This window comes from Agromyces sp. SYSU T00194, from assembly GCF_040496035.1.
GTDB lineage: Bacteria > Actinomycetota > Actinomycetes > Actinomycetales > Microbacteriaceae > Agromyces > Agromyces chitinivorans.
Genome location: NZ_JBEPJZ010000001.1, coordinates 562,643 through 620,313 on the forward strand (window position 1 = coordinate 562,643; position 57,671 = coordinate 620,313).

A 57,671-nucleotide genomic window follows, 5' to 3' on the forward strand; every position below is an offset into this window, starting at 1 on the left:
GCGGTGCGCGAGGTGCTGCCCGACGCGCTCGTCGCGGTGCACTTCACGAACCCCGAGACATCCGGCCGCTATGGCACCTACGCCGCCGGGCTCGATGCGTTCGGCGTCGACTACGACGTGTTCGCGAGTTCGTACTACCCGTACTGGCACGGCTCGACCGAGAACCTGACGAGCGTGCTGTCGAGCATCGCGACGACGTACGGCAAGCAGGTCATGGTCGCCGAGACGTCGTGGGCGCACACCCTCGACGACGGGGACGGGTTCTCGAACGTGATCGGGTCGGGCACGATCGGCGACGCCTACCCGGCGAGCGTGCAGGGCCAGGCGACCGAGCTGCGCGACGTGATCGCGGCGGTCGCCGCGGTCGGCGACGCCGGGCTCGGCGTCTACTACTGGGAGCCGGCGTGGCTGCCCGTCGGACCGCCGACCGAGTACGACGCGAACGCGCTGCTCTGGGAGCAGTTCGGGTCGGGCTGGGCGACCTCCGCGGCATCCGCCTACGACCCCGTGCACGTCGGCGAGTGGTACGGCGGCTCGGCGTGGGACAACCAGTCGCTGTTCGCGTGGGACGGCACGCCCCTCGAGTCGCTGCGCACCTTCGAGTACGTCTACACCGGCGCGGCGGCGCCGCTCGAGGTCGTGTCCGTCGAGCGGGTGTCGCTGCAGGTGGCCGACGGCGACCCCGTCGAGTTGCCCGCGACCGTGGCCGTGACCTGGAACGACGGACGCGTCGAGGACGCGCCGGTCGCGTGGTCGTCCGCCCTGGACTGGGTCCGCGGGCCGGGGTCGTTCGAGATCCCGGGCGCGACGGATGCCGGCATCGACGTCGTCGCCGAGGTCGAGGTGCGCGCGCCGAACCTCGTCGCCAACGGCTCGTTCGAGTCGGCCGACCTGGGCGACTGGACGCTCACCGGCCCGGCCGCACGCACCGAGACCGCCGACGGATCGGACGGCGACTACGCCGTCACGTTCTGGAGCGGCTCGGCGTACGAGGCATCCGTCGCGCAGCACCTCACGGGCGTACCCGCGGGCGACTACGTGCTGCTGGCCACCACGCAGGGCACCAACTCGCCCGCGACCGACGTGCGCGAGCTGTCGGCGACGACATCAGCGGGCACGGTGTCGGCGCCGCTCGATTTCACCGTGTGGAACGCGCGGCACACCGCATCGGTGCCCGTCACCGTCGGCGCCGACGGCGTCGTCGCGATCGCGGCGACGTTCGCCCTGTCGGCCGGCGCGTGGGGCGTCGTCGACGACGTGCGGCTCGTGCCCGCGACGGGCGCCGAGCCGGTCGACACGTCGGGGCTGGCGGCCGCGCTCGACTCCGCGGCATCCGTCGACCGCTCGCAGTTCACGGCTGCCTCGCTCGCAACCCTCGACGAGGCGACCGCCATCGGGGCGGTCGTGCTCGCCGGGTCCGCGGCGTCGGCGAAGGACATCAAGCAGGCGACGAAGCTCGTCGAGAAGGCGGTGAGGAGGCTGGCGCCGGTGGCGTAGCCACGGCCCGCATGCGGCGGAGGCAAGCGCTTCGCGCCGAAGGTCGGCGTGTCTGCTTGCCTCCGCCGCCGTCCGTCGAACCTGCATGTGCCCACTGCCGGCCGGGGCGCTCCGCGGCTCTGGCGGGTCGCACCGGGCGTGGCTACGCTGGAGGAGGAACCACACACGGAAAGGTGGTGAGTTCCATGCACGCGACGAAGCTCTGGGACGTCACCGTCGAGATCGACGAAGAAGAAGACAGCACGACCGCACTCGCCAGCATCCTCACCCCATCGGGACGCGAGGTCACCGGCAGCGGCAAGGCCGCGCGGAATCCGCTCGACCCGGACGTGCCCGCGATCGGCGACGAACTCGCGGTCGCCCGCGCGCTGCGCGACCTCTCCGAGCGGCTGCTGCACACGACCGAGCGAGACATCACGAACCTCACGGGCGAGCCGGCGCACGTGCACCGCTGACGCGGGCGCCGCCGGCACACGTCCCGCGGAGGGCGTGTCAGCGGCGGCGCAGCACCAGGAGGAACCACGCCATCGCCGCGATCGGCACGGCGGCGAGCAGCGCGAGTCCGGCCCAGGCGCCGGCGAGATCGGCGAGCGCGAACACCGCGAGCGGGCCGACGGCGGCGCCGATGTCGCCCGCGGTGCGGGTGACGCCGACCGCGGCGCCGGACGACCGGCCGGGGAACGCCTCGGCTGTCACGACGCTCGGCACGACGTTCGCGAGGCTCGTGGCGACGGCGTAGCCGACGATCGCCGCGCCGAACCACCATGGCGAGCCGAGCACGCCGAACAGGAGCATCACCCCGCCCGCGCCGAGCGCGGAGACGATCACCACCGGCACCTTCGCGCCCCCGTCGACCCATCGTCCGACGAGCGGCAACGCCCCGGCGCTCGCGACCGTGCCGAGCGCGAACGCGATGCCGAGCGTCATGGGCGTGAGTCCGCCGACCTCGTACGCGAGCACCGGGATCAGCCCCTGCTCCCCCGCGAACCGCGCGAAGAAGAGGGCGAACGACACGACCGCGAGCGCGACCAGGACGCGGCGCGTATCCGCTGGGCGCGCGGGCGCAGAGGAGACGGATGCCTCAGGCGTGGACGCGGGCCCGTCGGCATCATCCGCGATGTCCGTGGCCTCCGCGGGCGATGCGTCGGTCGCCGGCGCAGCGAGCGCCGCCCAGTAGCCGCGCGCCGGGCGCACGAGGTCGATGCCGACCGCGACGAGCACGGGCACGGCGGCCGCCAGGAACGCGGCAGGCACCCCGCCGAGCGTGACCGCGACGCCGCCGAGCATCGAGCCGACGGCGGCCGCGCCCATCTGCACGATCGTCGCCATCGCGATGATGCGACCACGGCGCGCAGCCGGCGCCCCCGCGAACAGCACCGCGAAGCCGAGCGTGATCGCCGCGCCGCCGAGCAGCCCCGCGCTCAGACGCAGCCCGATCAGCCACGAGGCCGACCCGACGAACCCGGTCACCGCGGTCACCGCGGCGAGCAGCACGAGCACCGTCAGCACCATCGGTCGCGCCGGCAGCCGGCGCAGCGCGAGCCCCGCGGGCACGTTCGCGATCACGCGGCCGATCGCGAAGGCGGCGATGATCGGGCCGAGCAGCACCACCGGCACCGCCAGGTCGTCGACGAAGAGCGGCAGCACGGGAACGACCACGCCCCACGTCATCTGCGCGGTGCCGATCAGCGCGCAGATCAGGAGCGCCTGGCCCATGCCGGGCCCAGCGGCCGTGGCCGATGCGGGCGATGCCGAGGCGTCATCCGCACCGGCGCCGCCCGCGGCGCGCGGCCGGCCCACCCGCATCCGACTCATGCCGCCACTCGGCCCGGCACGCCTACGCCGCCAGGTTCTCGCGCAGCAGCGCACCCGACGTGCGCGGCGCGAGCGCCCCGCGGCGGGCGAGCTCGGGCACGAGCAGCTCGGCGATGTCGGCGAGGCCCGACGGTGTCGGCAACGGCGTCGTGAACATGTAGCCGCCGCGCGACCCGGTCGCGGCGAAGTTCTCCTCCAGCGCGTCGGCGATCGACGCCGGCGTGCCGAGCACCGTGTGGTCGAGCCCGGTGGCGTGCTGCCAGCCGTGCTCGAAGAACTCCGCGCGACTCATCGCGTGGTCGGCGCCGAACTCGTCGACGAGCTTGCCGACGAGCCCACCCGGCGTCGCATGCGCAGCCGCGACCGACTCCGCGAGTTCCCCGAGCACGATCGTCGCGGGCAGCCCCGAGAAGTCGTACCCGGCGTTGTGCGAGAGGTAGGCGCCCACGGCGTCCTCGCTCCAGAACTCCTCCACCTCGTCGCGGCGCGCGAGCGCCTCCTCGTGGGTGCGGCCGACGATGACCTGCGTCGCCCAGAGGATGCCCACGCCCGACGGGTCGCGCCCCTCGGCCACGAGCGCCTCGTCGAGCAGGCGCCGGTGGCGCTGCTGCGCCGACAGCGGCCCTCCGAACCCGAAGATCACGTCGGCGAACTTCGCCGACGTCGCGATGCCGCGGGGCGAGTTGCCCGCCTGCACGAGCACCGGGTGCCCCTGCGGACTCGGCATCGAACTCAGCGGCCCCTTCACCTTGAAGAACGCGCCCTCGTGGTCGATCGCCGACACCAGCGCCGGGTCGGCGAACCGGCCGGTCTCGCGGTCCATCACGATCGCCTCGGGCGGCACCGAGTCCCACAGCGCCTTGCAGACGTCGATGAACTCCTCCATGCGCTCGTAGCGCAGGCCGTGCTCGAGCAGCTGGTCGAATCCGTAGTTCGCGGCGTCGGCGCTGCGGCTCGACGCGACGACGTTGAACGCGATGCGCCCGCCGGTCACGTGGTCGAGCGAGTTCAGCAGGCGGGCCACGTAGAACGGGTGCATGAACGTCGAGGAATACGTCAGCCCGAAGCCGATGTCGCTCGTCGCGCCGGCCATCGCCGCGATGAACGGGCTCATGTCCTGGCGCGGCCACTGCACGCCCCACTCCACGGCGGGCGCGATCGAGCCGCCCCAGGTGTCGGGTATGCCGCTGCCGTCGCCGAAGAACAGCAGGTGCATGCCCGCGCGCTCGGCGGTCACGGCGATCTCCTGGAACATCCGCACGTCCGGGAAGGTGCGCCCGACCCACGATCCGGCACGGGCCCAGCGCCCTTCGGTGTGCGTGAACGACAGGTCGAACGCGACGTGCATCCCGCCGCTCATGCGACGACCCCGTCGGCGGGTGCGGTGGTGACGGATGCCTCCTGAGCAGCGGCTGCCTCGGGCGCGACCGGCACCGCTGCACCGCCCGCCCACACGTCGGCGACGGTCGCCACGTCGCCGATCACGGCGACGTTCAGCGCGAGCGACTCCACGGCCGCCGCGTGCAGCTCCAGCGAGTACGCAGCGGTCGCGTCCTCGGCGAGCACGACGGGCCAGCCGAGCTGGAGTGCGTCGGTCGCGGTCGCGGCCACGCAGCACTCGGTGGTGAGGCCGGCGACGGCCACCCACTCGACGCCGTCGGCGGTGAGCCGTTCGGCGAGGCCGGTGCCGAGGAACCCGCTGTACCCGCGCTTGCCGAACCGCGGCTCGCCCTCGGCGGGCGCGACCCCGTACCACTCGGCGCCGGGCGTGCCGATGACGCACGGCTCATCGTCGCCGACCGGCTCCGACAGCGAGCCCGAGCGCAGCCACTTGCTCGCCTTCCACGGCTCATCGGCCGGGGTCGCGAGCTCGATCCAGTACACGGGCACGCCGGCCGACCGCGCGGCCCCGACCAGGTCGGCGCACCGCTCGACGGCGGCGGCGACGTGCGCGGAGGCGGCCTCGTCGAGCCCGTAGCCCCCGAGGAGCGCCGGGTCGCCGAACGAGCGCTGCACGTCGATCACGAGCAGGGCGCCGGCGTCGGGACGCAGCGCCCCGAGCTGGCGGTGGAGCAGGTCGGTCACGATGCGACCTCGGTCTCCGCGGCGGCGGCCGGCTCAGCGGCATCCGTCGACTCAGCGGCATCCGTCGCCCCAGCAGCATCCGTCGCCCCAGTCCCGGCCCCAGCCGAACCGCCCTCGGCCGCCCGCAGCGCGGGCAGCACCGACTCGCCGAAGCGCGGCAGCCCCTCGAGGTAGTCGGGGAAGATCAGCATGAGCCCGTCGAGCTCGGCGCGCTCGAGAATGTCGAGCACCTTCTCGCTGAGCGTCTCGGCCGACCCGGTCACGTACGGCGTCTGGAACGCCTCCTCGCCCTTCGCGCCCTCGGCCCAGGAGAGCGCGCGCTGCGCGTCCCACCCCCACGAGCGGCGCATGTTCGACAGTGCCTCGCGGTCGAGCCCCTCGCCGTAGCGCTCGGCGGTCGCCTCGGCCTCGGCGTCGGTGTCGCCCTGCACGATGGTCATCATCGAGTAGGTGCGCACGGTGCGGCCGTTGGCGGCGGCGCGCTCGTGCACGTCGCGCGAGAGGTCGCGCATGCCCTCGAGGGTCTCGGCGCCGAGGAAGGCGCCGTCGGAGTACTCGGCCTGGAACGCCCGGCCCCGGTCGGAGCGACCGGCGGAGATGATGGTGGGGCGCGGGTCGGGCAGCGGCCTGGACTCGCAGTCGGTGAGCGTGAAGAACCTGCCGTTCATGGTGACCGACGGCTCCGACCAGAGGCGCAGCACGGCCTGGGTCCACTCCTCGGTCATGGCGTAGCGGTCGTCGTGGCTCATCGTCTCGTCCCAGATGCCCATCTGCTGGAACTCGTCGGCGTACGCGCCGTTGACGATGTTCATGCCGGCGCGCCCGCCGCTGATCTGCTGCAGCGTGGTGAACACCTTCGCCGCGAACGCGGGGTTCTGCATGTTGGCGTGCACGGTCGCCCAGACCTTGACGCGCGAGGTCGCCTCGGCGAGGCCGGCCATCATCGTCATCGACTCGAGCGTCTCGCCCCAGTGGTCGGTGCTGCCGCCGAATCCGCGCCACTTCGCCATCGCCATGATGAAGTCGAGCCCGGCGTCCTCGGCGAGGCGTGCCACCCGGCGGTTGTAGTCGTAGCTCGCGGGCGGGTACGGCGCCGTGCTCGAGATCATCCAGCCGCCGGCCGCGTTCGGCAGGAAGACGCCGTAGTCCTTGTGCTCACCCATCGTGATGGCTCCTGTTCGTTCGTGCTTCAAGTAGGGGGTGGTGGCGGATGCCCCGGGCCGCACGCCCGGCGACTGCATCCGGTGCCCGCCGGTCGTGACCGGCCCGGGGCATCCGCTCACCTCGCGCCTTACGGCGCGGGCCAGACCAGCTCGCCGTCGGCGGAGATCGCCTCGACGAAGGAGGTGTCGAACAGGCCGAGCGCGACGTCCTCGGGGAGGTCGTTCGCGAGCAGCGAGTAGTCGTTCAGCATGTCGACGATCGCGACCACGTTCTCGGTGTCGATCGCGCCGAGGGCGGCACCCTCGGGCTGCGACTCGCGCACGATGGCGGCCTCGGTGTTCCAGATGTTCACGTTGTGGTCGACGTCGTAGCCCTCGCCCGAGAGCTCGGCGGTGAACCCGACGCACTCCTCGGCGTTGTCCTCGCAGTACTCGAAGGCGTGGAACGTGGCCCGCAGGAAGTCCTCGACCACGGTCGGGAACTCCGCGGCGAACTCGGGGTTCGCGGCGAACGCGCCGAGCGACGACGGCACGCCGTAGTCGTAGGGGCGCCACACGGTGACGTCCTCGCCGGCCGCGGCGAGCAGGTTCGGCTCGTTCGAGATGAAGCCGGTGAGCGAGTCGACCTGGCCGCGCGGCAGGATCGACGGGTCGTAGCCGACCACGACCTGCTGCATGCTGTCGACGTCGGCGCCCGCCTCGTCGAGCATGGCCTGCACGGCCGGCGGCAGCCCGCCCTTGTGGCCGAGGATGGTGCCGTCGAGGTCGGAGAGGTCCTCGATGTCGGGCATCGTCATGAGGATCTCGAGGCCGACGTTCGAGTACGACGAGATGCCGACGAGCTCGATGCCGGTGTCGTAGGCCTGCAGCAGGTTCTGCTGGCTGACCGAGGTGAACTGCACCTGGTCGGATGCCACGAGCTGCGTGTTCTGCCCGGTGTCGCCGGTGCCCGGCTGGATCTCCAGGTCGAGGCAGAGGTCGTCGAAGTAGCCGAGCTCCTCGGCGGCGACGACGTCGAGGATCGACGCGGACGCCTGGTACTGGTAGCCGGTGAGGAAGGTGATGCTGCCGGCGGCCTCGTTCTCGGCGCAGCGCTCGGCCGAGATGGCCGCGGTGCCCGAGTCGGCGGTGTCGTCGGCGGCGCTCTCCTCGGTGGCGCAGCCGGCGAGCGCGACGAGCGCCGCGGTGGCGCCGGCCAGCGCGATGCCGGCGCGGGTGACGGTTCGACGTGACATGTGATTCTCCTTCGGGGGTGTGCGCGGGGTGCGCGAAGGGCGCGTTCGTCCACGGGACGCGGCGACGCGGGCGGTGCGGTGCAGGGAGTGGTGGTGCGTGAGTGGTGCGGAACGGTGCGGTGATGCCCGGTGCGGGCCCCGGAGCGGGCGGTGGCCTACTCCGGTTCGTGGCGGTGCGTCTCGTGCCAGTGCAGGACGCGCCGCTCGACGGCGTTGACGATCGCGAGCAGGCTCGCGCCCATGAGCGCGAGGATGGCGATCGAGGCGTAGATGACCTGGAGCTGGTTGTTCGAGCTGGCCAGGCTGATCGTGGTGCCGAGGCCCTCGGCCGCGCCGGGGGCGAACATCTCGGCGACGACCGCGCCGACGATCGACAGCGGGAAGACGATCTTCAACGCGGCGAACAGGAACGGCAGCGCGCTCGGCACGCGCACGTGCCAGAGCATCTCGGCGCGCGAGGCGTTGACCGTGCGGTAGAACTGCAGCACCGGCGTCGGCACCGACCTGAGGCCCACGGCCACGTTGATGAGGATCGGGAAGAAGCAGATCAGCGCGGTGACGATGAGCTTCGGCTCGGGCCCGAACCCGAAGGCCACGACGAGCGCCGGTGCGATCGCGACGAGCGGCGTGACGTTCAGCACGACCGCGACCGGCATGACGGCCCGGCGGATGAGCGGCACCTCGCTGATCGCGATCGCGAGCACCGACGAGCAGGCGAACGCGATGACGAGCCCGATCAGCGCCTCCTGCAGGGTGATCCAGGCGTTCTCGACGTAGAAGAGCGGGTTGCCGCTGAGGGTGCGCCAGATGTCCTGCAGCGGGGGCAGCAGGTACGGCATCTGCTCGGCGCCGATCTGCCAGAGCACGCCGAGGGCGAGCACCATGAGCGTGATCGGCGCCCAGCGGCTCGGGCGGAGGAACTTCGGGAGCTTCCGGGCGGTGCCGTCGGCGGCGGCATCGGAGGAGGCGGCGGCCGCGGTCGCGGCGGGTGCCGGGTTGGCGGGGTCGGTGCCGGCGGCGACGGATGCTGCGGAAGCGGCGGATGCCTCGGGGGCGGCCGAGCTCGTGGCAGACGTCTCACTCGTGGCATCCGTCTGCGCTGCGGTCTTCGGCTGGGCGGGCTGGTCGTCCATGCGGGGCGTGGAGGTGTCGATGGTGGTCATCCTCTGCTCCTAGGCGGCGTTCGGCAGGTCGGGCGAGTGCCAGGCCGACTGGAGGCGCTCGCGGATCAGGTCTTCGTAGTGGTGGAAGGCGTCGCTCGTGAGGAGCTCGGCGCTCCGCGGACGAGGCAGGTCGACGTCGATCACGTCGACGATGCGTCCGGGGCGGGGCGCCATCACGACCACCTGGTCGCTGAGGCGCACGGCCTCGGTGACCGAGTGGGTGACGAACACGACCGTGGCGGTGGTGTCGTCCCACAGGTCGAGCAGCTGCCCCTGCAGCGACTCGCGCGTGAACTCGTCGAGCGCCGAGAACGGCTCGTCCATGAGCAGCACGTCGGGCTGCAGGCCGAGCGCACGCACGATCGCGACGCGCTGCTGCATGCCGCCGCTGAGCTCGGGCGGCAGCTTGTGCATGGCGTCGCCGAGGCCGACATCGCGCAGCAGCTGCTCCATGTCGGGCATGGGGCGGGCGGCCGATGCCCCCTCCTTGCGCTTCCTCGACGCGCGACGGTTCACGCGGTGCGGCAGCGTCACGTTGTGCAGCACGTTCAGCCAGGGCAGCAGCGCCGGCGTCTGCGGCACGAAGCCGATGTGCTTGCCGTCGCAGGCGGCGGCCGGCGACTCGCCGAACACCTCGACGCTGCCGGCATCCGTCGCCTCGAGGTTCGCGATGAGTCGGAGCAGCGTCGACTTGCCGCATCCGCTCGGCCCGATGACGCTGACGAACCGGCCCGCGGGGATGTCGAGCTCGACGTCGTGCAGGGCGACCATGCGGGTGCTGCCGGTGCCGTAGACCTTGCGGGCCCCGTCGATGCGGATCGCGGGTGCGGACAGATCGTGCGGGGCCATCTAGACCAGCCTCCTGAAGGTGCGGTTGTGGTAGACGAGTGGTTCGCGGTCGCTGTGGATCACGTCGTCGACGGCGATGAGCAGCATGAGGTGGTCGCCGGCGGTCTGGCGCAGCTCAACCCGGCCGAGAATGGTCGCCATCGCGTCGGCGACGACCGGCACGTGGTCGTGGTCGGGGTGCAGGTCGACCGCGGCGAACTTGTCGGCGCCCTTGGTCGCGAAGTGCTTCGCGAGGTCGCCCTGCCCCTCGGCGAGGATGTTCACCGCCACCTGCTCGGTGGCCGCGAACGCGCCGTAGCAGTCGGCCGTGTCGGCGAGGAACACCGTCACGAGCGGCGGGTTGCTCGAGACCGACGTGAAGCTGTTCGCGGTGAAGCCGTACTGGCGGCCGTCGTGCACGGTGGTCACGAGGGTGACCGGGGTGGCCATGTGGCCGAGTGCGCGGCGCAGCGGGTCGGGGGCCGTCATGGTCATGCCTGCACCTCCTCGGCGGGGGTCGCCGGTTCGTTCGTGGTTGCTGCGCTCGCTTGGGCGAGGGCGCGGATCAGGGGCATCCGCTCGCTGACCCAGCTGTTGATGGCTGTGTCGCGGGCCTCGGGGTCGGCGGCCTGCGCCTCGAGCAGGCCGAGCGCGCCGAGCGGGGTGGACGCGCCGACCTCGTGCATGAGCGGAGTGAGGTGGAACTCGCCCGTGATGTGCGCGTGGGCCGGGGAGCCGGCGACCGTGACGGGCAGCGCGGCGACCCCCGCGAGCGAGGTGGGGCCGTAACCGTCGATGAAGCCCTTGAGCAGGCCCGTGTAGCTGCCCTTGTAGGAGGGAGTGGCGACGATGACGAGGGCGGCGGATGCGACGAGCTCGCGCTTGGCCTGGGCGTCGGCGTTGCCCCACTCGAGCACCGCGCCGCCGAGGTCGGCGAGTTCGATGGTCTCGATTGCGGGGTCGGCTTGGGTGGCCGTGCTGATGGCCTCGGCGAGGGCCTGGGCCGTTGCCGTGGTCTTGGATCCGGCTCTGGGGTTGCCGGAGAGTACGACGATCGAATGCATTGGAGCCTCCACGACTCAATCCATGGTTCTGGTGTGTGTGGAGAGCGTGCGGGGCGAATCGGTGCGGCGAGTGCCGGTGCGATGTGCCCTGCGGAGGTCCAACTGGGTTCGACTGTAGGCGGGGGTTGTTTCGCGATTCTCGCCGTCGTGTTTCGTGCTCATGAACTCACGGGGCTGGCGGGGTCGCGGCGCTGGGTGCCGGGTTCGGCTCGCCGTCGTGGAGTGTCTCTATGGTGTCGCTGTCCACGTCGTACAGCAGCACCTCGACGCCGAGGTCGCGGGTGGCGACCGTGGTCCACCCGTTCGGCACGAACGCCTTCGCGACCGTCGGCGTGATGCAGAGCGCGAGCCGCGCCCCGGGGAAGAGCGCCTGCTTCACCCACGCAAGCTTGAACAGGTTCGCCGTGACCCGGTTGCGGTGCGCCGACTTGAACTCCCCCGTGTTGCCCACGAGTTGCACGAACACGCTGCCATCGGTCGCCGCCCCCTCGACCTCGAACCGCGTCTGCTCGTCGACCGTGATGCTCGCCGGGATCAGCGGCGTACCGAGCTGCGCGCCCAGCGCACGCAGCATCGCGGCCTCGACGGAGTCGTCGGGGAACCGGCTCCTGGCCGGCTCCACCTCGATGGAGCGCGGTGGTGCCGTCATGAGGTCAGGCTAAGCGGGCGGTGTTTCGCGATGATTTCGCCGCCCGCTTCTACGACGGTTGCGCTCCCGCGCGCCGGCTCGACGCGATCGACGTCCGCGCGGCCGGTCTCCCGAAAACATGCAACGCCGGTGGAACCGCGGCGTGTCTGCATGCTCTCGCGGAGGAACGGCCGAATCTGCATGTTCTCGGGTGGGCGCCGGGCGTGCGAGTGGGGAGCGTGGGGCGCCGGGCGGGCGGCGGATGCTGCCCGCCCGGCGCCGACCGCGTCAGAACGCCATGAGGTTCTCACGCAGCGTCGACCCCGTGTACTCGGTGCGCACGAGGCCCTTCGCCTGCAGCGCGGGCACGAGCCCCTCGGTGATGTGGCTGATGTGGCGTCGGCTCAGCTGCCCGGTGAGGAGGAACCCGTCGCCGCCGACCTCCTCCATCACGTCGCCCATCTTCTGCGCGACCGACTCGGGGGTGCCCACGAGGTCGACGCAGTTGAGGTTCCACTCCGAGGCGATCTGCCGCAGCGTCTTGCCCTGCCCACGGGCGAGGAAGCTCTCGAGCGTGCTGCGGTGGCCGTTGGTGGTGACCTCGGGCACGATGGCGTCGAGGTCGTAGGTCGAGAAGTCGTTCTCGGTCAGCGAGCTGAGGTGTCCCAGCGTCGCCTCGACGCGCACGTCGTCGGGGCGCTCGGCGAGCTCGGTGAGCGCGCGCACCTCCTTCTCGGACTCGCCGAGGATCGGCGTGACGATGAACATGATCTTCATGCTGTCGGGGTCGCGACCGAACTTCTCCATGCGGGCGCGGATGTCGTCGCGGAACGCCTTCATCGCCGCCGGGCCGTGCGCCGAGGCGAGGATCGTGTCGGCGTTGCGCGCCGCGAAGTCCTTGCCGCGGGCGCTCGCGCCCGCCTGGCACAGCACGGGCTGACCGCTGTACGGCGGCAGCGTGTTGAGCGGCCCGCGCACCGACTGGTACGTGCCCTCGTGGTCGAGCGTGCGCACCTTCGTGTGGTCGACGTAGACGCCGGTCTCGCGGTCCATCACGACGGCGTCGGGGTCCCAGGTGTTCCAGAGGCCCTTGACGACGTCGACGTACTCGTCGGCGCGGTCGTAGCGCTCGTCGTGGTCGGGCAGGGTCTCGAGGCCGTAGTTCTGCGCGGCGCGGTCCTCGCTCGAGGTCACCATGTTCCAGCCGATGCGGCCGTCGGAGAGGTGCGAGAGGGTCGACATCGCCCGCGCGAGCAGGAACGGCGGGTAGAACGTCGTCGACGCGGTGGTGATGATGCCGAGGTGCTCGGTCGCAGCGGCCAGCAGCGGCGCCAGGAGCACGGGGTCGTGCTTCGGCGCGTACAGCGAGTGCTTGAGGTCGGCCTCGTGGGTGCCCGCGTAGATGTCGGACACCATCGACGAGTCCTCGAACATCATGTAGTCGAAGCCCGCCCGCTCGAGGGCGCGGGCCATGTCGACGTAGAACTGGCCGTCGGTCCAGTCGGCGCCCTCGGGGCCGTCCGAGTACGGGTTGTTCCAGACCGGCGGTCGGAAGCTCAGGAACCATCCGAGATGGAACTGGGACATGTGTTTCTCCTTATCAGGGTTCGGAACCCGGCGTGCCGCCGAGGTCGCTGAACGGGGTCGGCTCCGGCGCATCCGCTGCGCTGGTGGCCGTGCGCACCGCGAACGTGTCGCCGCGGTAGAGGGTGTAGCTGATCTCGCGGATGCGGCCGTCGACGTCCTTCAGCACGAGTTCGCGCATCAGGGCGGGCGAGCCGACGGGCACCGCGAGCAGCGAGGCCATGCGGGGTTCGAGCGCGACCGCCTCGATGGTCGCCTCCAGGCCGCCGAACTCCTCGCGGAACACGTGGCGGAACGTGGTCGGCAGGTCGGCGACGTACTCGACGAAGCGGTCGGCCGCCGGGCCCTCGGCGACGAACGAGGTCCGCGCGCACGCCGGGCGCCCGTCCACCTCCACGAGCCACTCGGTCAGCCGCACGCGTCCGTCAGCCGCCTCGAGCTGCTGCGCGAGGTCGATGTTGTCGTCGAGCGTGCGCCCACCGAGACGCCGCACGCTGTAGCGCGGGTCGTCGGCGCGGCTCGGGTCGACGAGGATCTGGTCCATCGGCACCTCCTCGACCGACCGCACCACGACGGTGCCCGAGCGCCGCCGCCGCACGATCAGCCCCTCGTCGACCAGGAGCTGCAGCGCCTCCCGCACGGCGCCGCGGTTGGCACCGAGCGGCTTGATCAGGTCCTCCTCGCGGAGCACCTGCCCGGTGCGGATGACCCCGGTGCGGATGAACGCGCGCAGGGTGCTGTGCACCTGGAAGGCGGAGTCGCGACGGCCCGCCCGCGCCCCGCGCACCGAGCGCGGGTGGCCGGCGTCGTCGATCGGGGGCAGGGGCACGAGACGGCCGTACTGCTGTGGCGCGGGGTTCGACATGTCACGCTCCTCGTCGTTCGGTGGTTCGGGGGTCACTCGCTCGGGGTGGTGAGCACGCGCATCGTCCAGGCGACGGTGGCGACGGTCAGGGCGAGCGCGGTCGCCGGGAACGCGGCGGCCCACCAGTTGCCGACGAGCGCGTCGGCGGCGCCGCGGGAGAGCATCGCGCCCCACTCCGCGGTGGGCGGGGCGAGGCCGACGCCGATGAAGCCGAGGCCCGCGGTCACGATCACGGCGAGGCCGAAGATGACCGAGCTGTTCTGGAGCGCGGGCCCGAGCGAGTTCGGCAGCACGTGCCGCACCGCGACCTCGGGGCCGATCGCCCCGGCGATGCGGGCGGCGTCGACATAGCCCTCGCTGCGCACGCGGAGGGTCTCGGTGCGCACGAGGCGGATCTGGATCGGCGCGAGGATGACCGCGACGGCGATCGTGATGCTCGCCACCTCGGCGCCGTAGAACGCGACGGCGACGACTCCGACGAGGATCGCCGGCACCGACTGGAGCAGGTCGACCGCCCGCGAGAGCCCGCGCGCCGCCATGCCGCGGAAGCCGGATGCCGGTTCGTTGAGGCCGAGCACGACCCCGATGACGATGCCGATCGCCGTCGCGAGCAGCGCGACCATGACGCCGATGAAGACGTTGAGGCCGGTCGCCGCGATCGTGCGCGAGTAGACGTCGAGGCCCGCCGAGTCGGTGCCGAACCAGTGCTCGGCGCCCGGGGGCAGGTAGGCGGCGCCCGCCACCTTCGTCGGGTCGAACGGCACCACGAGCGGGCCGACGACCGCGACGACGACGAGTACGGCGAGCGGGATGAGGCCGAGCAGCTTCTTCGTGGGGAACCGCCGGCCGACCGGCCGCTCGGTCGCGGTGCGCACGGGGATGAGGGTGGTGACCATCGTCAGGCTCCTTCGACGCTCGCGCCGGCCCGCCTGCGGGGGTCGACGACCATGGTGATGATGTCGACCGCGAGGAAGACGATCATGGTGAGGGCGGCAACCGCCATGAGGAAGCCCTGGATCGCGATGACGTCGTTCACGTTCACCGCCGCGACCACGTACTGGCCGACGCCGACGAACCCGAAGAGCGTCTCGAGGATCACGGCGCCGCCGAGCAGGTAGCCGAACAGCGTGCCCGACATGGTGATCACCGGCGGCGCCGCGCGACGGAACATGCTCGCGACGACCGCGCCGTGCGTGGCGCCCGACGCGATGCGGAACCGGGTCGGCGCGGCCGACACGCCCTCCTCGAGCCCGGCGATGAGGATCTTCAGCAGGATCGGCGCGTTCGCGAGCACGAGCACGACGATCGGCAGGACGTAGTGCTGCAGGATCGACACCACCGCGGGCCACGAGCCGCTCATCGCCGCATCGAGCAGCGGGAAGCCCGTCACGGTCGGCGGCGTCGAGATCGACGAGTCGATGCGGCCGACGGGCGCCGGCGCCCAGCCGAGCACGGTGTAGAAGACGAAGAGGCCCGCGATCGCGAACACGTACTCGGGGATCGCCCCGGCGGCCCGGGCGTACCAGACCACGATGCGCGAGAGCAGCCACCGCGGCCGGAAGACAGCCACGTACCCGAGCACCGCGGTCACCACGAGGGTGGAGACGAGGCCGAGCGTCGCGAGTTCGAGCGTCGGTGGGAGCCGGGCGAGGAACTCCTCCAGCACGGGTGCACCGGTGGAGATCGAGGTGCCGAGGCTCCCGGTGGCGAGCTCGGCGAGGTACGCACCGAGCTGTGCGATGAGCGGACCGTCGAGGCCGAGCTCGGCCTGCATCGCGTCGTACGCCTCCTGCGTGTAGTTCGGGCCCAGCACGTGCAGCACGGGGTCGCCTGGGATGGATCGCACGAGCAGGAAGCTCACGATCGCGAACGCCAGCAGGCTGACCGGCAGCAGGAGCACGCGCGTCAGCCACCACGCGTTGCGTCGCCAGAACCTCGTCACGATGCCACCTTCCGGTTCTCGGTCGCCGCGCCGCCGTCGCCGAGCCCGCGGTAGGCGTCGAGCAGCGACCGGGTGTATTCGTGGGTCGGGCGTGCGATCACGTCGGCCGACGGGCCGCGCTCCACGACGCGCCCGTGGTACATGACGACGAGCTCGTCCGCGACGAACGCGGTCGCGGGCAGCCCGTGCGATACGAAGACCAGGCCGGCCTCGTGCTTCGCGCAATAGTCCTTGAGCAGGTTCAGGATGCTGCCCTGTACGGAGACGTCGAGCGCCGAGACGACCTCGTCGCAGACGAGGAGCTTCGGCTGCACGATGAGCGCCCGGGCCAGGGCGAAGCGCTGCCGCTGGCCGCCCGAGACCTGGTGCGGGCGGCGGCGGGCGAGCGCCGGGTCGAGGCCCAGCTCCCCGAGCAGCGCGTCCGCGTCGGCGACCGCGTCCTTCGTGCGCTTCCGGTGCAGCTTCTGGGTCGGGTAGATGATCGAGTCGAGCAGCGAGTGCCGCGGGTCGAAGGTCGACGTCGTGTCCTGCCCGACGAACTGCACCGCGCGGCGGAAGACTCGACTGACATGCCGGTAGGGCAGCATCCGGGCCAGGGACCGGCCGTTGAAGTCGATCGTGCCGCTCGTGGGGGTGTCGAGGCCCACCAGCATCCGTGCCGTGGTCGACTTGCCCGAGCCCGATTCGCCGACGATGCCCATCGACGTGCGCGGGGAGAACTCGAGCGAGACGTCGTCGACGGCGAGGTGGCCGGTCGAGGCGCTGCCGAAGCGGCGGCTGACGCCCTTCATGCGGAGGTCGAGGCGGGTGGGGTCGAGCCAGGATCGATCGCTCATGCGGCACGCTCCGTGCTGGGGTCGAAGTAGTCGGTGAGGGTCGGCAGTCGGGGCGAGTCGACGCTGTCGAGGGTCGGCACGCACCGCAGCAGGCCTTTGGTGTACGGATGCTGCGCTTCGCGGTCCGCGGCGTCGGAGTCGACGTTGTCGACCATGCGGCCGTGGTACATCACGAGCATCCGCTCGGTGAATTCGCGACAGAGCTGGATGTCGTGGGAGACCAGGAGCAGGCTCGCGCCGCGCTCCTCGGTCAGTTCGAGCAGGAGGTCCATGGTGGAGCGGGCGAGCGACGCGTCGAGCGCGCTCGTCGGTTCGTCGGCGATGATCAGGCGCGGGTCGCCGCAGAGCGCGAGCGCCATCATCACGCGCTGTCGCATGCCACCCGAGAGCTCGTACGGGCGGGCCGCGAGCACGCGGTCGGTGTCGTCGAGGCGCACCTTGCGCAGCCACTCGGCGGCGCGGGCGTCGAGCGCCTTCCGGCTCGCCTTCTCGTTGCCGCGGAGCACGGCGCGGAGCTGGCTGCCGATGGTCCACGTCGGGTCGAGCGAGGTCATCGCGTCCTGGAACACCATCGCGATGCCCGGGATGCGCTTCGGGAGGGGGGACGGGCCCGAGGGGCGCGCGGAGAGCGCGCGCCCCTCGAACTCGAATCGACCGGACTGCACGTCGACCGTCGACGTCGTGAGGAACCCGCCGATCGCGAGTGCCAGCGTCGTCTTGCCCGAGCCGGACTCGCCGACCAGGGCGACCCGCGAGCCCTGCTCGAGGGTGAACGAGACGTCGTCGAGCGCGGCCGGGCCGGTGGGCCCGCCGTAGCGCACGGTCAGTCCGTCCACCACGAGCTGCGCGCCGGGGGTCGAGTCATGCAGTTCGGTCATGTCGATCAGTCCTCTCAGGGAGCGACGGTCAGCACCGAGTAGTCGATGCAGTTGTCGGTGCGGTTCGCCCAGCCCTCGAGGTCGGACGACAGCGCCACGATCGGCTTGATCTTCGCGACGAAGATGTTCGCGACGTCCTGGGCGAGCCAGATGTCCTGGGCGGCGTTCCAGTACTCCGCGGCCTCGGGGCTCAGCGCGTCGCCGGCCTCGATGCCCTGGTTGACCGTGTCGAGGAACTCCTGGCTCTCGTACTGGCCGAGGTTGCCCGACGAACCCGGCGTCGTGTACAGCAGCAGCTCGTACGGCGGCGCCAGGCTGATCGCACTGTCGGTCTTGAGGTGCGCCTGGAACGTGCCGGTCTGGTAGCCCTCGGCGAACTGTGCGGGGTTCAGCTTCTCGATCTCGATGTCGAAGCCGGCCTCGGCGGCGAAGGACGCCATCTGCGTGGCGGCATCCTCCATGGCGGGGTTGTCGCTCGCGATCGAGAGCGTGAAGCTCACGCCGTCGGCGTAGCCCGCGTCGGCGAGGATCTCGGCTGCGAGCTCGGGGTCGTACGTCCAGTCCGGCTCGCCCGAGCCGCCCTCGCCACCCGACTGCAGGAACGTGTTCTGCTTGGTCGCACGGCCCTGGTAGGTCTGCTCCACGATCTCGTCGTACGGGATGGCGTACGCCATGGCGCGACGCACCTCGACGTCGTCGAACGGCGCCTTGTTCTGCACGGGCGAGAACACCATGAAGTTGTTCGACTCCGCGTCGGGCACGATGATGGACGACTCCGACTCGAGGCTCGCCTGGTCGGTCGCACGCATCGCGAGCGCCACGTCGGCGTCACCGCGACGGAGGGTCGTGGCGCGCACGCCGGGGTCGGCGACGACGCGGCGCACGATGCGCGTCACCTCGGGCTCGCCGAGCGCGTAGTCGGGGTTCGCGACGAGCACCATCTCGCTGCCCTCGGTCACCGACTCGACGCGGTACGCGCCGTAGCCGAAGTCCGAACGACCGGTCGACCACTCGGTCGCCCACGGGTCGTCGTCGGTGGCGTGCTCCTTGAGGTAGTCGGAGTCGTAGATGTGCCCGGTCACGTCGGCGAGCACGGCCAACAGGGTGAAGCCGTCGCCCTCGCGGTCGACCGTGAAGGTCACCGTGTAGTCGTCGACGACCGCGATCTGGCGGTCGGGGTCGGTGATCGCAGGTGCCACGACGTAGGGCGTGACGGAGGTCGGCGAGCCGAACTTGCGCTGGTACGACCAGAGCACGTCGTCGGCGGTGAGCTCGTTGCCGTGCTCGCTCATGACGCCCTCGCGGAGGTGGAACGTGTAGACGAGGCCGTCGTCGCTCACCTCGTAGCTCTCGGCGAGGAGACCCTCGAACTCGTAGAGGTTCTGCTCGAGGGTGCCCGCCTGGTCGCCCTCGACGTAGGGCTTGCGGATGAGGGTGGCGTTGATGTTCTCGAGCACCTCGAAGTTGTCGGTGGTGCCGACGAACCCGGCGTCGAACGAGAGCTGGCTGGCCTGGTCGGGGGTCAGCACCGTGATGGTGGTGCCGTCGGAGCTTGCGTCCTCCGCGCCGGTGGTGGCGCAGGCGACGAGCGAGCCGGCGGTCAGCGCGGCGGTCGTCGCGAGCAGCAGGCGCCGGCGCAGTCGCACCCGCGCCTTCGGTCGGTTCGTGGTCATGTGGATGCGGTTCCTCTCGGGGTGGGTGGTGCGTCTCGGGTGGTGCGTCCGGGGGGTCGAGCGAGTCGGGGGGTGTGCGGGCGACGGCGGCACGTCGCCCGCACACGTGGGATCAGCCGATGGCGAGTCGTTCCGCGAGCGGTGCGCTCGGGGCATCCGCCCACACCAGGCCACGGCGCTGCAGCTCGGGCACGAGCCCCTCGCAGACCTGGTCGATGTAGCGCCGGGTGAGCATGCCGCCGCCGCCGCTGAAGAGTAGGTAGCCGTCGCCGCCGACCTCGCGGAACACGGCCTCCATCTCGTCGGCGACCGTCTCGGGGGTGCCGGCGAGCGGCATGGCCTCGAACTCGTCGGATGCCGCGGCCTCACGCAGCGGCCGGCCCTTCGCCCACCGCTGGAACTGCTCGAGCACGCTCTGGCTGCCGTTGGTCTCCATGTGGTCGGGCAGCGGCTGGTCGAGGTCGAACTGCGCGAAGTCGAACTCGTCGCTCATCATGAGCAGGCGCCGCTGGGCGCGCTCGTCGGTGATCGCGATGCGCTCGGCCCGGCGCTGCTGCGCGAGTGCGTCGGTGTTCTCGAGGAACGGCGAGATCATGAAGAGGATGCGGATGTCATCGGGGTTCCGCCCGCTGAGCTCCGCCCGGCGGCGCACCTCGTCGCGGTAGTCCTTCATCTGGTCGACGCCCTTGGCCGACGAGACGATGACGTCGGCGTTGCGCGCGGCGAACTCGCGGCCGCGGGGGCTGCCGCCGGCCTGGAAGATCGCGGGACGCTCCTGCACGGGCGGCAGGCTGTTGAGCGGCCCGCGCACGTCGAAGTACGTGCCGTGGTGGTCGATCGGGCGCACCTTGTCGGAGTCGACGTAGGTGCCGGTCGCCTTGTCCATCACGACGGCGTCGCGGTCCCACGAGTTCCAGAGCGCCTCGACGACGTCGACGAACTCCTGGGCGATCTCGTACCGCTCGTCGTGCGGCGGCAGGTCGTCCATGCCGAAGTTCTGCGCGGCGATCTTGCCGGCCGAGGTGACGATGTTCCAGCCCACGCGGCCCTCGGTCAGGTGGTCGAGGGTCGAGACGAGCCGTGCGAGGTGGAACGGCTGGTAGAAACTCGACGACATCGTGCCGACGAAGCCGAGCTTCTGCGTCGCCGCCGCGAGCAGCGGGATGAGCGGGATCGGGTCGTTCTTCGGGGCGCGCACCGTGTGCTTCAGCTCGGCCTCGAAGGTGCCGTTGTAGATGTCGGAGACGTAGGTCGAGTCCTCGAGCATCATGACGTCGAAGCCCGCGCGGTCGAGGCTGCGCGCCATGTCGATGTAGAACTCGCCGTTCATCCACTCGGCGCCGGCGTTGCCCGACCAGGGCAGGTTCCACGCGGGCACGAGGAAGTTCACGAACCATCCGAGCCGCATCCGCGGAAGAGTGGAGGTGCTACTCACTGCTGTTCCTTTCGTCGCGGGCCGGATCAGAACTCGAGGAGGTTCTCGCGGAAGGTGTCGTGCGTGTACGACGTACGGGTGAGCCCGCGACGCTGCAGCGCCGGCACGAGTCCGTCGGTGACCTCGCCGATGTACTCGCGGGTCATCGGGCCGGAGATGAGGAACCCGTCGCCGCCCACGGCGTCCATGACCTCGCCCATCTGGTCGGCGACGGTCTCGACCGAGCCGACGAGGTCGACGGCGTGGATGTTCCAGCCGGCCGCGACCTCGCGGAGGGTCTTGGTGCCGTTGTCGCCGAGCTTGATGAACTCCTTGAGCGTCGTGCGGTGGCCGTTGGTCTCGACGTCCTCGGGAATGGGCTTGTCGAGGTCGAACTGCGAGAAGTCGACCTCGGTGAGGGCGCTGAGGTGCGCGAGCGCCTTCTCGACGTTCGTCTCGGCGGCCTCCTTGCGGGCCTCCCACTTCGCCCACGCCTCGTCGTCGGTCACGCCGAGCACGGGGCTCACGATGTAGAGCAGCTTGATGTCATCGGGGTTGCGGCCGGCCGCGGCAGCGCGGGCGCGGATGTCGTCGCGGTACGCCTTCATGCGCTCGACGCCGCGCGACTGCGTAATGATCGTGTCGGCGTGCTCGGCGGCGAACTGGCGGCCGCGCGGGCTGCCGCCCGCCTGGCAGATGACCGGGCGGCCCTGCGGCGACGGCAGGGTGTTGAGCGGACCGCGCACCGAGTAGAACTCGCCCTTGTGGTCGATCGTGCGCACCTTGGTGTGGTCGACGTAGTGGCCGGTCTCGCGGTTCATCACGAGCGCGTCGGGCTCCCACGACGACCACAGCTTGTCGACGACCTCGACGAACTCGTCGGCGCGGTCGTAGCGGGCGTCGTGCTCGTAGAGCGCGTCGAGGCCGTAGTTCTGCGCGGCCCGGTCCTCGCTCGAGGTGACGATGTTCCAGCCGACCCGGCCCTTGGTGAGGTGGTCGAGCGTCGACATCGAGCGCGCGAGGAGGAACGGCGGGTAGAAGCTGGTCGACGCGGTGGCGACGATGCCGAGGTGCTCGGTGACCGACGCGAGCAGCGGCACCAGCGGCAGCGGGTCGTGCTTGGGCGCGTACAGGTGGTGCTTCAGGTCTGCGCGCGAGCTGCCCTCGAAGGCATCCGACACCATCGAGGAGTCCTCGAGCATCATGTAGTCGAATCCGGCGCGCTCGAGCGCCTTCGCCATGTCCATGTAGAACCGGCCGTTGGCCCAGGTGGATCCGATGTGGCCGCTGTACATGCCCTCCCAGACCGGAGGTGCGAAGTTCATGAACCACCCGAGGTGGAAACGCTCAGTCACGACTGATGACCCTTTCGATTGACGTGGTGCGGACGTCGTCGGGGCCATGCGACGGTCGTCGGAGGAACCCCTTCAGCGACGCCGTCGGCTGCTTGGAGACGAGGCTAAGGAGGCAGTGTTTCGCGAGCACGTCTGTCGCGTAGCGGCGTATTTCGCCTCGTGTCGAATTGCTGTTATCTGGGCTGACCGGCTCTTTTTGCTCTTCCGTCGCATATTGCGCGCAGCGGAATCGCGGCGGCAATGTGCGGGGCGGTTCCCCGACAGGTGTAGACGGTCTCGCCGGAGGCGCTCACGGGCACAGCTCGGAGCCGGACCCGTCGGATAGGGTCCTTGGGTGTTCTCGTACACCCACCTCACCGATAATTCCGCCGTCGACCGCGCGCTCGAGGAGTTCGACCGCCTCGGCCGCCACCAGTTCCTGGCGACGTACGGATTCGGCGAGGACCGCGACTACTTCCTGGTGACGGAGTCGGGCCGCTACGACTCGAAGGCGATCTTCGGCGTGGCCTTCCACAACCAGTTCGGCGTGAAGCCGGGCCCCGACGTCTTCAGCGGCGGCCGCACCGGCGCCGCCGGCCGCCTGGCCGAGCTCGGCTACGCGATCGAGGGCATCGACGACCGCAAGTCCCGACAGACCTTCCTCACCTTCGACGAGGCCCTCGAGGCCCGCCCCCTCCCGCTGGGCAACATCGACGCCGCCCGCCGCTTCCTCTCCCGCCGCGACGACGCCGAGTTCTACGTGCCGGCGTCTGGCGCCTACATCGCCGCGGTCCCCCGCAAGGGCAACGCGACCGCGTTCATCCACAGCGACTACATCTCGTGGCGCACCGCGAAGGGCGAGGCTGAGCTGACGCCGCTCACCGCGGCTCGGGCTCGCGCAGCTGGTTCGTCCCGCTCTTCCGGCACCTCTCGCGCGCCCCGCACTCCGCGCGTCGTCGTCCCCGAGCGCGTCGAGTCGATCTGCCCGACCTGCACCATGGTGCTCCCGGTCAGCGGCGAGTGCGAGTTCTGCTGTCGGTTGCCGCGATACATGACACGAGCCTCAGCGCTCAGAGCGTAAGGCCTCGGCCGCGGCTATCGGCGCGCAATCGCACTGTCGGGCGTGTTCCTCGGTAGCCCCGGGTGCTGAGGGCCAGAGACGAGCATTCCGCCTTCGTTCGTCTTCGCCGCTGTCTCGAATCTCAGTCGTCGTAGCTGAGACGCGCGACTCACCAACTCATCCGCAGTGCCCTTCGCAAACGCTGCGAGCGCCCAGTTCAGGTGATGCATGTCCTCGGTTGCCGCAGCCAACTGCGTGCGGTCCTTCGTCGCCTGCGACAAGCGGCGGGTGACCCGCACAAATCGGTAGTGCAGGCTCACGGCCGTGTCGATGTCGAAGTCATCGGCGTAGTCGAGGAATGCCAACGCTCGATCGTCACCGAAGTGGATTCGGAGTTGATTGTGGAAGAGGCGAATCCGACTGTTCCAGTCGGCGACGATCACGAAGTACGCATCGATACGGCGCTGCACCTCCTCGTCCGGAAGTCCCTCTGCGAGCGCCTGCTGCCACTTGAACATTCCGTAGTAGCGGGCGTCGATGAGCAGCGTGATCTTCTCGAAGACGTCGGTGAGCTCAGCGTACGAGGCCCGCGCCTGGTCCAGGCGCGCCTGCCGCTTCCACGCCATTCGCTGGAACAAGGCCCCAACGAAGCCGCCCAGCACCGTTGTCACGACGAACGTCAGAACCAACGCTTGAATCTGGGCCTGATCCATACCACCGCCTCCATGAACCCCGAGTCGTCGGTTCCGACTGCGCCCGAAGTATTCCTGCAGTCTCTGGGCAGATCATTCCACGTCCTGCACGGGATCTCGAAGAGCCTCTTGCATCTTGGTATACCAAGATATTAGTATCTCACCATGCCAACGACGTCTCTCGCTTCGGATGCACTGCAGCCCCTGACCACGGAGCGCGTGCTCTCTCGCGGTGATCGCGTGCGCGAGGCGCTCCAGCAGGCGATCCTCGACGGCCGCCTCCCCCAAGGGGCGCCGCTCGTAGAGCGCGAGATCGCCGAGATGTTGGGGGTCTCCAAGACGCCGGTGCGCGAGGCGCTCAAGCAGCTCCAGTCCAGTGGCCTCGTCGTCGCGACCTCGTATCAGGGGGTTGCGGTGCGCACGCTCGAAGCGGCGACAGCACACGAGCTCTACGCCGCGAGGCTCGCGGTCGAGCCGCAAGCGGTTCGGATGGGGGTGGAACGGTGCGGGCCCGGCCGTCAGGACGCTGCACGTCGTGCGCTCGGCGAGGCGCGAGCGCTCCTCGGCGGGGAGCACCCCGCACAACTGGGCCTGGCGAACCGCCGGTTCCACCGCGAGATCTATGTCCTTTGCCACAACGAGTGGCTCATCAGCTTCCTCGACAAGCTGCAGCTGCTGAACACCTTCCTCGCGACCGCCGGTTGGCGGATCGAGCCCACGTTCGGCGTCGAAGCCGACGAGCACCAGCTGCTCCTCGACGCGGTCGAGGCGGGCGACGCGGAACGGGCGGAATCGCTGGTGCGCGAGCACATCCTCGAGGCTTCCCGGTCGCTGCTGCGCGTGCTCGAAGCACAGGGGCGCTCGGAGTCGGGGCGCCCGTGAGTCGCATCACCGCCGTCACGCTCACCGCGGTCACGTCGCCGCGTTCAGGCATCACCTGCGGCCACATCATCGTGCAGCTCGCCACCGACGTCGACGGACTCGTCGGCATCGGCGAGATGTCCGACTTCCAGCACCTCCCGATGTACCACATCGACGTACGAGGGCTCGAGGCAACACTCACCGACATCCTCGTCGGCCGGGACCCAATGGAGAGCTCGTCGATCGCCGCCACGATGGATCGCGCGTTCCCGTCTGCCGAGTCGCTGTACGACAAGGCGAGCCTCATCAGGTGTGGCGTCGACCTCGCGATCTGGGACCTGCGTGGCAAGCTCCTCGACGCCAACGTGTCCGAGCTGCTGGGAGGCCGGTCACGCGCGCGCCTACCGATCGCGTACCCCATCTTCCGCCAGCAGACAGAGTCGGATGTCGAGTCGAACCTCGAGGTCATGGAACTCAGGCTGCAGGACGGGATGTCGAGGTTCCGCGTCTATGTCGGGCGCAACCTCGAACTCGACCGGCGCTTCCTGATGCTGGCCCGCGACCGCTTCGGCGACCGCATCGAGATCAAGTCGTTGGACTTCTCCAACCTGCTCGACGCGCGGGCCGCGGCCGGCTTCATCGCGCGGACCGCCGAACTCGGTTACGAGTTCGTCGAGGCGCCGGCCAGGTCCGGCGACCTCGCGGGACTGCGGTTCGTTCGCGAGCGCACACTCGTACCCGTCAGCGAGCACGCCGTCGGCCCGCGATCCGCACTCGACCTCGTGACATCCGGTGCGGTCGACGTACTCAATGTGGGACTGTTCGTCCTCGGCGGCATCACGGGAGCGCTCCGGACGATCTCCGTCGCCGAAGCGGCCGGTGTCGCGTGCCTCATGGGCACGACGCAGGAGCTGTCGATCGGCACGGCGGCAGCCGCTCACGTCGGGACCTGCGTCGCTGGGCCGATGCACGCCAGCGACCCGGTCGGCCCGCTGCTCTACCAGCGCGATGTCGTCGAATCGCCGGTCCTCTACGAGGACAGCGACCTGGTGCCCCCGGAGGGCCCCGGGCTGGGGCTCGCGATCTCCGACGACGCGCTCGCAGCGGCGAGCGACGACCTCACCTGGCGCGGAGCGCAGCTCGCGACGATCGTCGACAGAACCGGGGAGCAGCGCGCATGAGCCGGCAGGTCCCATCACGGGCAGGCGAGACGGTCGTGGTCACCGGCGGCAGCCGCAACCTCGGGCTGGCCATGTCGCAGCGGTTCGCCAGAGAGGGCGCCCGCGTCGTCATCAACGGCATCGTCGCCGGGGAGGCCGAGGACGCGGCGCGACGACTTCGCGACGAGGGATTCGACGCCCACGGGTACGACGCCGACGTCGCCGACCCGGGAGCCGTCACCGAGATGTTCGAGTTCATCCGCAGCACGGCAGGCGAGGTCGACGTGCTGGTCAACAACGCAGCCGTCACGATGCGGGGCCGTGTGCCGATCGAGGAGATGACCCTCGCCGACTGGGACGTCATCTTCGGTGTGAATGCGCGGGGCATGTTCCTGTGCACCACCGCCGCGCTGCCGCTGATGCGGGCACCGGGCGCGTCGATCGTCAACGTCTCGTCCATCGGAGCGACGAAGGCCCATCGTTCGGCATCGGCCTACGACGCGACCAAGGGCGCCATCGAGGCGTTCACCCGCGCCGCCGCGCTCGAGTTCGCCGATCGAGGCATCCGCGTGAACGCGGTCGCGCCAGGCGCCATCTCGAACGACCGCTACGAGCGACTGCCCGACGACGTGCGTGCGGCCGAGGTCACGCCGATCCCGCTCGGACGCGCGGGCACCGCCGACGAACTCGCCAGCGTGGTCTCCTTCCTCGCATCGCACGACGCGTCCTACGTGACGGGGCACGTGCTGGCAGTTGACGGCGGCTTGAGCGTCCAGGCACGTCAGGCTACCTCCGAGCTCGACCTCGAGACGGGTGGGCTGAAGCGATGAGCACCAACCGCACGAGGATCCGAGAGGCCCTGGGAGGGGTCATCGCAGTCCTCATCACTCCCTACGCCGAGGGCACCGTCGATGTCTCCGCATTGACCGGGATCGCGCGCCGACTGGACGACGCCGGCATCCACGTCCTCACCGCGCTGGGCAACACCGCCGAGGTCTTCCAGCTCACCGCCGAGGAGCGCGTCGCCCACCTGCGCGCCGTCGCAGCAGGCACAGACGGCTCTCTGCTCATCGCCGGCGTCGCGGGGGCGAGCGCCACCGTGCTCGCGAACACGGATGCAGCCGCGGCGCTCGGGTACGACCTGACGATGGTGCACGAGCCTGCGGACCCGTTCGGCGACTCCGCGGGATTCGCCGACTACTACCTCGACATCGCCGACAGGTCGGCGCTGCCCCTCGTCATCTACCTCCGCACCGAGCGACTGGACACGCTCGCCCTCTCCGACCTCTCGCACCACGCGAACATCGCGGGAGTGAAGTACGCACGACGCAGTCTCGACGCGCTCACCACGCTCCTGGCGGACGCCAACGGTGACTGCGTCTGGATCAACGGTGCAGCAGAGGCACGGGCACCCGAGTTCCTCACCCTGGGGCTCACCGGCTTCACCTCCGGCATCGCGAACGCTCGACCCGACCTCGCGCTGCGGGTCCATGAGGCGCTCGTCGTCGGAGACGACACACGACTCGCACGCGCAGTCGCACCGCTCTCACCGGTCGAGGACATCCGAGCCGAGGGGAACGGACGCTTCAACGTCGCCGTGCTCAAGGAGATACTCCGGTGCTCGGGCATCGAGACCGGTCCCGTTCGCGCGCCCCACTCCGAGCTCACCCCATCCGCCAAGCGCGCCCTCCATGCCGCCATCGCGGCGTGGCCGACACACCGCTGACATCGACAAGAGAGCAACGACGCTATGACCGACATCGAAGTTGAAACCATTCACGACCCTCGTCTCTACGGTGCCGCCGCGGACGGCGTGCACATCGACACCGCGGCGATCCAGCGCGCGATCGATGTCGCCGCGAAGGTCGCAGGCCGCGTCATCCTCGCCGGCGGCACCTACCGCACCGGCGCCCTGTTCCTGCGCAGCGGCATCACCTTCGAGATCGCCGAGGACGCCACGCTCCTCGCGACCACGGAGGACGACCAGTACCCGAACATCCACTCCCGGCTCGCCGGCATCGAGATGGACGGCCCAGCGGCGGTCATCAACGCACTCGACTGCGAAGACGTCACGTTGACCGGCGCTGGGCTGATCGACGGCAACGGCCAGTTCTGGTGGGATCGCTACTGGGGCCCGGACGGGGACGGCGGGGTACGCGCCGACTACGACAGCCGCGGCCTTCGGTGGGCCGCCGACTACGACACAGTGCGCCCCCGACTGATCTTCATCAACGAGTCCCGCCGCATCACCGTGAGCGGACTGCACATCCGCAAGTCGCCGTTCTGGACGATCCACCTCTGCTACACCACCGACGCGACGATCGCCGACATCACGATCGCCGACAGCTTCGGACCATCCACCGACGGCATCGACATCGACTCGTGCGAGCGGGTCCTCGTCGAGCGTTGCTCGATCGCGTGCGGCGACGACAACATCGTCCTGAAGTCCGGGCGAGATGCCGACGGTCGACGCGTCAACCGGCCGTGCCGTGACATCGACATTAGGGACTGCACCATCGGTGAGGGCCTCGGCGTCGCACTCGGCTCCGACCTCTCCGGGGGAATCAGCGACGTCCGCATCTCCGACCTCCGGTTCGAGGGGACCGACTACGGGTTCCGCATCAAGTCGTCGCGGGCGCGGGGAGGGGTCGTCGAGAACATCTCGGTCACCGACCTCGAGATGACCGACGTGGTGTTCCCGTTCAGCTTCGCGCTCAACTGGTACCCCTGGTTCAACCAGATCGAGATCCCCGACACATTCACCGGGGATATCCCGCCCTGGTGGCACGTGCTGGCCACGCCGATCCCCGACGATCTCGCACCGACCACGGTCCGCGGCATGACCATCAGCCGCGCCGTGTCCCGACTCTCGGACGACTACACCGGGGAGTCCCGAGCATTCGAGCTCGACGGATACCCCGAGAACCCGATGACCGGAATCCGCTTGGAGGACGTCGAGATCCAGGCCACGAACCTCGGCCAGATCATCGGCGTGCGCGAGTTCGAACTCAACGACGTGCGCATCGCGATCGACTCCGCACGCGACCCTTCGGATGACCTCAAGCACCACCTCACGCACCCGCAGTGGCGCGCACGCACGGAGGTGTCCGATGAGCGCCATCGGTGAGCTCGGCAAGCTCGAGGCGGCCCCGACGAAGGGCAAGAAGCAGAACAAGGCCGCCTACGCCTTCATGCTGCCCTGGTTCATCGGGCTCGGCCTGGTGACGATCGGGCCGATGGTCGCTTCCCTCGCCCTGTCGTTCACGCGATACAACCTGCTGAGCCCGCCCCGCTTCAACGGCCTCGACAACTACCTCAAGATGCTCGGCGACGAGCGGCTCCACAAGTCGCTCGAGGTGACCTTCACCTACGTGTTCGTCTCGGTGCCCATCCAGCTGATCGTCGCGCTGCTGCTCGCGCTCGTGCTCGACCGGGGCATGCGGGGCCTCGCCTTCTACCGCTCCGCGTTCTACCTGCCGAGCCTGCTCGGCTCGAGCGTGGCGATCGCGATGCTCTGGCGCCAGATCTTCGGCGTCGATGGGCTGGCGAACGTGGTCCTCGGCTGGTTCGGCATCGAGGGTCAGGGGTGGATCTCCAACCCCGACACGGCCTTGGGAACACTGATGATCCTGAACGTCTGGACGTTCGGATCGCCGATGGTGATCTTCCTCGCCGGTCTCCGCCAGATCCCCACCATGTACTACGAGGCCGCATCCGTGGACGGCGCGTCACGCGTGCAGCAGCTGTTCAGGATCACGATCCCCATGCTCACTCCGATCATCTTCTTCAACCTCGTGCTCCAGATCATCGGCGCGTTCCAGTCGTTCACCCAGGCGTACATCGTCTCCGGTGGGTCGGGAGGACCGGTCGACTCGACGTTGTTCTACACGCTCTACCTCTACGACCGCGGCTTCGCGAACCTGCAGATGGGGTACGCCTCGGCGATGGCCTGGGTGCTCCTGCTGATCGTCGCCGCACTGACCGCACTGGCCTTCTGGACCAGCAAGTACTGGGTTTTCTACGATGACCAGGATTGAGGACCGGCCCATGACCGCATCCGTCGACCTCTCCACCGAGGCGATCGTGACCGGAACGCCCGCACGCCGGCGTCGACCCAAGCGCCTGCGCAGACCCGCGACCAGCGTGATCCGCCATGTGGTCCTGATCGCCATGGGTCTGCTCATGCTGTACCCCGTGATCTGGATGATCGTGTCGTCGCTTCGGCCGAACGACGAGATCTTCCGCGAGCCCGGCATCCTGCTCGACACGTTCGAGGTCTCGAACTACGTGGAGGGGTGGAACGCGCTGAGCTTCCCGTTCAGCCTGTACCTGCTCAACAGCACCCTCGTGGTGCTCGGCTCGATCGTCGGCAACCTGATCTCGTGCTCGATGGCGGCGTACGCGTTCGCCCGCCTCGAGTTCACCGGCAAGCGGTGGTGGTTCGCGATCATGCTGCTGAGCATCATGCTCCCGATCCACGTGATCATCGTCCCGCAGTACATCCTGTTCTCCGAGCTCGGCTGGGTGAACACGTTCCTGCCGCTGATCGTGCCGAAGCTGCTGGCCACCGACGCGTTCTTCGTGTTCCTCATGGTCCAGTTCATCCGCGGCATCCCTCGCGAGCTCGACGAGGCCGCGCGGATTGACGGGGCGGGGCATCCGCGCATCTTCCTGCAGATCATCCTGCCGCTCATGGTGCCGGCGCTCGCGACGGCCGCGATCTTCACCTTCATCTGGACCTGGAACGACTTCTTCGGCCAGCTGATCTACCTCACCAAGCCCGAGCTGTACACGGTGCCGCTCGCACTCTCGGCGTTCCAGGACGCCGAGTCGGCAACCAACTACGCCGAGATGTTCGCGATGAGCGTCGTCTCCCTGGTCCCCATCTTCCTCGTCTTCCTGTTCGGCCAGAAGTTCCTCGTCAAGGGGATCGCGACGACAGGAATCAAGTGACGAAGCGTCGCTTCCACCACAGCAAAGGAGCTCCGAATCGACCAACCCCCGCACTCACGCACGCCTGCACACACAACCCCCAACGAAAGGACTCGAAGATGAGGAACCAACATCAGCTCGCGGCATCCGTCGCCGCACTGTTCGCGACCAGCCTGGTGATCACCGGATGCTCCGGTACCGACAGCGCCTCCGAAGGAGGCGAAGACGGCGAGATCACGCTCACGATGGCGTGGTGGGGCAACGACACCAGGTCGGCGAACACCGAGGCGATCATCGAGGCGTTCCAGGAGGAACACCCCAACGTCACGATCGAACCCAGCTACACCGACTACGGGTCGTACTGGGACCGCCTCGCGACGCAGGTCGCCGCGGGTGACACCCCCGACATCATGCAGTTCGACGAGCCGTACCTGACGACGTACGTCGACCAGGGCGTGCTGTTGGACCTGACGGACTACGACATCGACACGTCGGCGATTCCCGACGCGACGCTCGACGCCGGCATCATCGACGGACGCCTGTACACGCTCGCGTCCGGAGTCGCGACGTACGCGATCTACCTCAACCCGGCGATCTTCGAACAGGCCGGCATCCCCGTGCCCGACGACCCGAACTGGACGTGGGACGAGTTCGAGGACACCGCCGTCCAGCTCTCGGAGGCGGGAGCCGGCGACTACTACGGTTTCGCGAGCAGCTTCGGCTTCGACGAGGGTTCGATCCGGCTGTGGGCTCGCCAGCACGGCGAGACCCTCTACACGGAAGACGGCGGCATCGGCGTGAGCCCCGAAACGATGGAGTCGTACTTCGCGTTCACCGCCGACATGATCGCCAACGGCGGGTCGCCGAGTGCCGCGACCCTGTCGGAGGGGCAGGGAGTCGGCCTCTCCGAGACGTTCTTCGCCACCGGGTCGGTCGGCATGGGGAGCTTCTGGAACAGCCAGCTCACCGCCGTCACCGATGCCGTCGGCAACGACCTCGTGATGCTCCCGGTGCCCGAGTCGGTCAACGACTACTTCCTGAAGCCGGCCGCCAACTGGGTCGGCTCCGCGCAGACGGAGCACCCCGAGGTCGTCGCCGAGTTCATCGACTTCATGGTGAACAGTGAAGCGCAGGCCGACATCCAGGGCACGGAACGCGGCATCCCGAACAACGAGGACATCCGCGAGTACCTCGCGCCGCAGCTGACGCCGCAGGACCAGGCCGCGATCGAGTTCCTCGACGTCGTCACGTTCGGCTCCGCCGCCCCGGCGACCCCGCCCGGCGGCAACCAGACGCTGAGCATCCTCCCCCGCTACACCCAAGAGGTGATCTTCGAGACCAGCACTCCCGCGGAGGCGGCCGCAGGATTCCTCGACGAGCTGCAGACCGCGCTCGACGACGCGCAGTAGGTCGTTCATCGGGTGGGGAGCGTCGGAGACGGCGCTCCCCACCCGTTTGTCTGGTGCATCTGGGGCATCTGGTGCACCGGACCATCCCGCGCCCGCCGCCCCGCACCGCCCCGCGCCGCCCGCCGCTCGTCGAGCAGCGCGATGCGCCGCCGCATCACCGTGAGCAGCGCCGCGACCCGACGCCGCTGGTGCGGGTCGAGCGCGCCGGCCGCGTCGAGCGTGCTCGCCTGTGCGGCGAGCGACTGCACGCGCAGCACCGTGTCGTGGCGGAACGTCTGGAACGCCTGCTCCGGGCGCGCGGCGAGACGGTCGAGCCGATCGTCGAGCACCAGCAGCCGCAGCTCGAGTTCCTGCACGTCGGTGAAGAACTGATCGCGGATGCCACGGGGCAGCGGGGCACCCGGAACGCGGCGCAGGTCCGCGTCGGGGGCGAGGTCATGGTGCGAGTCCGAGCTCATCTGAGACTCCTCGGGGACTCCAGCCGCAGCCGAAGATCACGACGCTAGAGGCAGCCTCCGACATCGGCCCAGCAACACCGATCGGATGCCCCGAGCCGGTCGTGTGCCCCGTTGTGGGGGACGACCGCCCCGAACCCCCAGATCACACGCCGAATCCCCGCGCGCCAGAGGCATCCGATTCGCCGCCCGAGCCCCGGAAACGACGGCCCCCATCACTACCGTCGGAAAGCTGTCGACCCGGCGGCGATGCGCGCTGCCAGGCGGCATCCGATCTCACAGCGAAAGAGACGCGACCATGACCGACCAGACACCCACTCCCCCGACCGGCGACCAGCCGGGCGCACAGGCCGCGCCCGAGGCATCCGCCCCCGCCGTCGCGACCGCGACGACCGCGCCGCCGCCCGAGACGAGCGACAAGTCGTTCCTCGCCACCTGGCTGTTCGCGCTGCTGCTCGGCGGCCTCGCGGTCGACCGGTTCTACCTCGGCAAGATCGGCACCGCGATCGCGAAGCTCCTCACGCTCGGCGGGCTCGGCGTCTGGGTGCTCATCGACGTGATCCTCGTGCTCGCCGGGGCGCAGCGCGACAAGCTCGGCCGCCCGCTCGACGGCTACGCGAAGTTCCGCACCATGGCGTGGATCGTCACCGGCGCCCTCGTCGCGCTGTCGATCATGGTCAGCAGCGTGAGCGCGGCGGGCCGCGCGGTCGACGCGGTGAGCGACAGCTCGAGCACGACCACCACGTCGTCGCAGAGCGACGACGAGAGCGAAGCGGATGCCTCTGGCGAACCCGAGCCCGAGGAGCCCGCCGCCCCCGCCATCGAGGACCTCGCCGTGCTCGAGACGGCGTTCGGCTCCGACGTCGACTCGGATCGCTGGTGGTACGCCGTCGTGCTCGAGAACCCGAACGCCGACCACGTGTTCCCCTCGGCGGCGATCACCGTCGAGGCCGTGGACGCCGACGGCGTGATCCTCGACTCCGACAGCAACTACACGACCGTGTTGCAGGGGCAGACCGTGCTCGTCGGCAACTTCTTCTCGGTGGGATCCGGCGCGATCGCAGAGCTCGACGTGCGCGGCCCGACCGCGCTCGCCGCGACGTCGTCGCCCGCCGGCGAGACCGGCTCGTTCAGCACGTCGGACATTGCGACGACGCAGGAGTACGGCTGGGTCACCGTCACCGGAAAGGTGACGTCGGCGTTCGCCGAGGATCAGGAGTACGTCACCGTCTCGGTGATCGCCCGCGACTCGTCGGGCACCATCGTCGGCAGCGACTTCGCCTACATCGAGCGCCTCCCGGCCGGCGGCACCGCCCAGTTCGAGTCCAGCCTCTGGGACGTCGACTCGCTGCCGGGCGACGTGACCTTCGAGGCGTTCGCGATGCTGTAGTGCGCGCGGCGGTCGGCCAGGCGCATGGCTTGGCCGACCGCCACGATGCCGACCCGTAGCCGGCCCCTCAGCGACCAGATCCGAAGCCCCCTGGCGCACCTCGGAAAGTGGATCGCTGGCGTCACAATCAAGTACTTCTACTTGAGCGGCGAACCGCGAACGACCTGCTCGAGGGGGTAGGAGCGGACGTTCTCGTTCCCCCGAGTCGACTCGTGCCGAACAAGAATGTTGCCGGGCCGCTTCGAGTCGGCACCGACCACAACTCCCGCCCAATCGAGGCCCAGCCGATCGACCACGACGACTCGAGCGCCAACGTTCGCTTCGCGGCCGCCGACCTGACGCTGCGGCTTTGGCGGTGGTGTTGCGGCCGCGCGAGGTCGGGCCGGCTTCGGTGATGCCGGTTGCGGGCGGCTAGCTGGCTTGGCGCTTCCGCCAGTCTCCTTGGCTGATGATCGGGAGCTGCCCGGCGGAAGCAGTGCCCGTACTTGTTCGAGCGCCATCGCGGCGGAGCCCCGGCGGGCCGGCTCGAACGACAGCAGCGGCGCAATCACCTCACGCACCGCGGGTTTCAAAGCCCCAAGATGCGCGCCGCGCTTCATGGCTGTGAGCAGAGTTGGTGTTGGCCCGAACGGGTCCGCCTGCCAGAGATCAGGTAGGTCGATGCCTGACGCCCAGGCGAGGGTCACCCCGAGCTTGAAGAGATCCACCTCAGGCGCGAAGTCGCGTTCTTCAACGACCTGGTCGAGTTGCTCCGGCGTGAAGAAGCCGGGGGTGCCACTGATACCGGGTTGCACGCGATTCGCCTGAGTTGCGAGTCCGAAGTCGATCAGCCGTGACTTGCCGGGCTCGAGCATCACGTTGTCGGGCTTGAGATCCAGGTGGACGAGTCCAGCGGCATGAAGGGCACTCAGAGCCGAGAGCATGTCGTGCGCGAGCTCGAGCAGCTGATTTTGGTCGAGCGGGCCCGCGATCTTCCGCTGCGCAGCCAGGCTGCGACCCTCAATGAGCTCGACCGCAAACCACGGCACGGCCCATCCAGCCTTCGCGCTCTGCCGGCTCGCTTGATAGAAGTCTGGGATGTACGGGTTGTCGAGGCTGTCGAGCACCATGCACTCGGCGATGAACTCGTTGACAAGGTGATCCAGCAGCTGCTCGAACTTTGCCGACGGGATGGGGTAGTCCGTCGGATCGGGCGGGATCATCAGCTTCACGACAGAACGCTGCTGGTGTTCGCCACCCAGAGCGATCCGCGTGAGCGAGGCAGCTTCCTTCGTCCAGACGGCCCGGAACGTGGTGCCCTGTCCACCGCGACCCAAGTTCTCGGTCAGCTTCCAGTTGCCAGCCTGACCGGACCGGATCACTTCCCGCAGGGACTCCTGGGCGGGATGCTGCGACGTCACGTCAGCTCACCGGGATCCGTGCGTACGTGAAGGTCGTGTCCGACTTGATCTGACGGAACTCCTGTCGGGCGTCGGCAATGGGGTTGTTTGGCTTCTCCCAGATGTCCAGACCCTTCCCGAGCAGGATCCTCCACCCGTGGTCCGTGATGATGGACCGATCGTGCTTGGTGTTGTCGAGCGAGATCTCCAGCACGACCCCGACCGCCTCGGCAGCGTCCTTCAGCGACTTGAGCATGCGCAGTTGATCATGCTTCTGGTATTGCTTGTCGGTCTCTCCCGTGATGAGGGTGACCTCGATCTCTTCCGCCGGATCCTTCGCCAGTGCCAGGAGGCCGATCAAGTCCCCTACGTTGCGTCCCTGGTGCCAGGCACGCACATATGGGTCGACGATCTGAATTTTCGTCGCGCCGACCAGATACGGGAGGAGCAGGTTCTCGTAGGAGACGCCCTTCTGTCCAGCTTTGAAGTCGCGGATGCCTTCGAACAGCGGCTCATCGTCTTCAGGGACGACGGCGGCCCCGCCGCCCTCTGGAACGATCGGCAGGGGCGGCGCAACCGAGCGCACGCTCCGCGACGACGTCGTGGCATTCACGATCGGCGGCGTGTAGGTCTCGAGATCGCCGTCGCCAGCATCCGCGGCTTCGGCACCCCAGCTCCGCCGATAGAGCTGCGGGTACTGCCGCTCCTCGACGGTAGTCACCTCATGCCACGCGCCCGCCTGGTCGCTGTAGCGGAATCGCACGGGGTTGTCGCGCATGGTGGCGTCGATACGGAGGATCTGGTCCTTGACGCGCTTCCGCCCCTCAATCGAGTACTCGAGCAGATCCCGAACCTCGTCTTCGGTGGCCTCGCCGTTCGGATGAATCAGCTTCATCAGGCCAGAGAACGTCTTGCGGATGCCGTCCTGGTCACGCGTCGAGATCGTCGAATCCAGCGTGAAGTGGGGCGTGTACCTGTCCGAGAAGTCCTCGGAGCGCTTCGAGCGCAGCACCTCGGCCAGGTAGTCGACGACGAAGCCGTATCCGTCCGAGAACATCTCGGACCGGATGGGCGAGACCTCCCACCCGGGGATGTAGTGGTGGATGCGGTCGAGCCACGCGCTGTCGCGGTAAGAGTCCGGGAGTTCGTCGAACAGGTCGGAGTTCTTCAGCATGAACGGCACGGTGTGAGACGTGTTGCCGATGAAGGCCATCGATGCCTCTGCGCCGAGCTGAATGTTGCCTCGGTTGAAGACCTTGTTCGCCATGTAGTTCTTCATGATGTTGACGAGGTTCTGGTCGGTCTTCCGGTTGGCTGCGAACTCGTCGAACGCGACGCAGTCCCAGTAGCCGACCAGGCCGATCTTGCCGCTCGCGTTGTTCACGAAGAGCTTCGCGACGGTGACCTCGCCGCCCGAGATCAGTGCGCCGTTCGGGGAGAACTCGCTGAATGTGTGCGACTTTCCGGTGCCCTTCGGGCCGAGCTCTACGAGGTTGTAGTTGCGTTCGACGAACGGCACGAGGCGGGTCAGCGCGATGAGCTTTCCGCGCGGGGTGAACTGCTCCGGGTTCAATCCGATCGACTGCACCAGCAGGTCGATCCATTCCTCGGTGCCAAATGACCGACGTCCTTCGTAGTAGGAGTCGAAGTCGACGCCAGCGATCTGGATCGCCTTCAGGCTTCCCAACTGCCACGGCACGGACCCCGGGCTGTCGTTGTGGACATACTCGATATCGCAGATGCACCACACACCACCGACCAGCAGCTTCTCGTTGGCCTTGACCGTGTCCGGGTCGACGACGACCTTCGTGATCTGCAGGTTCTCGAATGATGCTTCGTAGACGTCATCCTTGTCGTTGAGGCTGACGGTGACGCGGTCGATGACCCGGAACCGGCCCTTCTCTCGGATGAGCGACTTCACTGCCATGTGCATGTTGCGGTGCACATAGTGCTCGGCGAGGATGCTTCGTACTGTTTCGATGCCCTCCTGGATCGTCGCCTCATCGTCAGATGCCGCGTACTGCCCGAGCAGGTATTCCAGCACGTAGCCGGGTACGACGGCATTCCCGCGAACCGCCTTGACGAGGTCCTTACGGACTACGACACCCTCGAAGTACTGGTTGATCTTCTGATCGAGTTCGGACTGTTCGGGGGGTTCCACGGGGACGTAGACGTCCTCCTCCACGATCGCATCAAGATCGCTCAGTGCGGCGTCGAGATCAGTCATGCGTGGCGTTCCCCTTAGAAGTCCATCTGGAACGAGCGCTTCAGCTTGTATACGGCCTTCGCGACGATTCGCCACTGAGTCGTATTGGGGATCTGTTCCTCGAGCCGAAGTTCGACGTCCTCGTTGTTGTGTGCGTCCGCCTCGGACCGCAGGGCCATTCTCGCAGGCACGAAACGCTCTCTCGGGTCATCCGACTCCGAGCTGAACTTGAGCTGCACGTGGTTCGACAGCAGTTCGTCGCCGAGGTAGATCCCCGCGCGGACCTCCCGCCCCTGCACCTTGTCGGTCACAGGCTCGGATTGGTGGATGTCGACCGCGAGGACGCCGGTGCTGATGTTGGGCGACTTCTGCTGGATCGCGATGTTCACCGGGCGGACCGTGCTCTTGCCACTGTCGGTGTAGGTGACGCTGATGACTGGAACAACGATCTCTTGAAGCGTCGCTCCGCCATGCACGTATCTCGCTCCGGAGCCCTGGAGCTTGAGCCGCTTGGTCCCCTTGGGAATCAGCACCTCGTAGTCGCTGGACAGACCCAACTGCTCAGGAGTGAAGTGCCGGAACGCCGAGGCAGCTTTGAGCCCCCGGCCGATCACGCGACGCCGATCCCGGTCGTGGATCTCATCGCCCTGAGGCTCGGCGGATAGGTAGCCCGCCGGGTCGAGTTCGCGGTCCTGGAAGAGGAATCCATGATCCGCTGTGATGAAGATCGCTCCCACATCAGCGCTGGCGAACTGCTTCGTGAGCTTGACCAGTTCATCGACGGAGCTCGCCGCCGCACTGAGGACCTGCCGCTCGGTGCCGATCTTGTCGCCGGTTGCGTCGATCCGGTTGTGGTACACGTACATGAACTGCTGCTGTTGCGTCAGGGAACGCAACTCTTTGACGGTGTACCCCGCAAGATCCTCCGCCTGAATGGCCATGCCGCCGTGCGGCTGAAGGATCTTCGACCGGTTCGCGGTCCCGTCGGCCTTCTTGCCATCGACCTCGGTGAGCGCCTTGACGCCAGTGAAGCCGATCGTCCCGTGCGGCAACAGCGCAGCCATCCCCAATTGCGTGTAGCTCGGGAGAACCCCCAGAGTGGGGTCGAGACTTGCCTCGAAGCCAACCTTGGACCGCGAGTCCTTGTAGCGCCGCAGCCTCGTGGCAAGCTCCTCGGCGACTTCGTAGCGCAGCGCGTCCGAGATGATGACGACGACGCGCTTGCCCTTCGCCACGAGGGGCGCGACGTAGTGGTCGAAAAACGCACGCTGCGAGGGCACAGCTGTCGCTTCCCACCCATCGATGCCGTCGACCTGCGCCTGCCAAGCCGTGGCGAGCGGGCCGACGTACTTGTTCGAGTAGAAGTTCTCCACCTGCTCGACGAGCGGTTCCAGCGGCTTGGTGTGCTCCGTCGACCGCGCGGCGTGAACGAAGTGCCGATAGAGGCCGTCGATCTTCGACCAGCCAGAAGCGTACTTCTGGAGGCCATCATCGAAGCTGTCAATGCCGGGGTTGAATGCGTCAATCGCTGCGAGCAGTTCGCTCGCCGACCGGATCGCCGTGTAAAGCGGCTCATACCCGGAATACCAGAATGTTGAGTGGCGGCGGCGATCAGCTTCAACGACCTCCCGCGCACTGATCGTCTTCCCCGCGACTCCTGCCGCCAGGTCGCTCAGGATCTTGCGGTCAGTCGACTCAAAGGTGTCGTCATCGAGGAGTTCTTCCCAACTCCTGGTCTCGAGTCCGGCCGCGATCTGAAGCGAATCCTCGGCCTTGCCGGCGAGCTCGGCCATCGCGGAGCCGCTCGACTTCGAATCCCGCCAGCGGGAGTAGTCGATCTGGATGTTTCGACCGCGGGTGTCGCCGGTGAAGCCTTCATAGGCCGAGCGGAACACCCACAGGATGAAGTCGTCCATGGTCGGCGCGTCGGACGCGTAACCGTATGTGGTCTCGACCCCAGTCCAGTAGAACTCGAGCAATCCATAGTCGGTCAGCTGCTTGAGACCCGAGTCATCGCCCCGAGCGGCCTCGACGAGCAGCTCACGCGTGAGCTCGCTCAAGGAGTGCTGCTCGGTTCGGAGCAGCACCGCACACATCTTGGCGAGCACGACAGTTCGGTTGTCCTCGCTTGCGAGACGCTTCTTGAGGCGTTCGCGGCGATCGGCAGCGTTGAAGAACTCCGGATGCTCGGCCACCACAGATCGCGCGGCGGGATCCTCGAGACCGAGGCCTTCGCCGACGAGCGCGGCCTTGTCGGCCGTGAACACGCCGTAGGCATATTCAAGGTCGAGCAGCCAGTTGCCGAGCCCGGGCGGCACTTCACCGCTCCGATACACGATGAACGGCTGCGTCCGCTCGTCAACCAGAAGGCGGTGCTTGACCGCGAACTCGTCGCCTTCGACCCGGATGACCTTCACGTTGCCGATCTCGGCGGCGATTGCATCGAGGCGGTCGGCGTACTCTCCGGCTGGATCATGCCAGATTGCCACGTGACGCCCGTCGGCGCTCGGTCCGTGCTCGAAGCGGGAGGCGAGGCTGCGAATCAGCGGGTCTGAGCTAGGCACTGTCACCACTCTTCTTGAGGCCGACGTCCTTCAGAGCGGCACCGAACTTCTGGTAATTCACCAGCACCCCGTCGTCAAGATCGAGGTCGATCTGATGACTCGCGAGGTCGTAGAGGGCCCGCTCATAGTCCCCCAGCTCGATCAGGACCTTGCGGAGCCGCTCTGCCTCCTTCTGCGCCGCGGCGACCTCGCGCGCGTTCGCGCCGCTGACGATCATGCGCTCCTGCTGCTCCAAGCTCACCTCGAGCTTCTTGATGAACTCGCGAAGATACTCGTTCAGCACGGTCGACACCGTCGACGGGGTGTACCGGTGCAGATACACCAGCGCATTGAAGGAACCCTTCGGGCTGGAGAACATCCAATAGATCGGACGCTTCTTGTACCGCTGCACGTGGTCCTTGTAGAACGACTTCACAAAATAGTCCCGCAGATCCTTCACACCGAAGCTGTCGATGACGAACTTCAAGTTCTCCTCGAAGTGCTCCTCACCGAACGCGACCCGCAGGAACTGCCGGAACGTCGCCACAATGTCATCCTCGAACCACTCCCCATCCACAACCGGGATAACCCCGTCCGCATCAGGCATGAACGACGGGCTCGGCACCTTCTCGAGATACTCCTGCAACGAGTCACCCTCATTCGCGAGAACAAGCCCAGGTTCATCCAGGCTGTAGCGCCCGAACATGCACCCCACCGCATATGACACCAGATCGGAAATGAGCGACGACGGCGAGGGGATCGTGATGCTTGTCAGGAACGCCGCCGGAGAGCTCACCCCCGCGGCGTCGTCCACCAGTTCGGATGCAGCCCGCTCAGCGTCGTGGAGATCGTCGCGGAGACCTCCCACGAGAGCTTGAACGCTCTCAACAGCCCCCACCAGCTTCGGCTCATGGTCGCCCAGGAGTGGAGACGACCTGAAGTCCATCGATGTCTCCCGCATATCCCAGAGAGATTTGCAGATGTCGATGCAGTCAGCACCTAGTAGAGCTACCTGCTCGGGCAGATTCGGCACCGGCACTCGGAGAACGTCCCCCACCTCTAGGTTGATTGTGCCGCTAACCGCCCGGCTAAGTCGAGTTGCGAGCGCACTGTTCGCGAGCACCAGAATCGAACGCATATCGAGGTGCGCCGACCGCCCGAACATGCTGGATCCGGGCGTGACGAACAATGATCCTGCAGGCGTGTATCGCATTCGTAGACCGGACCCAAAGGCCCCCCAAGTCAGTCCCTCTCGGAAGGCAAACGGTCCGTTGTAGTTGTGCGAGCGGACACGGCCAGTCTTCGGGTCGATGTTCTGGCGAATCCGGCGGCCATCGTCCTCCCAGTCGATGACACTGTCGCGGTTCCAGTACCAGGCGCGCGCTTCTCCTCCTCTGTTGACTGGGAACCATCGCTTCGTGGATGCCAACGCCGCCTTGACGTCACCCGCGTCGCGGCATGTGCGGCTACTTGCGACTTCGTACCACCCTCGCAAGAATCGATCGTTGTCGGCGGTCGCCATTGCGACGCGCGCCTCAACCAGGTCGCCTAGGGGCGGAAAACGAGAGAACAACCCAATCTCGTCGTCGGTAAGTCGATACACGAAGGGCTCACCATCGATTCGAGTGAACTGCGAGGGCAGGTGCGAGAAGCTCTCGATGCCTTCAGCCTCGAGAGCAAGCGGGAGACCCACCCCCGCGGGGAGATGCGCCAGCCGTCCGAGCACGTCGCTGCTACTCATGCTCAGATCGACAAACCGGGTCGGCAGCACAGCAGGACCATTCGTCGCGACCCACGCGCCCGTCGCCACAGAGACCGCCTCGAACAATGAGGTCGAGACGTCCAACAGACTCCACAGCGCCCTACGCGACAGCAGATCTCGCACGCCCGAGTGGCCCTTGAGGGTGAGCCACACGTTGGGTGCGATCATGGCGACTCGGCCAAGCCGGCGCGCCAGCACGAAGCATCGCGAGATGAACGCGGAAAAGAGGTCAGCGGTGAAAGACGGGTATGTGGACTCGAGATAGCTACGAAGCACCGGGCTCATGTTCTTTGTCCCCATGTATGGGGGGTTGGCGACGACGACGTGGTAGCGGGTGCTGAGTTGTTCGGCTTGGTCGAGGACCCGTCGGGCTGGGGTAGCGAGGAGGTTGCCGGTGGTCTCGAGTTGTTCCACGACCGGCTTCAGGACCGGGATGAGCGCCTCGTTGGGCTGGATCAGCGACCCGAACGTGTCAGCATGCTCGAACGCGTTCCAGAACCCATCCGCATCCGAACGCACCACCGAACCCGACGTCAGCGACCAGAGATAGTCCAGGTCCGCCTGTTCGAACCGGACGTTCTCCAACACACAGACGTGCGGCTGGACCGGCTTCTTCAGGAACAGCTTGCGCTTCTTGGCAGCCTTCATCGTCAACGCAAACGCGGCAAGCGCACCGGCCCGAGGATCGATCTCCGCACCGTACAGGTTGTGCTCAAGTATCTTCGACGGGATCTCGGACGGGCTGTACGCCTGCTCCTCGTAGATCGCGTAGAGCAGGTCGAACGCGTAGGTGAGCATGTGCCCCGACCCGATCGCCGGGTCGACAACCTTCAACTCCTCCGGCGACGACACCCGCAGGAAATCGGTCTCCTCGTCGACCGGCGGGATGTAGTAGTCCATCTGCTCAGCAAGCTGAGATTCCGGATGGTTGAGCAGCCAGAGCCGGCCTAGCGAGTTCTCTACCAGGTAGCGGACGATCCAGTGCGGGGTGAACAACTGGGTCGCCGCGGGGATCTCAGCAGCGCCGGCCTTCTTGTTCTTCTTGAACCCGGCGAAGACCTCGTCTTTCCGCTCCGAGATATAGAACTGGTACAGCCAGCCGATCACCTCGACCTCACCACACACCTCATCAGTGAGCGTCCGCACCGCACGATCGCGAACAGAGTCGGCGGCGAGCAGAGCGGTCGGCATAAGCAGCTCGGTGTAATCACCCTCCCGCTCGAACATGAACGGCATCGCCTTGTTCCAGAACCGGCAATACGCCTCCAGCAGCAACCCGTACGCCTCGCCCTGCGGATCCGTGCTCGGGCGCGTGTCGTTCAGCAGCGCCGTGACCGTCGCCTGCGTCTTCACGCTGACAACGTCAGCGTCGAAGTCGCCACCCTTCGCGTCCGAGAGCACCTGCGGCTGGCCCGCAGTCTTCCCCGGCTCGGGAGAGACAACACCGACGCCCGTGTAACCGTTCGCGTCCATGAAACGCAGCGCGATTATCCGGTTGAACCACGTATACGCGACCCGGTCCACGACCGCCTCACGGCCATCCTTCCCGACCGCACGCTCCAAGGCCGCCACCGACTCCGGAGCCTCAGCACGCGCCACCGACCCAGAAGCCAACACCACATCCAGACGCGCACCAACTTCCTTGATCAGATCAACACGCGCACCCGCCGCAAACCCCTTCAACAACCCCGTATCCATCAGCGAGTGATCCGCTTCCCTTCTTGGATCGCCGTGTTGAGTACCGCCCGAAGCTCATCCACGTACTCTTCGACGTCAGACATCGACGCCAGCACAGTCTTTCCCCTTGACACCGAGAGCTGCGTGATAGGGACGAACACGGGAGCAGGCTTCTGCGCCAGTGGAACATCGACATGAGGCGCGGTGCCACCTTGCCCTGAAGCGCCGCTCTCGTCGGCCCCTTCCACATACGCGGGCACCGTCACAGGTTTGGCCACCGCAAGATCTTGGAGGATTCGTGGGAACACCACGTTCGCGAAGTTGGCGGGCGCAAGACGAAGCTCCGCGATGCTCGACTGCTGCTCAATCAGGATCACCTGCGCGTCGATCTCGTCCATCGCCTTCTGCTGCGCTCCTGGTGAGGCGAGCTTGAAGTACTCGGTGGCCTCTAGTTGTTCCCGGTTCGCCAGGATGGCAGAGACCGCCTTCTGCCCCTCCTCTTCAAGTAGCGCGCCGAGCTTCACATCGAGCTCATCAGCGGCTTTCTTCAGCTGATGCGCCTTGTTGCCTCGGAAGATGGCGAGATCTGCGAGAAGCCTCTCAACGGAGTCCGCTGCGCCAGTGGGGAGATACCCCAGATTTCCCGCCGCGCCGCTGATGAACTTCTGCGCGGCGTCATAGGTCTTCACCTGCGGGCCGTTGAGGAACTGGTCGATCGGGACGAGCACGTCGTTCTTTGCGTCGATGAGCTCATCGCCCCCGGTGAATTCACTGACGTACCAGGTCGGAGCCTTTCCGACGACGGCATCGAGTTGTTCGATCGGCTCGTGGAGCGCTGCGATGAAGGGGTACCGCGAGGTAGCGACGATGCTCTTCAACTGGTCGAGCTTCGCCTTCAGCCGCTCCAAGCCGAAGTGCGCGAGCTCCATCGGATCCTTCGGCGGGTTCGCCTCATCGAAGAACTCCTTCACGAAGTCCGAGAAAACCTTGACCTTTGCGGCGTCGAAGACTGCCTGCTTACGAACGATGAGCACGGCATGCCGCGGCGCCGTTCGCAGGTCCTGTGGCACTTCAGTGCGTTTGCGGAGGACGTTGTCGAGCTCAATGGTGATCTTCCCAGCACCGTATAGATAGGCAATGGCGCAGAGAATCGAGCCGTAGTCCCACCCGTACGGGCGCGCCTGGAATTGGTCGACGAGTTTCTTCACCGTTACCTGTTCGCCGAGCTTGTCCTTTGCGAGGACGCCCATCTTGTAGATCTCGTCGGAGGGTCCCTCCAACTCGTCACCAACAATGCTGAGCGAGCTGTCGTCGGGCTGTACGTACTTGGCGACATCAACCTCGGGGAACGTTCTGCCCCCGAGCATGTCGAGCTGCGGGAATGTCTTGGCCACCAGCACGTTCATGCCGTCCGCAACTCGCGCCTCAGCGATCGACGATGACGACGAGATGTCGACGGTGTTGTGGATCAGCAGTGCCTGACCGACGGCCGTCTTGATTCGGGCGGCGAGCTCCTTCTCGCGGGACGCACTCTCCTGCGTCTTCTGATCCAGGATTCGTTTCACGCTGTCGGTGATGGCAGACCCCTGCTTGTGCTTGACGTACTTCGCCGTCTTCAGAAGCAATGCGAGGTCCGTCAGTAGGCGCTTGTCCGCCCCCAGGATCACACGCAGCTCTGCTTTGCCCGCTCCCTGAAGTCGAACGTTCGTGAGATCGTTTGAGTTCGCCACGGAGATGTTCGGGTTGGCAGGCGTGATGAAGTGGATGGTCAGGTCTTTCGGCTGCCCTTTCGCCACGTCATCCAGCATGTAGCCCAGCGGGAAGTCCTGATTGGTCTTGCTGTAGCGGAACTTCGACTGCTGCTTCATGACGTGCAGGTGGAGAAGCTGGAAGAGTCGGTCGCTCACCTCCGACCCATCCACGTCGACGTTCTTGATCTCCTTCTCAATGTCCTGCTCTTCGTTCGTGAGGTACGCGTATGTGTCGCCGGTGCGCTGGACATACGTCTGTTGCTCGAGGAGCGCGAGCCCTTCGCGCACCTGCTCCTGCAACGCAGGGAGATCGAGGCCAAAGCGGTTGTAGACCAGCACGGTCAGATTCCGCACCGTTGCCTTGAAACCCTCGACGTACTTCACGAGGAAGAGCGCCTTCAGGAGTCGCACGGCGAGCGGGTTGTCGAGGTTCTGCTCGGCGAGCTGCACCTGCTTCTGCGGCGCGGACTTCAGAGACGAACGGATGCCGGCGAACATGTGGTCGAAGCTCGCGAGTGAGCCAACGTCAACCGCACCGAGCTCCTTGGCTACCTGCTGGACAACGCCGAGCATGGAACGTTCGCCGACCGAGGAGTTCTTGCCCTCAAACGCGTTGTGCTCGGAGAGACCCTCGATCGCCTGCTGGAAGAGCGGGAACTGATAAGAAACAAAGGGATACGTTCCTACGAACAGGTCCTCGTTGACGTAGTTCTTGTACGTCTTCGAACCATCCGCGAAGCCGAAGAGGGTCTTGAAGTTGGCCGACTCCGCGGCGTAGATCCCTTGAAGAGCGAATGCTCCCTGCTCATTCTTCTCGAGCAGGCGCTTGCGGATGACCTCTTCGACATCCTGGCTAGTAAGTTTCACCCGGGTCTTGAACCGGCCCTGGATCTTCGAGAAGTCCTGTCCCTGCTCCTTCGTCTGGTCGCCAATGATCTTTTCCATATCCTCCTGGGAGGTCACGAACACCCACGATCGGCCCTTCGCCTTCGTGTTCAGAGACTCGGCGATCGTCTGTAGATTGAGCATCAGCTTCCGATCGTCGCCGATGAACTGGCCTACCTCGTCAACAAAGAAGTTGAGACGGAACCCTGACGGCTGCTGGTCCAGCCAAGCGACGACCTCGTCCGCGAAGTCCTCGATGGACACCGAATAGTCGTTGCTGTACTGCTTCAGGATGTCGGTGGGCGCGTCGCCCCCGGCAACCTCCGCGTAAGCCCGATCGATGTTGCGCCCCTGGATGATGTAGTTCTTGCGCTCATCAAGCCATGCCTTACCGGTGATCTTCAGGAAGGCATCCTGGAACGCCGCGTAGTGACCCGACTGGTCGAGATCCCGCTCGAAGCGCGCGACGTGTCCCTGGTTGCCGAAGTACCCGCGGGACTCATCGAATACCTTGACGAACACCTTCAGGAGGGCGTCGGTCTGATCCTTCGTAATCACCGTCGCCTTCTGGTCGATGTTGAAGAGGATGCTCCGCGCGGCGATCTTGTCGGCCTTGGAGATCAAGCCAGGCAGGAAGGCACCCTCGGCCTTTGCACGGAACGCCCGCGATACCTGATCGCGCGGGAAGTCCTGACCGTCGACGTCACCGAGGAGGTGCGCGAGCATCTTCAGCATGTGCGACTTACCCGAGCCGAAGAAGCCCGAGATCCACACGCCGTTGGCCGTCGTGTACTTCGCGTATTCCTCGAGGAGCTTCTCGAGCTCCTTTGCCGCTTCGTTGGTGAGAACGTACTCTTCAACCTCGGTTCCGAGGTGCTCGGCGTCGTCTGCCTTGATGACGCCCTCGATGGGTCGCTGAACGTCCTTCTCGAAGATCTCATTGAGGATCACGGGTCATGCCTCCTGTTCGCGGATGTCTTTGGCCCGGTAGTAGTTGTCATCGGGAACGCTCCCGAACAGCACCAGAGTTGAACCGAGTGTTTTGGATTGCTCGTAGCTCCCGGGAAAGAACATGAGCATCGGCTTGTCGTCGGCAACGTTCTGCAGGTTGTTCAGCACGCTGTGCGAACGGATGAAGGGGAATACCTCGCCGATGCCAGTGAGGAACAAGATGTCGAACGAATGTGCGGCAAATCGGGCCCTGATCGCCGGGGCGAGATCGTCTCCGGGATCAAGCATCGATTGGAGCCCTTCGCGGAAGTCCACCTTGGAGATCGTGGGCTCCAGCTCGACCAAGTCGGCCCACACTCCGCGGTCCTGGAGTACTTCGACGACCAGGTCGTAGAGGTTCACCTCCAGGACTTCGATCCCCCGCTGAGCAAGCTTCGTCTTGATCCGCTTCTTCGACGCGGCAACCTCAAGGGCATCGCGCGGATCATAGGGATAGATGAAGTAGGGGTCCTCGCCGATAAGCCCTTCATTGTTGAGGAACCGGGGCCCGGACATGACGGCAACCAGGTGGCTCTCCCACTTCGCGACATCGTTGGAACTCATGCGGCATCCCTCGTCGGGAAGTAGCGAAGATCGCTCGGACTCCGCCGAACGAGGTGCTCGCGAACGCGAGGCGCGATGACGGTTGGGACGATCACGCCCTCCTCAGTGATCAGGTCTGCTTCCCGCAGCATCTTGTACAGGTTTGACCGAAGCTTTCGAAGGGTTGACGGTTCCAGCACCGAGAGCTCTTCGTGCCAGAGCACCTTTGCACGCACGAACTCATCAAAGTGCCCGACCAAGAGGTGTGGCTTCATGAGAAGGAATCGTTCGCGCAGTACCTCTTCCGCGAACTCGCCGATCAACTCGTAGCGTCGGCACGTGGCTGTCCACATGAGTTGCGCCAGTTCCTCACCCGTGGCGTCAGCAAGCAGCGCAATCTCCTCGGGCGTGAGCGTCTCCAAGCGTTGGACGAGTTCGCGCGCCCAGCGCGTAGAGGTTCCCAACGTTCGCGCTTGAAGCAGATTGCCGGACCGCAGTTGGGCTCGAACCTTCACCCAGTCGCCCGACTGCAGGTATAAGTCGGCCCCGATCTGCGCGCCGCCGAGGTACAGCGCTCCCGAGGTGAATGAGAGCTGATACCGCTGCGGATCACGTGTGACGTTCACCGACACCTCCAGTGAGCCCGAATGACGATTCGAAAGTTTCTCAGACTACAGCTGACCCACGACACTCGAAACCACCCGCTCTGACGTCGTAGCACGAGGCCGTACAACGCACTCTCACTCCCAGCCGATCGTAGCCAACCGATCACCTCTGGACGGTCGCAGGAGCGCCAATCGAGCGGCACCACACCCGAACGGGGGGGGCAGACTTTGTTCGACGACATCTCGTTCCTGCCCCGCCTCGTGGTTGATGCTCTATCGGTGGGCGCACGACGACGATGCCAGCCTGTTCCGCCAAGCGCGCAAAGGGATGGACCCGTTTAGCGGCCCGTGGTGGTGAGCGCCTCGACAGGAATGACGAGTCCTGCGGAACCTGATCCATCGAGGAACACGAGTTGCGCCCTCGCCAGTTCGCCAGTCGCTGCCTCGAGCGCGCGGATGTAGGCGTGAAGTTGCGGTGCATAGTGCGCTGCCCGCTGCGCGAGCGAGTCCGTTGCATCCGTCACCGTGTCGGTCTTGTAGTCCACGATGACGAGCGACCCGTCGGCGTCACGGAAGAGCAGGTCGATGAATCCTTCCAGCACGATGCCGTCGTGCTCGACCATGCCGACATAGACCTCGGTCCAGTGCTCAGAAACGAAGGCGCGCGCGACGACGTCGGTTGCGAGCGCTGATCTCACGAACGATGCCACGGCGCTGCTCAGACTCGGGACGCCTTCGGCAAGAGACTGGGCACCCGCAACCTGATCAACGAGCGATGTATCCCCATCGATGGCCTGGAGCGTGCCATGCACCGCCCGACCGATGAGGTTGCCGTACCGGCCCTTCAACCAGGGAGCGAGTTCAACGTCGCGCGGCCCCTTTGCGGATCCGGCAGCGAGCTCCGCTGCTTGCTGGTCGCCTGACCCGTCCGCGTCTCCGATCGCCCACACCACATCTGGCTCGGTTCCCTCGAGGCCCGAGGCCGTACGCACAGATGCGGTTCGCGAACGGCGGCGAGCGGTCTCGGTCGCCGCCCACCATTCGTCCCATTGCACGCTCGGAGCCGGCTCCGGGTGAATTCCAGCGGCAAGTGGGTCCGCGCCTCCGGAGTCGAAGCGCATCACCCCGTCGACGCCGAGTGCACCGCACTGCTCGAAGAGCCTTGCGGCGGTTTCGGGGCCGCTCTCACTGCGGTGCAGCGACACAAGAAGATGGTCGCGAGCTCGGGTGGCAGCAACGTACAGCAACCGACGGCGCTCCTCGCTGTCCATCTGCTCGTCGAGCGGCGCGGCCTCAGCAAAGTCGTTGGTCTCGACCGTGGCCGACAACTTCACGGCGTATGAGTGGTCCTGCCAGAGCAGCTGAACACCGCTGGGGCGACGAGACTGACTCGTCATACCAGAGAGCACGACCATTCCGAACTCCAAGCCCTTTGCCGCGTGCACCGTCATGATGCGAACCACATCGAGGTCGGTCTCGGGCAGGAGCGATTCGGCCACCCGCGCGGCATCCTGCGCCTGATGTGCCGCCCAGGCCAGATAGGCGCGCAGGCCGCCATGCTCCACCTCGGACCACGCACGCGCCTGATCGATCACGAAGCGCACGCGCCCAAATTGGTCGCGCGCCCGCGATGACGGTTCAGTCGCTGACGAGGTCTCAAGCACGCGACGCTCAACCACGAGATCGGTCAGCACCTCGGCTGGGGTGAGCCAGCGGCTGCGGTAGTACAGGTCGTTGAGGTACGACATCGCCACGCCGACCGGATGGCCCGCAAGCTCGTCGTTGACCGGCGCGCTCACCGTGAAGGACCCACCGTCTCGGCGATAGGCAAACAGATCATCGTCACCGCAACCGAACAGTGGCGAACGCAGCGCACTCACCGCGGAGAGCTGATCGCTCGGATCCGCGATGGCTCGAGCCGCTGCCATCAGCGATCGAATCTCATCGGACTGATACACGAGCGAGCTCGACTCGGTGCGGTACGCGATTCCCATCTCGTCGAGCGCTGTTTCGAGAAATGGCAGCGATGTTCGCGCAGGAAGGAGGATCGCGATGTCCCTCAGCGTCAACGGCCGCCACACACCGGTTTTCGCATCCTGGACAGTCCACCCTTCGGTGAGCGCCTTCGCAATGACCGATGCGACGTTTCGCGCCTCCGCGATGCGAAGATCTGCGGCCGACGGGCGTCCCGCGTGTGCCTCGGCTCCGAGCAGGGTGACCGCCGGGCCGGTAAACGACGTACCGTCAAGGTCCAGCACTGTGCGATGTGCGCCCAGTGGCTCGTAGGCGGGCTGCGCAAGCGGTTTCGCTTGGATCATGGAGCCGAAGACCTGGTTCACCCATTCGAGCACAGCGGGCACCGAGCGGAAGTTCGTCGAAAGCGTGACCCGACGACCGAGATGCTCGCTTGCGGTGAGATAGGTGGCGATGTTCGCACGCCGGAAACGGTAGATCGACTGCTTGGGGTCGCCAACGACGAACACCGACCCGGCGGGCACATCGATGTCGCGCAAGTCCTCCGCGTCCGCAGCCCTGCCGCCCACAATCCGCAGCGCGAGCTCGATCTGGATTGGGTCGGTGTCCTGAAACTCGTCGAGCAACAGTCGGCGGTACGTGTGCTGCAGCTCAGCGCGGGCGTCCCCGTCGTGCCGAAGCAGATCACGGGACGCCACGAGTAGGTCGTGGAACTCCAGCGAACCGGATGCAACACGTTCCCGCGCCGCGTCGAGCACAGCAGCGGCGACCCATCGTGCGATCGGCCGCAACGCTGCATCCGCATACTGCCGTCGGAAGGTGCCAGCAGCAGATGCGAGGTCCCTGACCTGCTCTTTCAGTTCGGCCAGGTTGCCCTCCCAGTTGGCCCCCCTGCCGCCGACACCCGGCTTGAGGGCGGAGAGTTCGCTGATCAAGGCATAGCGCTCGCGATCGTCCTGGTCGCCGGAGAATCGCTCGATCCAGTGCGCAACGCGGCGAATCACGCGCAGGAAGCGGTCCGATTCATCGCGGCATCCGCTCGCCTGCTCGCTGACAAGAATCGCTTGTCGAAGCAGCGGCTGAGTGTCTGGAAACTGAGGCGACTGCGCGGGATGGGCGAGCACGTGCGACTCGATGAGGTCCCAGTCGTTGCCGAATGCCCGCGCGAGCGAGCGAAGCTTCTCGCTGTCGATCCCGACACCCAGTGCGAACTGGAGCGTCTCAGCCAAGGCGTCGTCATCGAGCAGGCGACGCCACATCGCCGCCCAGCGAGCATCGAACGCTACTGACGACGCGACCTCGTCGAGCACCTCGATCAGCGGTGGCATGCCCGCCTGAATTGGGAACGCGGCGAGGATCCGCTGCGCGAATGAGTGGAGCGTGCCGATGGCGGCAGCGTCGAGGTCGTCGAGCGCAGTCTTCGCGCGCGCCACGGGCTCGCCGTCCTGCGCAGTGCGGAGTCGGTCCTCGAAGGCTCCCCGGAGTCGGTCGCGCAGCTCATTTCCGGCCTTCTCGGTAAAGGTGACCACGGCGGTTTCCGACAGCGGAATGCCGTCCTCAAGTACGGACGCGACGACCCGCTGGACGAGCACGGAAGTCTTGCCGCTACCTGCGCCGGCGTCCACAAAGAGACTCTCATCGCGGTGCTCCGTGACGGCTTGGCGGGCCTCCGCATCGGCGAGCGTCATCGGGGCGTCTCCTCGTCGTCTTCGAGCGCGGCTGGATCGAGGAGCCGGAAGAGGTCTGCGAGGGCCGGGTCCGTGCGCTTCTGATCGCTGGGTCGCCGGATGTGGCCGTATCCGACGCCGTCCGGATTGCAGAACTGGCACTGCACCCAGGCGAAGTCGTCCGTGGCCGGAGGCCTCGCGATGAAGGAGCCAGTTCTGATGCCCGTGACGAGGGTCTCCAGTGCGGAGCGGTAGGTCGCGTCGATCTCATCCGTCAGTTCGATGGGGATGCGCTCGCCCCGGTCTCGACGGCCAATGAACCAATAGGCTGCTTCGACCCGACCGTTGCCAAACCGCTCACGCGCAGCTGCGGCGTAGAGCGGCAATTGCAGCTTCCGCCCGGCGGCCACCGGATCACTCCTGATGTCGGCGAATCCGCGTGCACTGCCGGTCTTGAAGTCCGTAACGATGAGCCGGCCATCCTCTCGTTCGTCGACCCGATCCGCACTGCCCTTCATCGCGATCGCGCCGGACGCGAGCTCGATGCGCACCGGCGGTTCGCCGTTCATCCCGAAGGTGAGTTCACTGGCGATCACTCGAGACCCGTGTTCGGCGTGCGCCTGGTCGTCGAGGTCGAGGATCGCTTCGAAGTCGTCTTGGAGTCGTTCACGTTCATTCGCCCAGAGGCGTGGGTGACCTGTCAGTCCGCGCCTCTCAAAGCCCGACATGACCTCTTCCGCAATCGCGCGCATCCGCTCACGATGCTCAGGACGCCATGCCTCACCGTAGTCAGGCAGACCGCCGTCAGTCAGGACGTCTCGCACGAGCTGGTCTAGGACCTCGTGGACGATCGACCCCAGATCCCAGGGACGCAGGCTGAGAATGTCCTCCGGCGTGTCGACGGGTGAGACGCGGAGCAATCGCTCGACGAAGTACGCATGCGGACAGCCCGCGTATCGTTCGAGGGTGGTCGGTGCAACGACGCCGCTCTGTAGGAAGTCTGGGAGTCCTGCGACGTCACTCAGGTTGCCGTCGAACCGCGTAAATGTACTCGACCGCCGCGCACCCACCATTTCGATCGCGGTTCCGAGCGCTGCATCCTCATCGTGACGGCCTCCGGTCGCGAGGTGTCGAACACGCCACTCCTGCTCGGTGCCGGGGTGAGGCGTGCCGGTCATGGCCTGCCAGTGGGAAGCGACTGACCGAATCGTCTCGCTGGACGCCTCTGACCACCGAGTAGCCTCCAGATCAGGTGAGCCGGCAAGCGCGCGGAGAGTTGGCATGAGCCACCGGCTCGGGAGCCGTTCCGAGCCCCGGCGAAGGTCACCCCGCGGGAAAGATGCGGTCACGTCATCGCCGATCTGGAATGCGGCGAGCAGGGCACGGTGACTCCGGCGGAGGTGATCGCGTGCCGTCGCCAACGCTCCACCGGATGACGCTCGCACCGATTCCGGCAGCAGGGGGTCAGGCAGCAGCCGGCCTGGGAACTGGTCTTCGGACAGACCGACGACGAACACATGCGACACCTCGAGTGACGGCGCCTGGGTGATTGGCCCTACGAAGACACCTTCACCGAAACGACCGACGCGCGATCGGCGCGAATCGAGTTCGATGTCGAGAATCTCGATGAGCTGGGACACCGAGGCAGCGTCACCAACATCGTCGAGCTCCGCCAGACCCGACAGCGTCAACTCGATCGCGGTGGCCGCGCGCTGCTCATCTTCCGGGAGTCGTTCAACCGCGAAGTACCGACGGAACATCTCGCGCGCCCACTCGGCCAGGCTTGCCCAACCCTCGATCTGCGAGCCATCACGCAGGTGCGACTGGAGTTCCCCGACGAATGCGTTGAGCTCCTTGGTCGCCGCAATCGCACGCTCGCGGTAGGCGATCGAACTCTTGCTTGCATCCGGATTCGCCTGATCCGCCTCGAGCCGAGCCCGATGGCGCGCTTCGTGGTCAGCGAGCCGCGCCGCCCAATCTCCTCCCGTGATGCCTGCCTCGCGTGCAAGCCGCTCCCACTGAGTGCCTGGCACTGTGCCGCCCGCCTCCGACCGGCGCACCGGCGCGCGATTGAGCCAGGCAAAGAGCGCGATGCGTTGCAGGTCATCAGGGTCGAGCGAGAGGAGAGCAAGGAACCCGTCAGCGACCGCCCGGTCCCGCAGCGCCCTCACGCCTGGGCCATTCGCGGCGATGCCAGCGCCCGCGAGGTGATCGTGAGCCAGTCGCGAATAGGGGGCAGCGACTGAGTACAGCATGGCAATGTGATGCGCAGGCACTCCCTCGGCCAGCCGCAAGCGAAGCTCGCGCACGACATCTCGCACCTCTTCGTCGGCATCAGAGGCATGCACCACGCGCGTCGCGATTGGAGCCTGGACCTCCTTGATGTCGGCATCCCACCTCAGGGCCGCTTGAAGAGGCGCATCAACCTCCTGGTGTCCGGTCCGCCCGAGAAGGACCGTCACTTCGGTCGCCTCATCGATCGCACCGAGCAACGCACGCTCGAGAGGGTCTGGTTCATCGGGCAGGTAGACGATCACCGCCCCGAAACGAGAGAGTGCCGTCGAGTTCTGAGCGATCAGGTCGGCCGCGTCCCGCAGCACGGCCGCGTCGTCGCGCCGCCCCACCAGCGATCGCCTGGCGACCCCACTCCCCAGACGAACGAGGTCGGCGCGCAGGCCTCCTGTTTCTCCAATGTCGTGAAGGACCGCATCGGGTACGTGTCGGAGTTCGCGACCCGCTCGGACGAGCGAGCGGACGGTGGCCGGGTGCCGCGCAACGGGGCCAAAGCTTCCGGGGTCCGCCGAGAGCTCGCGCCGCCACAGCATCGTCAGGAGCGCGGTAGTCACCGGTTGCCCAGTCAAGGAAGCTGCAGCCAGCACCTGCTCTCCGAGTCGACGAAGTGTCGTTACCTGAACCGCGGCAACACCGCCTCGCCCACCGATACCGCGCGCGAGTGATCGCCTCACGGTGAGTGCGGCGATGTTGTCGCGGACGATGACCGTCACCGGTGCGAGCGGTTCGCCACCCTTCGCGTCGGCGACGAGCCGCCGCAACCTCGCCACGGCGTCTGGACCATGGCGGGCGTCGTGGGTCTGCATCCGGGCCCCCTTTTCCGGCGATGGTAGCGGGGTCGAGTGCCGAGCTGCCCGTCGCCCGGCGGTTTCGTGCCCGCGGCACCGACCAGGGGAAGTTGCGACTTCAGCTCTGTTCCGGGGGCAGGGGCCCGTAGCTCAAGACCCTTACCCCAATAGGGGTGACACACCCGCGCAAGCAGACCGCTCACTCCTGCGGGCGAACGGAGATTCGTCGATCTTGCGCGAGCGTGCACGCTGACTACGGCCCCAGTTCGGGTGGAACCTCCGTGAGCCGTTCCCCACTTATGGCACGATCGAGCCATGCCCGGCTCCCTCCATGCCCACATCGTCGAAGGAACGCAGCTCAAGGTCAATGTGGTTTCGGATCAGGGAGCAACGCTCTCCCTCATCGGCGAGCTGACTGACTTGGAGCCGGTGGTCGAGGTCGGCGGTGTGCTCGAATCCAATCACGCGCTGTGCACCAACATGTGGGCGTATGCGAAGACGTGGTACACGGCCCGAGCGACGTCGAATGACGACGCGCTCGCCCTCGCCGATCCGGCGGAACAGAAGGCCGCATTGAAGCGGGCAGACGAAGTGCGTCGGGCGGCCCAGAAGCAAGCCGACGCCTACGCGAAGACCGCCCAGTGGATTGCCGACGTTGCTGACGACGTCTCGATGCTGGACATTCAGCACGGCTGGTGCTCATCGTGCTTTCTCATCAACGAGCATCGAAAGTCGAATCGCCCAGCGGGCCAGCTTCCCGTATATGTGTGCCAGGGATGTGGATCACCGACACTCCCCTGCGTCGCTGTCGGGTGCCCCAACATGGCGGTTCGTGACCGCGGCGCGATCCGGGTGCCGCAGTTCTGCGCCGAGCACCGTCATCAGATTCCCGGGTTCGAGAAGTCGCAAGGGAACTTCGGCGAGCTCCACGACTATGAGGACTTCCTCCGATACGAGAAGCCCGATCTGGACAGGGCGTCGAAGATCGCGGTTGGTGGTGTCGCCGCCGTGGGCATCGCTGTTCCCCTTGGGCTTCTCGCCGCACCTGCCATCGGTGGCGCAATCGGTTCACTCGGGGTGTTCGGTGGCCTATCGGGCGCTGCCGCAACATCCCATGGTCTCGCGCTGCTCGGAGGCGGGAGCCTCGCAGCCGGGGGCCTCGGGATGGCGGGCGGAACGGCAGTAGTCACGGCGGTCGGAGCCGCTGTCGGCGGTGCGCTCGGCGCCTCTGTCTCGAATGCGTACCTTCGCGAGGACAAGTCCTTCCGAATCGAGCTGCTTCGTCCGGGGCGAGGGGGCATACCTGTTCTCGTCGCGAATGGGTTTCTCACCGACGGTGAAGGTCACAAGTGGGGAGGCTGGAAGGCGATCGTAAATGATCGATACCCCGACTCCCCGGTGTATCGAGTTTGGTGGGGGGCGAAGGAACTCCGCGACTTCGGACTGCTCGGCGCCAACCTCGCGGGGAAGGCCGGTGCCGTCGCCGCAGTGAAGGCGGGCGCCGCAGTCGGCACCAAGAGTGGTGCACGTTTCCTGGGGAACGTGATCGGCCCGGCGATGTTGGCGACCGACGTGATGAAGAACCCGTGGCACGTTGCGAAGAGCAGAGCTGACAAGACCGGAGTCATCGTCGGAGATCTTCTCGCGCGCACGGAGGCCGAGTCCTACGTACTGATCGGCCACAGTCTCGGGGCGAGGGCGATGGTTGTTGCGGCGGAAACACTTGGCTCGAAGCCGGGCGGCCCACGGGTCCAGTCCGCGCATCTTCTCGGAGCGGCGATCGGCGCCAAGAAGGACTGGGCTGCGCTCACGGCGGCAGTCGACGAGGTCGTCTACGGCTACCACTCGACGAACGACAGCATCCTCAAGTACGTCTACCGAACGGCACAGGGTGGCGAATCGGCCGCGGGTCTAGTGGGATTCAGCCCAATCTCGCCGAAGTTGCAGAACATCGACGTCTCCGACCGAGTGAGTACCCACTTCGAGTACCAGGACAAGGTCCAGCTCGTGTGAGGCGTGACTCGCCTGGCCGCGGATCATTCCCACCCGAACGGGGGACGCCTGGCCGCAAGCTGCGATGATGAGCCGACACTTCCGAGAGCTGCGAGGAGCCGACCTGGATGACACCACCCGGCGGCCCCCGCGATTGGTCACCACCCGAGACCTCCAATAGGCGTTCGAAGCCGGAGCGGGCCGGTCGAACCGTCCTTCGCGGGGAAGGGCACGTCGAAGGGCTCGGGTGGGCGTGGGCGCTCACCGCCACCGCACTCGTCGTCGGGGTAGTCGCGCTGTTGTTCGCCTTGCTCGCTCCCTATTAGGGACGCGCGTCGCTCGTGCTCTGGCCTGCTGGGTTCGGTGCGTTCGCGATCTGGGCGGGCCTCACAGCTATTCCGAGGTTCCGGAGCCGAGCCGCGAGCCCGTCGGTGGCGACGTACGGAGGTGTTGTCGCGGGGACTAGTGCGATCCTCGTGTCGCTCTACGTGCTCGCGGCGATCGCGAGTGTTGGGACTGCCTCGCCGCTGCCTGCGCCACAGTCTTGGGTCGGCTCGTCCGGCACAGGTGTAGCAGCAGCACCTCCTGAAGCGGATGCACCGTCCGCAGCGGACCCCGAGGATGAGCGTTCGGCGCACTCGCCGCAGGTTCTTA

43 protein-coding genes (1 of these 43 cut by a window edge) are annotated in these 57,671 nt (G+C 67.2%); 13 read left to right on the top strand and 30 right to left on the bottom strand.

Features of this window, described 5'->3' with window-relative positions; genetic code table 11:
- Both ABZK10_RS02655 and ABZK10_RS02660 read left to right on the top strand, forming a co-directional pair.
- A protein-coding gene (locus ABZK10_RS02655; RefSeq protein WP_353807632.1) for a glycosyl hydrolase 53 family protein crosses the window boundary here: on the top strand, positions 1 to 1,497 show its 3' portion. It extends 675 nt beyond the left edge of the window; 1,497 of the gene's 2,172 nt are visible here — the last part of the coding sequence; its start codon lies beyond the left edge, outside the window; the stop codon is at positions 1,495 to 1,497.
- A gap of 185 nt (positions 1,498 to 1,682) precedes the next feature.
- Positions 1,683 to 1,952, top strand: a complete 270-nt coding sequence (locus tag ABZK10_RS02660; RefSeq protein WP_353807633.1) for a DUF1876 domain-containing protein — start codon at positions 1,683 to 1,685, stop codon at positions 1,950 to 1,952.
- 37 nt (positions 1,953 to 1,989) lie between these two features.
- Here ABZK10_RS02660 and ABZK10_RS02665 read toward each other — a convergent pair whose 3' ends face one another.
- From ABZK10_RS02665 to ABZK10_RS02755, 19 genes are all read right to left on the bottom strand, one after another.
- Complete coding sequence (locus tag ABZK10_RS02665; RefSeq protein WP_353807634.1) at positions 1,990 to 3,312, bottom strand: MFS transporter; 1,323 nt, start codon at positions 3,310 to 3,312, stop codon at positions 1,990 to 1,992.
- A 22-nt stretch (positions 3,313 to 3,334) separates the two neighbouring features.
- Positions 3,335 to 4,672, bottom strand: a complete 1,338-nt coding sequence (locus ABZK10_RS02670; RefSeq protein ID WP_353807635.1) for an NtaA/DmoA family FMN-dependent monooxygenase — start codon at positions 4,670 to 4,672, stop codon at positions 3,335 to 3,337.
- Positions 4,669 to 5,397, bottom strand: coding sequence for a cysteine hydrolase family protein (locus ABZK10_RS02675; RefSeq protein WP_353807636.1), 729 nt, complete (start codon positions 5,395 to 5,397; stop codon positions 4,669 to 4,671). The genes ABZK10_RS02670 and ABZK10_RS02675 overlap by 4 nt, the downstream gene beginning before the upstream one ends.
- Positions 5,394 to 6,560, bottom strand: coding sequence for an LLM class flavin-dependent oxidoreductase (locus ABZK10_RS02680; RefSeq protein WP_353807637.1), 1,167 nt, complete (start codon positions 6,558 to 6,560; stop codon positions 5,394 to 5,396). Before ABZK10_RS02680 ends, ABZK10_RS02675 begins: the two co-directional genes overlap by 4 nt.
- A gap of 128 nt (positions 6,561 to 6,688) precedes the next feature.
- Complete coding sequence (locus ABZK10_RS02685) at positions 6,689 to 7,795, bottom strand: ABC transporter substrate-binding protein (RefSeq protein WP_353807638.1); 1,107 nt, start codon at positions 7,793 to 7,795, stop codon at positions 6,689 to 6,691.
- Between the two features lie 155 nt (positions 7,796 to 7,950).
- Complete coding sequence (locus ABZK10_RS02690; RefSeq protein WP_353807639.1) at positions 7,951 to 8,958, bottom strand: ABC transporter permease; 1,008 nt, start codon at positions 8,956 to 8,958, stop codon at positions 7,951 to 7,953.
- Between the two features lie 9 nt (positions 8,959 to 8,967).
- Positions 8,968 to 9,807 carry an ABC transporter ATP-binding protein gene (locus tag ABZK10_RS02695; RefSeq protein ID WP_353807640.1) on the bottom strand — a complete coding sequence of 280 codons (840 nt, stop codon included), beginning with the start codon at positions 9,805 to 9,807 and terminating at the stop codon, positions 8,968 to 8,970.
- A complete protein-coding gene (locus tag ABZK10_RS02700) occupies positions 9,808 to 10,281 on the bottom strand; it encodes a flavin reductase family protein (protein ID WP_353807641.1) in 474 nt (157 codons plus the stop codon).
- Entirely contained in the window at positions 10,278 to 10,850 is a 573-nt protein-coding gene (locus tag ABZK10_RS02705; protein WP_353807642.1) for an NADPH-dependent FMN reductase, read from the bottom strand. Before ABZK10_RS02705 ends, ABZK10_RS02700 begins: the two co-directional genes overlap by 4 nt.
- Positions 10,851 to 11,016: 166 nt before the next feature.
- Positions 11,017 to 11,499 carry a hypothetical protein gene (locus tag ABZK10_RS02710; protein WP_353807643.1) on the bottom strand — a complete coding sequence of 161 codons (483 nt, stop codon included), beginning with the start codon at positions 11,497 to 11,499 and terminating at the stop codon, positions 11,017 to 11,019.
- A 267-nt stretch (positions 11,500 to 11,766) separates the two neighbouring features.
- Positions 11,767 to 13,065, bottom strand: coding sequence for an NtaA/DmoA family FMN-dependent monooxygenase (locus ABZK10_RS02715; RefSeq protein WP_353807644.1), 1,299 nt, complete (start codon positions 13,063 to 13,065; stop codon positions 11,767 to 11,769).
- A 13-nt stretch (positions 13,066 to 13,078) separates the two neighbouring features.
- Positions 13,079 to 13,927: a GntR family transcriptional regulator gene (locus ABZK10_RS02720; protein WP_353807645.1), complete on the bottom strand. Its 849-nt coding sequence runs from the start codon at positions 13,925 to 13,927 to the stop codon at positions 13,079 to 13,081.
- Positions 13,928 to 13,959: 32 nt separating this feature from the next.
- Positions 13,960 to 14,823: an ABC transporter permease gene (locus ABZK10_RS02725; RefSeq protein ID WP_353807646.1), complete on the bottom strand. Its 864-nt coding sequence runs from the start codon at positions 14,821 to 14,823 to the stop codon at positions 13,960 to 13,962.
- 2 nt (positions 14,824 to 14,825) lie between these two features.
- Positions 14,826 to 15,869 (bottom strand): ABC transporter permease, encoded by a 1,044-nt coding sequence (locus ABZK10_RS02730; protein ID WP_353807647.1) that lies wholly within the window; start codon positions 15,867 to 15,869, stop codon positions 14,826 to 14,828.
- On the bottom strand, positions 15,866 to 16,705 hold the full coding sequence (locus ABZK10_RS02735) for an ABC transporter ATP-binding protein (protein WP_353807649.1): 840 nt from the start codon (positions 16,703 to 16,705) through the stop codon (positions 15,866 to 15,868). The genes ABZK10_RS02730 and ABZK10_RS02735 overlap by 4 nt, the downstream gene beginning before the upstream one ends.
- Positions 16,702 to 17,583 carry an ABC transporter ATP-binding protein gene (locus ABZK10_RS02740; protein ID WP_353807650.1) on the bottom strand — a complete coding sequence of 294 codons (882 nt, stop codon included), beginning with the start codon at positions 17,581 to 17,583 and terminating at the stop codon, positions 16,702 to 16,704. Before ABZK10_RS02740 ends, ABZK10_RS02735 begins: the two co-directional genes overlap by 4 nt.
- Before the next feature lie 14 nt (positions 17,584 to 17,597).
- Positions 17,598 to 19,256: an ABC transporter substrate-binding protein gene (locus ABZK10_RS02745; RefSeq protein WP_353807651.1), complete on the bottom strand. Its 1,659-nt coding sequence runs from the start codon at positions 19,254 to 19,256 to the stop codon at positions 17,598 to 17,600.
- Between the two features lie 112 nt (positions 19,257 to 19,368).
- Positions 19,369 to 20,691 carry an NtaA/DmoA family FMN-dependent monooxygenase gene (locus tag ABZK10_RS02750; RefSeq protein WP_353807652.1) on the bottom strand — a complete coding sequence of 441 codons (1,323 nt, stop codon included), beginning with the start codon at positions 20,689 to 20,691 and terminating at the stop codon, positions 19,369 to 19,371.
- A gap of 26 nt (positions 20,692 to 20,717) precedes the next feature.
- On the bottom strand, positions 20,718 to 22,025 hold the full coding sequence (locus tag ABZK10_RS02755; RefSeq protein ID WP_353807653.1) for an NtaA/DmoA family FMN-dependent monooxygenase: 1,308 nt from the start codon (positions 22,023 to 22,025) through the stop codon (positions 20,718 to 20,720).
- Positions 22,026 to 22,359: 334 nt separating this feature from the next.
- Here ABZK10_RS02755 and ABZK10_RS02760 point away from each other — a divergent pair, with 334 nt between their 5' ends.
- The gene (locus tag ABZK10_RS02760; RefSeq protein ID WP_353807654.1) at positions 22,360 to 23,085 is read left to right on the top strand and encodes a ScoMcrA-related endonuclease; all 726 of its coding nucleotides are present in this window, start codon (positions 22,360 to 22,362) and stop codon (positions 23,083 to 23,085) included.
- A gap of 14 nt (positions 23,086 to 23,099) precedes the next feature.
- Here the strand turns inward: ABZK10_RS02760 and ABZK10_RS02765 are convergent, their stop codons facing one another.
- Positions 23,100 to 23,777 carry a hypothetical protein gene (locus ABZK10_RS02765; protein ID WP_353807655.1) on the bottom strand — a complete coding sequence of 226 codons (678 nt, stop codon included), beginning with the start codon at positions 23,775 to 23,777 and terminating at the stop codon, positions 23,100 to 23,102.
- A gap of 219 nt (positions 23,778 to 23,996) precedes the next feature.
- On the opposite strand from ABZK10_RS02765, the gene ABZK10_RS02770 reads away from it, so the two are divergent.
- The 8 genes from ABZK10_RS02770 to ABZK10_RS02805 all read left to right on the top strand — a co-directional run bounded on the left by ABZK10_RS02770 (position 23,997) and on the right by ABZK10_RS02805 (position 32,118).
- A complete protein-coding gene (locus ABZK10_RS02770) occupies positions 23,997 to 24,638 on the top strand; it encodes a GntR family transcriptional regulator (protein ID WP_353807656.1) in 642 nt (213 codons plus the stop codon).
- Positions 24,635 to 25,798: a mandelate racemase/muconate lactonizing enzyme family protein gene (locus tag ABZK10_RS02775; RefSeq protein WP_353807657.1), complete on the top strand. Its 1,164-nt coding sequence runs from the start codon at positions 24,635 to 24,637 to the stop codon at positions 25,796 to 25,798. The genes ABZK10_RS02770 and ABZK10_RS02775 overlap by 4 nt, the downstream gene beginning before the upstream one ends.
- Positions 25,795 to 26,607 (top strand): SDR family NAD(P)-dependent oxidoreductase, encoded by an 813-nt coding sequence (locus tag ABZK10_RS02780; RefSeq protein WP_353807658.1) that lies wholly within the window; start codon positions 25,795 to 25,797, stop codon positions 26,605 to 26,607. Before ABZK10_RS02775 ends, ABZK10_RS02780 begins: the two co-directional genes overlap by 4 nt.
- On the top strand, positions 26,604 to 27,503 hold the full coding sequence (locus ABZK10_RS02785) for a dihydrodipicolinate synthase family protein (protein WP_353807659.1): 900 nt from the start codon (positions 26,604 to 26,606) through the stop codon (positions 27,501 to 27,503). Before ABZK10_RS02780 ends, ABZK10_RS02785 begins: the two co-directional genes overlap by 4 nt.
- A gap of 24 nt (positions 27,504 to 27,527) precedes the next feature.
- The gene (locus ABZK10_RS02790; protein ID WP_353807661.1) at positions 27,528 to 28,904 is read left to right on the top strand and encodes a glycoside hydrolase family 28 protein; all 1,377 of its coding nucleotides are present in this window, start codon (positions 27,528 to 27,530) and stop codon (positions 28,902 to 28,904) included.
- Entirely contained in the window at positions 28,888 to 29,814 is a 927-nt protein-coding gene (locus tag ABZK10_RS02795; RefSeq protein ID WP_353807662.1) for a carbohydrate ABC transporter permease, read from the top strand. The genes ABZK10_RS02790 and ABZK10_RS02795 overlap by 17 nt, the downstream gene beginning before the upstream one ends.
- Before the next feature lie 10 nt (positions 29,815 to 29,824).
- Positions 29,825 to 30,730: a carbohydrate ABC transporter permease gene (locus tag ABZK10_RS02800; RefSeq protein ID WP_353807663.1), complete on the top strand. Its 906-nt coding sequence runs from the start codon at positions 29,825 to 29,827 to the stop codon at positions 30,728 to 30,730.
- 98 nt (positions 30,731 to 30,828) lie between these two features.
- The gene (locus tag ABZK10_RS02805) at positions 30,829 to 32,118 is read left to right on the top strand and encodes an ABC transporter substrate-binding protein (protein ID WP_353807664.1); all 1,290 of its coding nucleotides are present in this window, start codon (positions 30,829 to 30,831) and stop codon (positions 32,116 to 32,118) included.
- Positions 32,119 to 32,123: 5 nt separating this feature from the next.
- Here the strand turns inward: ABZK10_RS02805 and ABZK10_RS02810 are convergent, their stop codons facing one another.
- Positions 32,124 to 32,576 carry a hypothetical protein gene (locus tag ABZK10_RS02810; protein WP_353807665.1) on the bottom strand — a complete coding sequence of 151 codons (453 nt, stop codon included), beginning with the start codon at positions 32,574 to 32,576 and terminating at the stop codon, positions 32,124 to 32,126.
- Positions 32,577 to 32,871: 295 nt separating this feature from the next.
- Here ABZK10_RS02810 and ABZK10_RS02815 point away from each other — a divergent pair, with 295 nt between their 5' ends.
- Positions 32,872 to 33,963, top strand: coding sequence for an NINE protein (locus ABZK10_RS02815; RefSeq protein WP_353807666.1), 1,092 nt, complete (start codon positions 32,872 to 32,874; stop codon positions 33,961 to 33,963).
- Between the two features lie 137 nt (positions 33,964 to 34,100).
- Here the strand turns inward: ABZK10_RS02815 and ABZK10_RS02820 are convergent, their stop codons facing one another.
- From ABZK10_RS02820 to ABZK10_RS02860, 9 genes are all read right to left on the bottom strand, one after another.
- Positions 34,101 to 35,363 (bottom strand): protein kinase domain-containing protein, encoded by a 1,263-nt coding sequence (locus tag ABZK10_RS02820; RefSeq protein ID WP_353807667.1) that lies wholly within the window; start codon positions 35,361 to 35,363, stop codon positions 34,101 to 34,103.
- Position 35,364: 1 nt separating this feature from the next.
- A complete protein-coding gene (brxL, locus tag ABZK10_RS02825; RefSeq protein ID WP_353807668.1) occupies positions 35,365 to 37,569 on the bottom strand; it encodes a BREX system Lon protease-like protein BrxL in 2,205 nt (734 codons plus the stop codon).
- A gap of 14 nt (positions 37,570 to 37,583) precedes the next feature.
- Positions 37,584 to 40,112, bottom strand: coding sequence for a BREX-1 system phosphatase PglZ type A (gene pglZ, locus ABZK10_RS02830; RefSeq protein WP_353807669.1), 2,529 nt, complete (start codon positions 40,110 to 40,112; stop codon positions 37,584 to 37,586).
- Entirely contained in the window at positions 40,105 to 43,551 is a 3,447-nt protein-coding gene (gene pglX, locus ABZK10_RS02835) for a BREX-1 system adenine-specific DNA-methyltransferase PglX (RefSeq protein ID WP_353807670.1), read from the bottom strand. Before pglX ends, pglZ begins: the two co-directional genes overlap by 8 nt.
- Positions 43,551 to 47,117 (bottom strand): BREX system P-loop protein BrxC, encoded by a 3,567-nt coding sequence (gene brxC / locus ABZK10_RS02840; RefSeq protein WP_353807671.1) that lies wholly within the window; start codon positions 47,115 to 47,117, stop codon positions 43,551 to 43,553. Before brxC ends, pglX begins: the two co-directional genes overlap by 1 nt.
- Positions 47,118 to 47,120: 3 nt before the next feature.
- The gene (locus ABZK10_RS02845) at positions 47,121 to 47,720 is read right to left on the bottom strand and encodes a DUF1788 domain-containing protein (RefSeq protein ID WP_353807672.1); all 600 of its coding nucleotides are present in this window, start codon (positions 47,718 to 47,720) and stop codon (positions 47,121 to 47,123) included.
- Positions 47,717 to 48,325, bottom strand: a complete 609-nt coding sequence (locus ABZK10_RS02850; RefSeq protein WP_353807673.1) for a DUF1819 family protein — start codon at positions 48,323 to 48,325, stop codon at positions 47,717 to 47,719. Before ABZK10_RS02850 ends, ABZK10_RS02845 begins: the two co-directional genes overlap by 4 nt.
- Before the next feature lie 317 nt (positions 48,326 to 48,642).
- On the bottom strand, positions 48,643 to 51,966 hold the full coding sequence (locus ABZK10_RS02855) for a UvrD-helicase domain-containing protein (RefSeq protein WP_353807674.1): 3,324 nt from the start codon (positions 51,964 to 51,966) through the stop codon (positions 48,643 to 48,645).
- Positions 51,963 to 55,043: a PD-(D/E)XK nuclease family protein gene (locus tag ABZK10_RS02860; protein ID WP_353807675.1), complete on the bottom strand. Its 3,081-nt coding sequence runs from the start codon at positions 55,041 to 55,043 to the stop codon at positions 51,963 to 51,965. Before ABZK10_RS02860 ends, ABZK10_RS02855 begins: the two co-directional genes overlap by 4 nt.
- A gap of 297 nt (positions 55,044 to 55,340) precedes the next feature.
- Here ABZK10_RS02860 and ABZK10_RS02865 point away from each other — a divergent pair, with 297 nt between their 5' ends.
- Positions 55,341 to 57,038 carry a DUF726 domain-containing protein gene (locus ABZK10_RS02865; protein WP_353807676.1) on the top strand — a complete coding sequence of 566 codons (1,698 nt, stop codon included), beginning with the start codon at positions 55,341 to 55,343 and terminating at the stop codon, positions 57,036 to 57,038.
- The last annotated feature ends 633 nt before the right edge of the window (positions 57,039 to 57,671 follow it).

Bases quoted from the DNA above. Each gene is read 5' to 3' on its own strand.
- ABZK10_RS02660 (WP_353807633.1), top strand. From the start codon at position 1,683: ATGCACGCGACGAAGCTCTGGGACGTCACCGTCGAGATCGACGAAGAA.
- ABZK10_RS02665 (WP_353807634.1), bottom strand. From the start codon at position 3,312: ATGAGTCGGATGCGGGTGGGCCGGCCGCGCGCCGCGGGCGGCGCCGGT.
- ABZK10_RS02670 (WP_353807635.1), bottom strand. From the start codon at position 4,672: ATGAGCGGCGGGATGCACGTCGCGTTCGACCTGTCGTTCACGCACACC.
- ABZK10_RS02680 (WP_353807637.1), bottom strand. From the start codon at position 6,560: ATGGGTGAGCACAAGGACTACGGCGTCTTCCTGCCGAACGCGGCCGGC.
- ABZK10_RS02685 (WP_353807638.1), bottom strand. From the start codon at position 7,795: ATGTCACGTCGAACCGTCACCCGCGCCGGCATCGCGCTGGCCGGCGCC.
- ABZK10_RS02690 (WP_353807639.1), bottom strand. From the start codon at position 8,958: ATGACCACCATCGACACCTCCACGCCCCGCATGGACGACCAGCCCGCC.
- ABZK10_RS02695 (WP_353807640.1), bottom strand. From the start codon at position 9,807: ATGGCCCCGCACGATCTGTCCGCACCCGCGATCCGCATCGACGGGGCC.
- ABZK10_RS02700 (WP_353807641.1), bottom strand. From the start codon at position 10,281: ATGACCATGACGGCCCCCGACCCGCTGCGCCGCGCACTCGGCCACATG.
- ABZK10_RS02705 (WP_353807642.1), bottom strand. From the start codon at position 10,850: ATGCATTCGATCGTCGTACTCTCCGGCAACCCCAGAGCCGGATCCAAG.
- ABZK10_RS02710 (WP_353807643.1), bottom strand. From the start codon at position 11,499: ATGACGGCACCACCGCGCTCCATCGAGGTGGAGCCGGCCAGGAGCCGG.
- ABZK10_RS02715 (WP_353807644.1), bottom strand. From the start codon at position 13,065: ATGTCCCAGTTCCATCTCGGATGGTTCCTGAGCTTCCGACCGCCGGTC.
- ABZK10_RS02720 (WP_353807645.1), bottom strand. From the start codon at position 13,927: ATGTCGAACCCCGCGCCACAGCAGTACGGCCGTCTCGTGCCCCTGCCC.
- ABZK10_RS02725 (WP_353807646.1), bottom strand. From the start codon at position 14,823: ATGGTCACCACCCTCATCCCCGTGCGCACCGCGACCGAGCGGCCGGTC.
- ABZK10_RS02735 (WP_353807649.1), bottom strand. From the start codon at position 16,705: ATGAGCGATCGATCCTGGCTCGACCCCACCCGCCTCGACCTCCGCATG.
- ABZK10_RS02740 (WP_353807650.1), bottom strand. From the start codon at position 17,583: ATGACCGAACTGCATGACTCGACCCCCGGCGCGCAGCTCGTGGTGGAC.
- ABZK10_RS02745 (WP_353807651.1), bottom strand. From the start codon at position 19,256: ATGACCACGAACCGACCGAAGGCGCGGGTGCGACTGCGCCGGCGCCTG.
- ABZK10_RS02765 (WP_353807655.1), bottom strand. From the start codon at position 23,777: ATGGATCAGGCCCAGATTCAAGCGTTGGTTCTGACGTTCGTCGTGACA.
- ABZK10_RS02780 (WP_353807658.1), top strand. From the start codon at position 25,795: ATGAGCCGGCAGGTCCCATCACGGGCAGGCGAGACGGTCGTGGTCACC.
- ABZK10_RS02785 (WP_353807659.1), top strand. From the start codon at position 26,604: ATGAGCACCAACCGCACGAGGATCCGAGAGGCCCTGGGAGGGGTCATC.
- ABZK10_RS02790 (WP_353807661.1), top strand. From the start codon at position 27,528: ATGACCGACATCGAAGTTGAAACCATTCACGACCCTCGTCTCTACGGT.
- ABZK10_RS02795 (WP_353807662.1), top strand. From the start codon at position 28,888: ATGAGCGCCATCGGTGAGCTCGGCAAGCTCGAGGCGGCCCCGACGAAG.
- ABZK10_RS02800 (WP_353807663.1), top strand. From the start codon at position 29,825: ATGACCGCATCCGTCGACCTCTCCACCGAGGCGATCGTGACCGGAACG.
- ABZK10_RS02805 (WP_353807664.1), top strand. From the start codon at position 30,829: ATGAGGAACCAACATCAGCTCGCGGCATCCGTCGCCGCACTGTTCGCG.
- ABZK10_RS02810 (WP_353807665.1), bottom strand. From the start codon at position 32,576: ATGAGCTCGGACTCGCACCATGACCTCGCCCCCGACGCGGACCTGCGC.
- ABZK10_RS02815 (WP_353807666.1), top strand. From the start codon at position 32,872: ATGACCGACCAGACACCCACTCCCCCGACCGGCGACCAGCCGGGCGCA.
- brxL (WP_353807668.1), bottom strand. From the start codon at position 37,569: ATGACTGATCTCGACGCCGCACTGAGCGATCTTGATGCGATCGTGGAG.
- pglX (WP_353807670.1), bottom strand. From the start codon at position 43,551: ATGGATACGGGGTTGTTGAAGGGGTTTGCGGCGGGTGCGCGTGTTGAT.
- ABZK10_RS02845 (WP_353807672.1), bottom strand. From the start codon at position 47,720: ATGAGTTCCAACGATGTCGCGAAGTGGGAGAGCCACCTGGTTGCCGTC.
- ABZK10_RS02855 (WP_353807674.1), bottom strand. From the start codon at position 51,966: ATGACGCTCGCCGATGCGGAGGCCCGCCAAGCCGTCACGGAGCACCGC.
- ABZK10_RS02860 (WP_353807675.1), bottom strand. From the start codon at position 55,043: ATGCAGACCCACGACGCCCGCCATGGTCCAGACGCCGTGGCGAGGTTG.
- ABZK10_RS02865 (WP_353807676.1), top strand. From the start codon at position 55,341: ATGCCCGGCTCCCTCCATGCCCACATCGTCGAAGGAACGCAGCTCAAG.